Source organism: Micromonospora sp. NPDC005252 (assembly GCF_042872475.1).
Classification (GTDB): domain Bacteria; phylum Actinomycetota; class Actinomycetes; order Mycobacteriales; family Micromonosporaceae; genus Micromonospora.
Genome location: NZ_JBIAKN010000001.1, coordinates 255842 through 312431 on the forward strand (window position 1 = coordinate 255842; position 56590 = coordinate 312431).

A 56590-nucleotide genomic window follows, 5' to 3' on the forward strand; every position below is an offset into this window, starting at 1 on the left:
CGATCGCCGGGAAACAGTCGTCCAGCCGGGAGCTGTCGACCACCACCAGCGCGCCGAGCGCACCTCGGGCCAGGTCGTCCCACATGAAACCGAACCGTGCCTGCCCAGGGGTGCCGAACAGGTAGAGCTTCAGGCTGCGGTCGATGGTCACGCAACCAAAATCCATCGCCACCGTCGTGGTGGTCTTGCTCGACCGTACGCCGGGGTCGTCCACGCCGATCCCGGCGCTGGTCATCTCGGCCTCGGTGGTCAGCGGCGCGATCTCGGAGATCGCCCCGACCGTGGTGGTCTTGCCCACGCCGAACCCGCCGGCGACGAGAATCTTGACCGGCACGGGTGGCGCCGCCGGTGGCCGGTTGGTCAGCGCGGCGTCGGCCGGTGGCCGGTACGGCGGTGGCGGCCCGGTCGGCGGCGGCGCGGCCCGTCCGAGCGCCGGGGGAGTCCCCGGGGCCGTGCTGTAGCGGGCGGTGGCGCTGTTGCCGGCGAGCCCTCCGAGCGGGACGCCCGGCCATTCAGGAGATCGCACGAAGTCCATCAATCACTCGCAGGATGAGGTCGGGGTCGAAGGCGTCGTTGGCGTCGGTGACGTGCACGTCCAGGTGCCCGGCGGCCCGCAGGTCGCCGACCAGGACCCGGGTCACGCCGAACTGCAGCCGGGCCCGGGCGGAGAGTTCGGCCACCGAGATCGGCTCGGCGCAGAGCGCGATGATCGCCTGGAGTTCCGGCGCCAGCAGGCCGACCGGTGGGTCGGTCCACCGGCCGCCGTCCGGGCGCAGGGTCACCTGCGTCTCCAGCCCGATCGCCGGATCCGCGCCGGCCACCCGCCCGGAGGTGAGCACGAACGGCCGCGGACCTGTCGGGCCGCCACCGCTCGGCTGCGGCTCTGGCGCCGCCGGAGCGCCGCCCCCACCCGGGTGCGGCGTGCGCAGGTAGGGGCGGATCCGGGTCCCGGGCTCCGGGTCCGGGTCCTCGCCGGCGACGTCGGGGGTCACTGCTGGACGGCGTTCTTCAGCTCGACGATCAGTCGCGGGGTCAGCGCACCACCGGCCCGACCGGCAAAGAGCGTCATCTCGTACGCGACGGTGCCCAGGTTCGCCGACCGGTCGGCGACGACGCCGAGCACGGAGCCACTGCTGATCGCGCTGATCAGCAGATAGCCGTCGGCCATGTCGACGATCACCCGGTTCAGGCCGCCGAGCGCGTACCAGCTGGCCGCGCCGCCGGCGAGGCTGGTCATGCCGGAGACCACGGCGGCCAGCCGCTCCGCGTTGGAGCGGTCCTTGATCGCCGACATGGCCATCAGCAGCCCGTCCGAGGAGACGGCGATCGCCTCCAGCACCCCGGCCGTGCTGGAGGTGAAGGAGTCCAACAGCCAGTTGAACGTGCGCGCTTCGGGACTGAGGTCCCCGACGGCGCCGGGCTGGCTCTGGTGGTCGACGTTGTCGTGCAGGAAGGGGCTGGTCACCGTGATGATCCTTCTTCGTTCCGACGGTCTGGGCTGACTTCGCGGAGAGCACGGGCGACGCCCGCCTCGAACTCGGTGATGAGGTCGCGTACCTCGGCCGGGTCCCCGGGGTGCGGGCTGAACGGCTGGCAGGGTGGGGAGACCGTGAGGTTAGCGCCGGGCACCCGGCGGCTCAGTCGGGGACGGCCCCGGGTGAGTCCGGCGGTGTCCGCCACCGTGGGGCCGAGGCCGCCCGGGGTGGCGGGCAGGTCGACGGTCTCGCTCGGATCCGCCAGCGTGGGGCCGGCGCTGGTGGCCGGCTCGGTGGCTGTGCGCATCGACCACTGCCCGACCGGGCGGCCGGCGGCCGGCGGGACGCTCAGCTCGGCCCGGCGTACGCCGGACTGGAACGCCTCGACCAGCGCGCGAGCGGCGTCCGGGTCGCCGCCGGTGGCGTCGACCGGCCGGGTCGGCGCGGCGGTGGCGGGGAGGCTGGCTCCGGGCACCCGCTGCCGGACCCGGGGGCCGGCGGTCGGACCCGGCGCCGCCGTCGCCGGGCTTTCCGCGGTGGCGGCTGGACCCTGTGCCGTAGCGGCGGAAACGCCGGTGTCGACCGGTTCCCGAGCGCCGAACGCGTCCCAGGACTGGCCCGACTCCAGGCTGCGGGTGGCCCGGCTGAGCAGGTCCGTGTCGAATCCGGCCGGTGCCGCGACGGCGGCGCGGGAGCGGGCTTCGCGGGCGGAGTCGAGAGCCGGCCGTCGGCCCCGGTCCGGCACGGCTGCCCGGGCGACCGTCGCCCCGGCCCGGTCGGCGCGGCGCAGCACCAGCGACGTCTGCGGGATCTCCACCTGCGCGGTCACCCCGCCGCCCACGGTGGCGGCGAGGCTCACCTCCCAGCCGTGGCGGCGGGCCAGCCGGCCCACCACGAAGAGACCGAGCACCTCGGTCGGCGCCAGGTCGAGGCGTTCGCGCCGGGTGAGCCGGGCGTTCTCCTCGGCCAGTCGCTGCTCGCTCATGCCGATGCCGTTGTCCACCACCGTGATCCGGGCGCCCCGCCCGGACGTCTCGCCGGCCACCAGCACCCGGGTGTGCGGCGGGGAGAAGACTGTCGCGTTCTCCATCAGCTCGGCCAGCGCCAGGACGAGGTCACCGACGACCGCCGGAGCGGCGGCGATGCCCGCCGGCACCTGCACCTCGACGCGGGTGTAGTCCTCGATCTCGCCGAGCGCCAGCCGGACCACGTCGGCCAGCGGCACCGGCGCGGTGTGCGCGTCGGCGCCGGCCGAGCCGGAGAGCACCACCAGGCTGCCGGCGTTGCGCCGCAGCCGGCTGGAGATGTGGTCGAGCCGGTACAGGTGCTCCAGGCGGCCCGCGTCGGCCTCCTGCTGCTCCAGCCGGTCGATCAGCGCGAGCTGGCGGCTCACCAGATTCTGCGTACGCCGCCCGACGTGGCCGAACATCTGCGCCACGTTGCGCCGGCCGGCGACCTGCCGCTCGACCAGCTGGGCCGCGGTGTTCTGCACCCGGTCGAAGGCCCGGGCCAGGTCACCGATCTCGTCGTTGGACCGGATGACCACCGGCTCCAACCGGACCGCCTGGACGTGCTCCGTCTCGTCGTCGGTGACCCGGACCAGCTCGGCCTCGGCGACCCGGGCGACCCGGTCGGCGGAGCGGGTGAGCTGGCTCAGCGGTCGGGCGACCGTCCGCGCGACTGCCACGCTGAGCAGCACCACCAGCGCCAGGATCAACGCCGCCGCGGCACCCACCAGGTACGCGGCGGTCAGCGCCCGCCGCTGGTCGGCCTTCACCTCGGCGAGAACGTCGGCGACGAGCTTCTTCTCGACGAACTGGCCGAGCTGGATCATCGTGCGGACGGCCGGAAAGAGCGCGTCCATCGGCACGTCGCGGACCGCGGCGGCCGGGTCCCGGGCGCTGGTGATCAGGAAGTCGGGGCTGGTACGCGCGGCCACCGCCGCGTCGTTGAGCTGGGCCACCTTGAGCTGCTCGGGCGTGATCAGAGTGCGGAAGCGCAGGTTGTCGACCTGAAGGGCGGCGATGCACGCCACGTACCCGGCGGTGGTGTCCGGGCTGCCGATCGCCTTGACCAGGATGCTCAGGGTGGCGCAGGCGCCCAGGCCCTCGTCGGCGCGCAGCAGCCCGTCCAGGGCGAGCACCTGGCGGCCCGGCAACGTCTCGGTGTCCACGCTGAAGACCAGCCGCAGCGATTCGATCAACCCCCGGTTGACCGGGCCGAACGCGTCCATCACCTGGCCGGGGTTCGCGGCTCGGGCCAGCACGGCCGTCCGCAGGTCGATGAGGCTGGACACCCCGCTGAGCGCGTGGTCGACCCGCTCGGTCAGCGCGTCGCCGCCGTCGGCCCGCAGGTCGGCCACCCGGTCGTCCACGTCGGCGGCCTTGCGGACCAGCTCGGAGCGTTCGACCCGGCCGAGGAGGTAGCCGACCGACAGGATGCGTTCCTGTTGCAGGTCCTGGACGAGGCTGCCGACCCGGCTGGCGAGCCGCACCTGCTCGGTGATGTCGGCGGCGCGTTGCGCGGCGGCCACCCGGTCCAGCACCACGGGCACCGCGAGGCCGACCATGCTGAGCAGGGGGATCACCACGAGCAACGCGAGCTTTCCGCGGATCCGAAGCCTACCGAGAAGCATCGAACGGCCCCCACTGCGCGAGGATCGGCTCGTGGGCCGCGCCGACCGGTTGCAGCGGTCGAGGGTCGGCCGGTTGGCCGGTCGGGGCTGGCGGTTGCCAGGGGTCTCCGGGCGGCGGGGCGGCGGGGCTGGCGGCGTCCGACGTGGCGGCCCGCCGACGTGCGCGTCGACCGGCGGCGATCAGCATGCCGGCGAGCCAGGCCAGCAGCAGGAAGGCCAGCGCGCCCGCCCCGGCGGCCAGCCAGCGGTCCCGGGCCAGCCCGTCGATCCGCTCGGCGAGCAGGGCGTCCAGTTCGCCGAGGATGACCGGCTGGAGCTGCCGCGCGGCGTTGCGCGAGTTGAGTGCGGCAGCGGTCAGTTGGCCCTGGTCGATGGTGCCGGTGGCGCTCGGGGTCGAGTACAGGGCCAGCGCCTCCACCGACCGCTGATAGGCGTCCAGCGGGGTCAGCACGTTGGCGCCCAGGTCGGTGCTCTCCGAGCTGTCCACGGCGGAGCGCAGGTTGTCGACCACGTCCCCGGCCGGCGACAGGGCGGACACCCGCATACCGGTCAGCTCCATGAGGCTGCGGGCCCGTTCGGCGGCCGGTCGTCGGGTGGCGAGCGCGCCCAGGTCGGCGAGCCGGCCGGCGCCCACCACCGCCTCGGGCAGCTCCTCGCCGGCGCTGTCCTGCAGGAAGAACGAGTCGGCGCCCGGGTCACGGCCCAGTCCCGAGCTCTCCCGGATCTTGCGGTGCAGGGCGAGCAGCAGGTCGGTGACCTCGCCGTACGCGGTGTAGGCGGCCTCCGGGTCGGCGGGGCTGCGGTCGCGCAGCGCCTCCACCTTGGCCCGTAGCCCGGCCCACCGTTCCTGGCTGCGCAGTTGCCCGCCGATGCGGGCGTCCACCGTGGCGGCCTGCTCGACGGCGCGGCTCAGCGGCTCGCCCGGGACGGGGCGTCCGGCGACGGCCGCGGACTGGGCTTCCACCAGCGCCTCGGTGACCGGGGCCAGGGCGCGCAGGTACTGCACGCCGAGCCGTTCGCGGTCGGCCAGGCTCCGATCGTCGCCGGTCTGCCGCCAGGTGGATGCGAAGAGCAGCCCCACCGGCGCCAGCAGCGCGACGATGAGCAGCAGCGGCAACGACCGGCCCAGCATGGACGTCCGTCGACGGGCCCGCGGCGCGGGGACTGTCATGGTGTGTCTCCTCCGGCGTCGGGCGGGGGAACAGCGCGGCGTCGGGCTCGCCGACAAGTCCCGTCCACCGGACCGGAAAACTAACCGAACCCTGTGGGGGCCGACCGGTTGCCGGTGAGTCAGTTTTGCGTCAGTTCGAGCGATGTCACCGTTCGTCGGGGTTCCGAGCACGCTGTGTCCCGTCGATGCGTGTGACATGAAGGGATCGATGGGGATATCCGCGGAAGATCGGAATTCACGGGATCCGAACTCAACTCACCCGGCCGCGCCGGAGGATGCGCGGTCGCACCGGGATGGATCACCGATCGGAGCAACCGGACGGACGTACGGCGGATCTCAGCCAACGCTCAGCCTGCGGCCCGTACCGTGTGCCGCATGAGATCGCCGTCGCCGGCCGCGTGGTTCCGGCGTGCCCTGCCCACCCGCCGCCGCGCGATCGCCGCGGCGGCGGTCGTCGTGCTGCTGGCGGCCGCCGTCGGTTGGGCGGTGTGGCCGCGGAAATCGGGCGTACGCACCCAGAGCGCGATGCTCACCGTCCGCTCCGGACCGTCCGGAGACCAGCCCGTCGACCTGGACACGACCCTCTACCTCCCGACCGGGGCGTCGTCCGGTCGGAAGGTGCCGGCGGTGCTGCTGGCGCACGGGTTCGGCGGGACCAAGGAGTCGGTGCGCTCGGACGCCGAGGAGTTCGCCGGGCGCGGCTACGCGGTGCTCACCTGGACCGCGCGGGGCTTCGGCCGCAGCGGCGGCGAGATCCACCTGGACAACCCGGACTACGAGGTGCGCGACGCCGAGCGGCTGCTGGATTGGCTGGCCGCCCGGCCCGAGGTGCGCACCGACGCCCCCGGCGATCCGAAGGTCGGCGTGGTCGGCGGCTCGTACGGCGGCGGGTTGGCGCTGCTGCTGGCCGCCCAGGACCGTCGGGTGGACGCGATCGTCCCCATGATCACCTGGAATGACCTGTCCCGGGCGTTCCTGCCGGAGAGCACCGGTGCGGCACCGACCGAGGGCGTGTTCAAGAAGGGCTGGGCGGGTCTCTTCTTCGGTGGGGGCGGCAACGTGGGCAGTGGCCCGGCCGGGCTCTCCGGGGCGACCGCAGCCCAGCCCGAGGGGGCGCCGGCATCGGCCGGCCCGCCCAGCCCGGGGCCGGGCGAGGGCCCGGGCACGGCTCCCGGTGGAGCCCCGGCCGGCGCCGCCGACCCGTCCTGCGGGCGATTCGCCGCCGACGTGTGCGCCGCGTACCTGCGGATCGCCACCGCCGGCCGCGCCGACCAGGCCGCCGTGGACCTGCTGCGCCGCTCCAGCCCGGCGGGCGTGCTGGACCGGATCAAGGCCCCCACCCTGCTGGTGCAGGGTGAGGCGGACACCCTCTTTCCGCTCGGTGAGGCGGACGCGAACGCGAAGGGCATCGCCGCCGCCGGCACCCCGGTCCGGGTCGCCTGGTTCACCGGGGGGCACGACGGTGGCAGTGGACCCCGCTCGGACGAAGACCGGGTGAAGTTCCTGACCGTCCAGTGGCTCGACCACTACGTCAAGGGCGAGGGGGACGCGCCCGGCGACGACTTCACCTGGTCGCGGATCGCCGGCTTCGACGCGCTCGACCGGGGCCTGGTCGCCACCGGCTTCCGCCGCGCCGACTATCCGGGCCTCGCCGGCAACGCCCGCCGGGAGGTGACTGTCGCCGGTCCGGCGCAGCCGATCGCGAACCCGCCGAACGGCAACCCGGCCGCCATCTCCTCGATCCCCTTCGCCGGTGGCCTCACCTCGCTGCTGGACGGGGTGGCCGGCGACGTGCCCGGCCAGCACGCGCGCTTCGAGTCGGCGCCGCTGACCGAGGCGGTGGACGTGGCGGGCGCACCCACCGTCACCGTGCGGGCCGCCTCGCCGACCGGGGAGGCGGTGCTCTTCGTCAAGCTCTACGACGTCGACCCCGACGGCGCGGCCACCCTGCCGAACGGGCTGGTCGCCCCGGTCCGGCTCACCGGCCTGCCGCAGCGGGTGCAGGACGCCCGCCCGGTCACCGTGACGCTGCCCGGAATCGTTCGCCGCGTCGAGGCCGGGCACCGGCTGCGACTGGTGGTGGCCAGCTCCGACCAGGCGTACACCACGCCCGCCGAGCCGACCGTCTACACGGTGGCCGCGGACGGCGCGGTCAGCCTGCCCACGGTCAGCGGGGAGCCGATCCCCACCGCGGCGACGCTCTGGCGCTGGGTGCTCGCCGGCCTGCTCGCCGCCATCGTGATCGGGCTCGTCGTGGTCGTGGCCGTGGTCCGCCGCCGGCACCGCCGCCAGGACCGCTCGGTGCATCCGGAGTACGCGGACACCCCGCTGGCCGTGCGCGCGCTGCGCAAGGAGTACGCGGACGGCTTCGTCGCGGTGTCGAACGTGGACTTCGAGGTGCACCCCGGTCAGGTGGTGGGTCTGCTGGGGCCGAACGGCGCCGGCAAGACCACCACCCTGCGGGTGCTGATGGGGCTGACCCAGCCGACCGCTGGGGAGATCTACGTCTTCGGTCGTCGGCTGGTGCCCGGCTCGCCGGTGCTGTCCCGGATCGGCGCGCTGGTGGAGGGGCCCGGCTTCCTGCCGCACCTGTCCGGTCTCGACAACCTGAAGGCGTACTGGAAGGCCACCGGACGGCCGGCCGAGGACGCGCACTTCGACGCGGCCCTGGAGATCGCCGGGCTGGGCGACTCGGTGCACCGGAAGATCAAGAATTACAGCCACGGCATGCGCCAGCGGCTCGCCATCGCCCAAGCCATGCTCGGCCTCCCCGAGCTGCTGGTGCTGGACGAGCCGACCGACGGGCTCGACCCGCCGCAGATCGCCGAGATGCGCCGGGTCCTCCAGCGGTACGCCACCGACGGCCGCGCGGTGCTGGTCTCCAGCCACCTGCTGGCCGAGGTGGAGCAGACCTGCACGCACGCCGTGGTGGTGAACAAGGGCCGGATCGTGGCGTCCGGGCCGGTGCAGGAGATCGTCGGCGAGTCGCCGAGCGTGCTGTTCGACGTGACCGATCCGGTGGCGGCGCGGGCGGTGCTGGACCGGCTGCACGGCGTACGGGTGCTGCCGGAGAGCGACGGCCAACTGGTGGTCGACACCAACGGCACGGCCCGCAGCGAGGTGGTGGCGGAGCTGGTGCGCGCCGGCATCGGGGTGGACCGGGTGGTGCCCCGGCGACGCCTGGAGGACGCGTTCCTCGCCCTGGTGGGCGAGAACTCTCGGGGAAGCGGTGACCGGTGATGGCTGGATCTCCCGTCGAGGCGCCGGTGGGCGTCACCGACCCGGCCGGTGCGGCCCGGGGCTACCGACCCTCGGCCACCATGCCCTTCGTGGCGGAGTTCCGCCGGCAGGCGTCCCGGCGGCGGACCCAGCTGGCGCTCGGGTTCATGGTGCTGCTGCCGCTGATCATCCTGGTCGCCTTCCAGTTCAACTCGGGTGGCGACGACGACAACGGCAACAACGAGTTCGCCAGCCTGGTCGACCTGGCCACCTCCGGCGGGCTCAACTTCACCCTCTTCTCGATCTTCGTGTCGGCGTCGTTCCTGCTGGTCGTGGTCGTCGCGCTGTTCTGCGGCGACACGGTGGCCAGCGAGGCGAGCTGGGGCAGCCTGCGCTACCTGCTCGCGATCCCGGTGCCCCGGGCCCGGCTGCTCACGGTGAAGCTGGTGGTCGCGCTCGCGTACTCGGGGCTGGCCCTGCTGCTGCTGGCCGGCACCGCCCTGCTCGCCGGGACCCTGCGCTACGGCTGGTCGCCACTGCGCAGCACGGTCGCCGCCGAGCTGGAGCCGACCGAGGGGCTGCTCCGACTGCTGGCCGTGCTCGGCTATCTGGCGGTCGTACTCCTGGTGGTGGCCGGCCTGGCGTTCCTGCTGTCGGTGACGACGGACGCCGCGCTCGGCGCGGTCGGCGGAGCGGTCCTGCTCTGGATCCTGTCCAGCATCCTGGACCAGATCACCGCCCTGGGGGGCCTGCGCGACTTCCTGCCCACCCACTTCAGCACCGCCTGGCTGGGGCTGCTCTCCACGCCGGTGCAGACCGACGACGTGGTACGCGGCTGCATCTCCGCGATCAGCTACGCGACGCTGTTCTGGGGGTTGGCGTTCTGGCGGTTCACCCGCAAGGACATCACGTCGTAGCCTTCCGCCAGGCGCTGACGCCGATCCGGCCCGTGTTGCCCACGTCGATCGGGCCGTCCGGGTCGACCTCCTCGGCCGGCTGACCGGCGGCGGGCGCGACCGTCAGGTACGCCCCGGCGGTGGCCACCACGGTCGAATCGGTGACCAGGTTGCGCCAGAGGACTGTGGCGACGGCCCTCTCGCCCTTGCGCAGCGTGACCGGCTGCGGCGGCTGATCGAAGCCCGAGGTGATCTCCTTCGCCCCGTTCACCACCCGCAGGATGATCGGCTTGCGCTGCTCGTTCAGGACCCACACCGCCGGGTACCCGTTGAGCTGGTAGGTGCGGTCACCGCAGTTGACCAGTTCCAGGCCGAGCGCGCGCAGCCCCATCGCCGCGTCCCCACCGGTGGACCGGATCAGAACGCCGGAGGCCGGGCACTCGGCGACCGGCTCGGCGCTCGCCGACGGGGTCGTGCCGGGCGTGGTCGGTGGCCGGCCCGTGGGATCACCACCCTGGCCCCGATGGTCGCCGGGTGTGCAGGCGGCGAGCAGGAGAGCTACCGCGGCCACCGCGACCACCGCGCTGGCCCGTCGCCGTGCTGCCGTGCCGAGGGAGATCATCCGCCGATCCTCGCCCACGCGGGCGTCCCACCGCCGCCCGGCCCCGCAGCTCGCCCGGCGGGCTCTCGTGTCGACCTGCCGGCCTAGCGCTCCACGGCGGCCCGGTGATCCACCCCCACTCCGCCGACGTGGCGGTATCCAGCGACGTGGAAAGCCCCATGTCGGCGATACGGAGTGGATCATCGTTCGTGCGTCAGCCGACGGGGCACTTCGTCTGGGCGTGATGGCGTTGTTCGGCACGCCGGATGACCAGAGCGGCCCGCCGGCATCGCCGCGCTCAGGGCGCGGTGGGCTCTACGCCCCACACGTGGGGCAGCTCGACAGGCGCTGCGGGCAGCTCGACAGGCTGTACGGCCACCTCGGCTGGCGGTACGTTCTGGGCGGGAGCGCTCCCACACGGGCGATATGTTCCGAGCGGGGATCTTCCCACTAGCAAGGAATTTATTAACTTCAATACATTCATGTCCCACCATTGAAGAGATCTGTCCCCTTCGATGGAGGTCTCCATGAACGTCTCTCGGCTCGGCGGGCCGACCCTGTCCCTGTTCCGCATCGTGACCGGCCTGCTGTTCATGCTGCACGGCCTGTCCTCGATCTTCGGGTTGTTCGGCGGCAACCCGATGACCGGCTCGGCGATACCGTTCGGCTCCTGGCCGGGCTGGTGGGCCGCGCTGATCCAACTGATCTGCGGCGCGCTGGTGCTGGCCGGGCTCTTCACCCGGCCCGCCGCGCTTCTCGCCTCCGGCTCGATGGCGTACGCCTATTTCGTGGTCCATCAGCCCGAAGACCTGCTTCCGCTGCGCAACGGCGGTGAGCTGTCGGCGCTTTTCTGCTGGTCGTTCCTTCTGGTCGCGGCGCTCGGCTCGGGCCCCTGGGCGCTCGACGCGCTGTTCGCCCGGCGTCGCGCCGACGCTCCACCGGCCTCGGTGACCGACCCCGCCCCGGTTTCCGCCTGACCGCACCCGTACCGCGCGTCGCCGGAGCCTCGACGAGGCGGCTCCGGCGACGCGCGCCCGTTCGAGGTCGGTCGAGGTCGGTCGAGGGTCGTTCGAGGTCGGTCGGATCGGGCGAAGGCGGCGGCGTCAGGCCGGAGGGCGCGGGGTGAGGACCGCGTCCAGGAGGCCCGGGTACCGCTGGTCCAACTCGTCGCGGCGGAGCCGAACCAGGCGGCTCGTGCCGGCGGCACGGGTCCGGGTCAGGCCGGCCTCGCGCAGCACCTTGAGGTGGTGACTGCGGGTCGCCTTGGAGACGCCGAAGTCGAAGCTGCCGCAGGCGGCCTCGCCACCCTCGGCGAGCGCCCGCACGATCTGTAGCCGCACGTCGTCGGCGAGTGCGGCCAGCACGGCGGTGACCGGTACGGCGGTCAGGTCGGGTTCGTGCGGCTCCATGTGACCAGTGTAACCCTTGTTCGACAACTCTCGAACAACACCCTATGGTCGGTGTCGTTGGTTCGAAAATACTCGAACAAGGGAGCTGCCGATGCGATCCCGCGCCGCCGCCTATCCGCTGCTCGCCGTGCTCGCCTGGGGCGCGATGTTCCCGATCCTGGCCAGCGCGCTGAGCCGGGTCGATCCGCTCAACCTGACCACCGCCCGCTACCTGTTCGCCACAGTCATCCTGGTCGCCATCCTGCTGTTCCGCGAGGGCCCCGCAGCGCTGAGGCTCGGCGGTCGGGGAGTCGAGGTGGTGGTGCTCGGCGTCGTCGGCTTCGCCGGCTTCAACCTGCTCACCAACCTGGCGCTCGAACACGCCGCCCCGCAGCAGATCTCCCTCTTCGTGGCCACCACGCCGGTCATCACCCAGCTGGTCCGGTGGGCCCGGGACGGCGTACGACCGAAGCCGCTCCTGCTGGCACTCTCCCTGGTGGCGCTCCTCGGAGTCGGCCTGGTGATCACCCGCGGGAGCCTTGTCGGGTTCGGCCAGTTCGGTCTCGGCGGGCTCATGATGATCGGCGCGGTGCTCGGCTGGGGCATCTACACCCACGGCGCCAGCCGGTTCGGCGCCTGGTCGCCGCTGCGCTTCACCACGCTGACCGCGCTCGCCGGCACGGCCGCCATGCTGGCCGCGAGCATCGGCGCCGACGCCGTCGGGTGGCAGCACGCGCCGGCCGCCGCCGACCTCGTGGCGGTCACCCCACAGTTGGCGTACGCCGTGATCGTCGCCGCCGTCGTCGCGGTGCTGGCGTGGAACACCGGCGTGCAGCGGCTGGGCGCCGCCAACGCCGCCCTGTTCATGAACCTGGTCCCGGTGACCACCTTCGTCGTGCAGATCGTCCGCGGCTACCGGCCGGAGGCGATCGAGCTGGTCGGCGCCGCGATCACCATCGCCGCCCTGGTCGCCGCGAACCTCGCCACCAGGGCACGGACCCGGTCGTCGTCCCTGCCGCGACCCACCGCGGTCACCGACCCGGCCGCGGTGGTCGACCCGGTGGCGGTGGCCGCTCGCTGACCCACTCCCTGGGATACCCGGTGGAGGCGACAGGCAACGTTGCCTAGACTCGACGGCACAACTGCATACCTCATCCAGAGGGGCTGAGGGATACGGCCCGACGACGCCCCGGCAACCACCCCGCGCGCTCACCGCTGAGCGACCCGCGGGGCAGGTGCCAATTCCGTCCCCGCCGCACCGTGCGATGCGGGGAAAGATGAGAGGACTCTCGACATGACGTCGACGCTCGCCGCCTCCGGCATCGACACCTCCGCCAGCCCCGCCCGCGCCCTGGTCTGTCGCGCCTGTTCGGCCCGCTACCCGCTCGCCGCCCAGCACGCCTGCTACGAGTGTTTCGGCCCCCTGGAAGTGGACTACGACCTCGCGGCCCTGGCCACGGTCACCCGGGAGCAGATCGAGGCGGGCCCGAAGAACATCTGGCGGTACGCCGCGCTGCTGCCCGCCGGCCAGGACCCGGCCACCCGGGTCACCCTCGACCCGGGGCTGACCCCGCTGGTGGCGGCCCCGCACCTTGCCGCCGAGCTGGGCATCACCGCACCGCTGTGGGTCAAGGACGACAGCGCCAACCCGACCCACTCGTTCAAGGACCGGGTCGTCTCGGTGGCGCTGACCGCCGCGAAGGCACTCGGCTTCACCCGGTTCGCCTGCGCGTCGACCGGCAACCTGGCCAACTCGGTCGCCGCGCACGCCGCCCGCGCCGGTGTGCCCTCGGTGGTCTTCATCCCCAGCGACCTGGAGCAGGGCAAGGTCATCACCACCGCCGTGTACGGCGGCGAACTGGTCGCCATCGACGGCTCGTACGACGACGTCAACCGGCTCTGCGGTGAGCTTGTGGAGACCGACGAATTCGAGGACACGGCGTTCGTCAACGTGAACGTCCGGCCGTACTACGCGGAGGGCTCCAAGACCCTCGGCTACGAGGTGGCCGAGCAGCTCGGCTGGCGTATCCCGGCCCAGGTGGTCATCCCGATGGCCAGCGGTGAGCTGCTCACCAAGATTGACAAGGCGTTCTCCGAGCTGGTCGAGATCGGCCTGGTCGAGGCGCCGGCCGGCGGCTGGAAGGTCTTCGGGGCCCAGTCGGCCGGCTGCAACCCGATCGCCGCCGCGCTGCACGCCGACACGGACACGATCACCCCGGTCAAGCCCACCGGCATCGCCAAGTCGCTCAACATCGGCGACCCGGCCGCCGGCCTCTACGCCTTGGAGGCGGTCCGCCGCACCGGCGGTTGGATGGAGTACGCCGACGACGACGAGATCCGCGCCGGCATCCGCCAGCTCGCACGCACCACAGGCGTCTTCGCCGAGACGGCGGGCGGGGTGACCGCCGCGGTGCTGCGCAAGCTGGTCGAGTCCGGGCGGCTCGACCCGACGGCCGAGACGGTCGTGTTCAACACCGGCGAGGGCCTGAAGACCATCGACGCGGTGGCCAGTCAGGTCGGCCCGACCCACCACATCAAGCCCAGCCTTCGCGCCGCCCGCGACGCCGGCCTCCTCGGCTGACTCTGGGGCCGCGCCGGGCCCACCGGCCAGTAACTGGGTTTTAGCTGTGAGTATGGAAAACCCGCCGGTCTGGACTTGACGGCAGGAACCGGACGGCGCAAGATGCTCCGTGCGGGAGGGCATTTCGCCGGAGACTTTTGAAGTTCTTGCGACCCAACGCCGGAGGCGTTGTGCGAGTGTCCCTCCCGACCACGTCCGATGGGGCCAGCGAATAATTCGCTGGCCCCATCGCTTTTCCGCCTGTCAGGCTCCCCGGCATGAGCATCACCATCACGTCGTTCGACGGCGCCGACCGGGCCGCGGTCGACGAGGCGTACCGGGTCGGGATGGCGGCCAACGAGGTCGACCTTCCGGACTTCCCGCCCTTCTGCCGGCGTCGCTTCGACGCGCTGTTCCACACGCCGGCACCCGGCACCCGATCGCTCTGGGCACTGGCCCGGCTGGACGGTGTGCCGGCCGGGTACCTCCAGCTCGACCTGCCGCAGCTCGACAACACCGACAACGCCACCGCCGAGCTGACGGTGCATCCCGAGCTGCGGCGGCGCGGCGTCGGCCGGGCACTGCACGAGTACGGGGTGCGTCTGCTGCGCCAGCACGGCCGCAAGCGGGTGGTCGCGATGACCGTCCGCGCGCTGCCCGGCGGTGCGGCCCGTTCCGGGGCGGGCGACGCGTTCGCCGCCTCGACCGGCGCGCAGTCCGCCCTGGCCGAGGTGCGACGCCGGCTGGAGATCGCCGACATCGACCGGGTCGCCCTGCGGGCGGCGCTCGCCGAGGCCAAGCCGCGGGCGGAGGGCTACCGGTCGGTCTGCTGGCAGGGCACCACGCCGCAGGAGTACGTGGCGGACATCGCCTACCTGGACAGCCGGCTGTTGATGGACGCGCCGATGGGTGACGTGCAGTGGGAACCGGAGCAGGTGGACGCCGAGCGCATCCGGGGCAACGAGCGCGCGTTGGACGCCCGGGGCCGGCGGCGCTACCACCTCGGGATGCGGCACGAAGCGTCCGGTCGGTTGGTCGCCTGGACCCTGCTCGACGTGGGCGCCTCCGCCGACTGGCACGCCTTCCAGCAGATCACCATCGTCGACCCGGCCCACCGTGGGCACCGCCTGGGCCTGATCGCCAAGGCGGAGAACCTGCACCACCTGCTCACCCACGAGCCGGCGGTACGCGTCATCGACACCTGGAACGCGGCCAGCAACAGCTACATGGTGGCCATCAACGAGCAGCTCGGCTTCCGCCCGGTGGACGCCTGGAACAACTGGCAGCTCACCCTCTGACGGGTATCGGCGCTACTGCTCGCGGACCTGGCTCAGGCATGAACCTCTGTCTGGCATCCGCCCCTACTGCTCGCGGACCTGGCTGTTGCATGATGGCTGGCATGACGGAGACCCCGCATCCCCTGTACGACAGGCACGCCGACACCCTCAACCGAGCGCTGACCGCGATCACGGAGCGGGGCTACTGGTCCGCCTATCCCGAGTCCCCCAGCCCCCGCGTGTACGGCGAAACCGCCGCCGCCGACGGCAAGGCCGCCTTCGAGGCGTACCTCGGCGGCGATTTTCCGCTCGACCAGCCGGGCGCCGGCGAGCGGATCGCCACCGAGACGAGCCCGTTCGGGGTCGAGCTGGCGGTGCGTTACCCGCACGCCGGCACCGACGAGCTGATCGCCGCCGCCTCCGCTGCGCTCCCGGCCTGGCGCGACGCCGGCCCGCAGGCCCGCGTGGGCGTCTGCCTGGAGATCCTGGACCGGCTGCACAAGCACATCTTCGAGCTGGCCAACGCGGTGCAGTTCACCAGCGGGCAGGCGTTCGTGATGGCCTTCCAGGCCGGCGGCGCGCACGCGCTGGACCGGGCGCTGGAGGCGCTGGCGTACGCGTACGCCGAGATGACCCGTCACCCCGGCACGGCCGGCTGGGAGAAGGCCGCCGGCAAGGGCGACCCGCTGCGGATGACCAAGACGTTCCACGTGGTGCCGCGTGGGGTGGCGCTGGTGATCGGCTGCAACACCTTCCCGACCTGGAACTCGTACCCCGGGCTGTTCGCCTCGCTGGTCACCGGCAACCCGGTGATCGTGAAGCCGCACCCGCGCGCGGTGCTGCCGCTGGCCGTCACGGTGAAGTACGCCCGGGAGGTGCTCGCCGAGGCCGGCTTCGACCCGAACCTGATCATGCTGGCGGCCGAGGCGCCCGGTGAGAAGCTCGCCAGCGACCTGGCCCTGCACCGGTCCGTCAAGATCGTCGACTTCACCGGCTCCACCGAGTACGGCGACTGGCTGGAGACGCACGCCCGGCAGGCGTCGGTCTACACCGAGAAGGCCGGCCTGAACACGGTGGTCATCGACTCCACCGACGACTTCGCCGGCATGTGCCGCAACCTCGGCTTCACGCTGACCCTCTACAGCGGGCAGATGTGCACCACCTCGCAGAACATCCTCATCCCCGCCGGTGGCATCGAGACCGACCAGGGCCACAAGAGCTTCGACGAGGTGGCCGGCGGGATCGCCGCGGCGGTCGGCAAGCTGACCGCCGACCCGGCCCGGGGCGTCGAGCTGACCGGCGCCATCGTCAACGACGGGGTGCTGGACCGGCTGGCCGAGGTCACCAAGGTGGGTGAGCCGGTCCTGGAGTCACGGGCCGTGGCCCACCCGGCGTACGCCAACGCGGTGGTGCGTACCCCGACCATCGTGAAGCTGGGCGCGGACGACGCCGAGACGTACGGCCGGGAGTGGTTCGGGCCGATCTCGTTCGCCATCGCCACCGACTCCACAGCCCACAGCCTGGAACTGCTGCGCCGGACGGTCGGGGAGAAGGGCGCGCTCACGGCGGCGGTCTACTCCACCGACGAGGCGGTGCTGGACGCCACCGAGGCGGTGGCGGTCGAGGTCGGGGTGCACCTGTCCTGCAACCTCACCGGCGGGGTCTTCGTCAACCAGTCGGCGGCGTTCTCCGACTTCCACGGCAGTGGGGCGAACGCGGCGGCCAACTCGGCGCTGACGGACGGGGCGTACGTGGCCAACCGGTTCCGGATCGTGCAGTCTCGGCGTCACGTTTGATCTTTGGTTGCGGTTGGGGGTTTCCGGGGCAGCCCGCCCCGCTCCGGGCGGTCAGGCTTGATCCCTGCGCAGGGCGGGCTGCCCCGGAAACCCTGACGTGGACGCGGTTGTCGCTGACGCGTCCGGCTTTTAGACATCACCGGGGTTCTGCCTTGGGATGGGTTCTCTTGTTTCTAGGCTGTTCGGCGCATCTGTAGTTCGTTCAGGGCGGGGATCGTGGGGTGGGGGACTCGCACGCCGGTGTCGATGAAGCCCAGCCGCTGGTAGGCCCGGTAGGCGCGGTCGTTGCCGACCACCACCTCCAGCAGCAGCTCCGGTCGGCCGCAGGCCCGCGACCAGGCGGCCACCCCGTCGATCAGCTCGCCGAGCAGCCCGCTGCCCCGCCAGGCCGGCGTGACGTACACGGCGTAGATGACGGTCAGCCCCGGCTCGTTCGGCGCGACCGTGCCGCCGGCGTGCCCGACGAGACGGCCGCCCGGGTCCGCGACGAACTGCGCGTTGTGGGGGCCGGACGACGTGTACGCCACCCGCGCGGCGAACTCGCGGTGCGGTCGGGCCGCCGCGTCCGCCAGGGTCTCCAGGAAGGCCAAGGGCGCGTCGGCGAGCATCTCCAGGCGCAGTGCCCGCATCCGGGCGGCGTCCTCCGGCTGGACCCGGTGGATCTCGGCCTGCCGAACGGCGGCTGAGCCGATATCGGTGGTCATGTCTGCATGCCTACCACAGGGGCGGGAGCTGCCTCGGGGCGTGCCCCGCCCCGCTGCCGGGCCGCCGGGCGGTGAGCCGGGACCGGTCGTCCGTGGCCCGTTCCGGTTCGGCCCCCGGACCCGGTCGGGTCGCCCGGGAATACGCCCGATTTGGGGTCGTGCGCGGCCGTCACTCCTCGTGTAGCGTGCGATTTCGGTCACCCTTTCAGCGGCCGTCGTCGATCGCTGAGGCGGTGGTCCGAGGGCGTCCGGCCGTGCCGCGCGCCCGGGCAGGCAACGCTGCGCAAGAGTGAGGGAAGTGCACCGTGGCACAGGGTTCCGTGAAGTGGTTCAACGCCGAAAAGGGCTACGGCTTCATCGCCGTCGACGGCGGTCAGGACGTGTTCGTCCACTTCTCCGCGATCGAGATGGACGGCTACAAGGCGCTCGACGACGGCCAGCGGGTGGAGTTCGAGATCGCCCAGGGCCAGAAGGGCCCGCAGGCGGAACACGTACGCGTCATCGCCTGAGCGAATTCCCGACCTTTTCGCTCGCGGATCACCCCCGATCGGCTGGCGGGTCGGGGCTGCGGTGCGGACGCCCACCCGGGAAGATCGTGAGCCGTTCCAGCCGATGCTGAGGAGGGTTCATGACCGACCAGCCGCCCCCACCCACCACGCCCTCCGGGCCGGGTGAGCCGGGCCCGTCCGACCCCACCTCACCCATCTCCGGCGCGGCCCCGGGCACGCCACCGGCCTCCGGCGCAGACCCCGGGCCGCCACCCGGACACGACCCCGGCCCTGCGATGCCGCCCGGATACGGCCCCGGCCCTGCGATGCCGCCCGGATACGGCCCCGGCCCTGCGATGCCGCCCGGATACGGCCCCGGCCCTGCGATGCCACCCGGATACGGCCCCGGCCCTGCGATGCCGCCTGGATACGGGCCGCCACCCGGCCCGATCCCCCAGGGTTGGGGGCAGGCCGGTCCGGCGGGTACGCCGGATCCCACCGCGCAGGGCGGTTGGGGTCCACCGGCTGGGCCGCCGCCCGGTTGGGATCCCGCGCGGGGCGGTTGGGGTCCGGCCGGTGCGCCGCCGCAGGGCTGGGTCTTTCCGCCCACCGGCGGCTACCCGCCGGGGTCTGGTCCCTACGGTGGGCAGCCGTGGTATCCGGGGGCGCCGGTCAGCTGGTACCCGCCAGGTCACGGGTTCGATCCGAACGACGCCCTGGTCACTCCGCCCGGTGCCGGCATTGGGGCCTGGTTCGAGCGGTGCGGGGGCGCGCTGCGCCGAAGCTGGCGGCAGTTGGTGCCGATCATGCTGCTCACGCAGGTCTTGCCGGCGGCGGTGCTCTCGGTCATCTCGCTGGGTGTGGACCCGTCGCCCGGCTGGGAGGCGCAGGCCGAGATGGATCCGGCGGCCGGACTGCCGGACAACTTCGCCGCCACCCTGGCAACCCTCGTCGCCGTGCTGGTCGGCGGCAGCCTGCTGATCGGTCTGGTGCAGGCGGTGGGGTGGGCCGCCGGCAGTTGGGTGATCACCCAGCAGGCGACCGGCCGGCCCGCCAGCCTGGATGCGGCGCTGCGGTACGGCCTGCGCCGGGCGCTCGGCCTGTGGGGCTGGACGTTGCTGGTCAGCGTGCTCATCGGTATCGGCTTCTGCTTCTGCGTCCTGCCGGGCATCTATCTGGCGTTCGCGTTGAGCCTGGCCGGCCCGGTCTACCTGTTCGAGCGGCAGAACCCGATCGGCCGGTCGTTCGGGATGTTCCACGCCCGGCTCGGGCTGCTGCTCGGCCGGGTGGCCGTGGTGGGCGGGGCTGTGATCGTCGGCACCGTGGTTCCGGGCTTCCTGGAGTCGGTGGGCACCGGCGCGTTGGGCACGGACCCGTTCGCGTCCCCGGGCGCCGCGGTCGGGGTGGTGGCGGTGATCGGTGTCGCGGCGCTGCTGGCGCTGCCGGCCCACCTCGTCCAGTTGATCGGTCTGCTGGTCACGTACACCGAGCAGCGGGCCCATGAGGGGCCGGTGAACAGCGCCGGACTGGCGGCCGAACTCGGCTGAGCGGCGTCATCGTGCTTGCACTCGGCAGGTGAGAGTGCTAAACAAGTCATTGGCACTCGCGTACCGTGAGTGCCAACGGTCGGGACGGTGGGGCCAGGTCGCCCAGGCGTGGAGACGCCGGGGCGGCACATGGCCGGTCGTCGCGGGCTATCCGGCCCGGCCGGAGGACGTCGTCGTCGCCTGGTGGCGGCGTCCCAAGGTGCGTAAACCAGGCGGCCCATCCGGGACACACACTCGGGTGGCCGTGAGTGTCCAGGAGGACAACGCCGTATGGCAAAGATGATCGCGTTCGACGAAGAGGCGCGCCGCGGCCTCGAGCGGGGCATGAACCAGCTCGCTGACGCCGTAAAGGTGACCCTCGGCCCGAAGGGCCGCAACGTCGTGCTCGAGAAGAAGTGGGGTGCCCCCACCATCACCAACGATGGTGTGAGCATCGCCAAGGAGATCGAGCTCGAGGATCCGTACGAGAAGATCGGCGCCGAGCTGGTCAAGGAAGTCGCCAAGAAGACCGACGACGTCGCCGGTGACGGCACGACGACGGCGACCGTCCTGGCCCAGGCCCTGGTTCGCGAGGGCCTGCGCAACGTGGCCGCCGGCGCCAACCCGATGGCCCTGAAGCGGGGCATCGAGGCTGCGGTCGCGAGCGTCTCGGAGGAGCTGTCCAAGCTCGCCAAGGACGTCGAGACCAAGGAGCAGATCGCCTCCACCGCCTCCATCTCCGCTGGCGACAGCACCGTCGGCGAGATCATCGCCGAGGCGATGGACAAGGTCGGCAAGGAAGGCGTCATCACCGTCGAGGAGAGCAACACCTTCGGGCTGGAGCTGGAGCTCACCGAGGGTATGCGCTTCGACAAGGGCTACATCTCGGCCTACTTCATGACCGACCCGGAGCGCATGGAGGCCGTCTTCGACGACCCCTACCTCCTGATCGTCAACAGCAAGATCTCGTCGGTCAAGGACCTGCTTCCGATCCTGGAGAAGGTCATGCAGTCGGGCAAGTCGCTGCTGATCATCGCCGAGGACATCGAGGGCGAGGCCCTGGCCACCCTGGTCGTCAACAAGGTCCGGGGCACCTTCAAGTCCGTCGCCGTCAAGGCGCCGGGCTTCGGTGACCGCCGCAAGGCCATGCTCGCCGACATCGCCATCCTCACCGGTGGCCAGGTCATCAGCGAGGAAGTCGGCCTCAAGCTGGACGCCGTCGGCCTCGACATGCTGGGCCGCGCCCGCAAGGTCGTGGTGACCAAGGACGAGACCACCATCGTCGACGGTGCCGGCGACGCCGACCAGATCCAGGGTCGGGTCAACCAGATCCGGGCCGAGATCGACAAGAGCGACTCCGACTACGACCGCGAGAAGCTGCAGGAGCGGCTGGCCAAGCTGGCCGGTGGCGTTGCGGTGATCAAGGTCGGCGCGGCCACCGAGGTCGAGCTCAAGGAGCGCAAGCACCGCATCGAGGACGCCGTTCGCAACGCGAAGGCCGCCGTCGAGGAGGGCATCGTCCCGGGTGGTGGCGTCGCGCTGGTGCAGGCCGGCAAGACCGCCTTCGACAAGCTGGACCTGGTCGGCGACGAGGCGACCGGTGCCAACATCGTCAAGGTCGCGCTGGACGCCCCGCTGCGGCAGATCGCCGTCAACGCCGGCCTCGAGGGCGGCGTCGTGGTGGAGAAGGTCCGTAACCTCGAAGCGGGTCACGGCCTCAACGCCGCCAACGGCGAGTACGTCGACCTGCTGGCCGCGGGCATCATCGACCCGGCCAAGGTGACGCGCTCGGCGCTGCAGAACGCCGCTTCCATCGCGGCGCTCTTCCTCACCACCGAGGCCGTCGTCGCGGACAAGCCGGAGAAGAACCCGGCTGCCCCGGCGGGCCCGGGTGGCGGGGACATGGACTTCTGAGTCCAGTTCCGACACACCGAACGGGGCGGGCCGCTGACGCGGTCCGCCCCGTTCGTCGTCAGGTGGGCAGTGGGCGCTGGTTGCGGCGCTTCTGCGCCCGGTCGTACGGCGGGAGCAGCTGGATCGGCGCGTCCACCATCTCCTGCGGTTCCTCGGTCAGCCGCTCGCCGTCGGTGGTCATCTCGGCAAGTTGCTCGGCGTCGCCGTAGTCGAGCCGGTCGAACGGGAGTTGGCCGGGCAGTTCGCCGACCGGTTTCCAGGTGATCGGCGGGCCGTCCTCGGTCTGGTCGTCATCCGTGGTCATGGCTGCCTCCTCTACCGAAACGGTAGGGGGCGTCGATGGGTAATGCGGGCGAATGGACTCATGTCCCATTTGCCCTCTCACGTCACCGGTAGGGTCCGCCGGTACAGGAAGAAGACCCGCTCGATCCGGGCGCCCGCGCTGCCCGAGTAGAACGGCACCGGCCCCACCCAGCCAATCTGCGCCCGGTCCACCCCCGCCGCACGCTGGTCGCGCAGGCAGCGTCGCAGCAGCACCCCGCCGATGCCCGACCCCTCGGCGGCGGGCGCGGTGCCCATCGGCCCGAACCAGCTCGGCCGGGACGACCCGTAGGCGGCGAAACCCAGCACCTCGCCGGTCCGCTCCGCCAGGTGGCAGCCCGCCCCCGCGCGGCCCACCGACCCGGCCAGCTCGCCGTCCCAGGCGCCACCGAAGGTGGACCGGGCGAACGCGGCCAGCGCCGGCAGGTCCGCGGGCTCCGCCCGGCGTACCGTGATGCCCTGCCCAGCCAGCCGTTGCTCCGCGGCCTCCGTCGACCGCAGGGCCGGTGACTCGTCGTACGACAGGTCCGCCGTCATGTTCCAGGCGGTCCGGTCCTGGTGGTAGCCGAGCGCCAGGGCGGCGCACACCGCTGGCGTGTACCGCACGTCGATGCCCGGCCAGGCGTAGTACGGCGGGTTTCCGGCGAGCAGCACCTCGGTGACGCCGCGCTCGGCGAGTGCCTGTTCGGCCCGCGACAGCAGCGCGCGGCCCACCCCCCGGCGGCGCTGCCCGGGGAGCACAGCGACCAGGTCCACGTGCCCGATGCCCACCTCGGCCGGCGACACCGAGCAGAGCAGCACCCCGACCAGGTCGTTCCCCCGGTACGCGCCCAGCCCGACCACCGCACGGTCGGCAGCGGCCCGGGTCCACAGCACGTCCACGATGGCGGCCGCCTCGGCGGCGTCCTCGGGCAGGTCGAGCGCCTGCGCGCAGAACCGCGCCACGGTGGGCGCGAGGTCGGGGCTGAGTTCGGCGACGGTGATCTCGGCGTCCATGGTCGCCGACCCTAGATCACCTGCTGGCGGTGACCGGCCCCGCCCTCGTTCACCCCCGGGCGGCGCGAACCGCTGCGTACGCGTCGACCTGGCCGGCTCCGGTGACGTTCGCCGGGCCGCCGCAGGCGTCGGTGGGGTTGCCGGAACGGTACGTCGGCTCGGCCGGCGTCGCGGTGTCCCGCAGGATCTGCCGGGTCCTGGTCAGGTCCCCGACCAGCGCCGGGTTCGCCGACCACATGAGCGCGACCACTCCCGCCACCTGCGGGGTCGCCATCGACGTGCCGTCCAGCGCCGCGTACCCGCCGCCGGGCATGGCCGACACCACGCCCACCCCGGGCGCCAGCACGTCCGGTTTGCCCGTGCCGCCCGGCACCGGCCCGCGTGAGGAGAACTCGGCCACCCGCCGCTGCGCGTCCACCGCGCCCACGGTCAGCACGTTCGCGTACGGCGCGGGCGGATCGTCGATCGACGCGCACCACGGGCCGGTGTTGCCGGCCGCGGCGACCACGAAGATCCCGGCGGCGTCCAGCGCCGTGGTGGCCGGGAGCAGGGCCTCCCGGTCGCAGCCCTCGATCGCCGGGCAGCCCCACGAGTTGGTCAGCACCTGCGGGGCGCGCTCTGGCCGGCCGTCGGTGAACGGATCACCGCCGGCCGGGAAGGGCGCCAACATGAACTGGAGGCAGTCCAGGTAGTGCCCCGGGCTGCCCAGATTGCGGTCCAGGTTGACGCAGCCCACCCACTGCGCGTCCGGCGCCACCCCGATGCCGTCCCGCCCGACCGCGCTGCCCACCGTGTGGGTGCCGTGCCCGCCCTGGTCGTTCGGCGTCCGGGTGCCGTCCCACGGGTCGTACCAGGAGTCGTCCCCGCCACGGAACCCGGCCCGCAGCGCCGGATGGCCGCCGTCCACACCGGAGTCGGAGCTGCCGACCACGATTCCCCTGCCGGTCACCCCCAGCTGGGACCAGACGCGGTCCGCGCCGAGCTGACGGATGTTCCACTCCGGGCCGGTCGGCGCGGGCGCGGTGCCCCGGCTCTGCCCCGCCGGGGCCGGCAGCGGCCGCAGGCGCTGGCTGACCAGCACCCGAGCCACCTCGGGTCGCCGCGCGATCCAGGCCCGTACGGCCGGTCCGCCATCCACCTCGACCGCGTTGACCAGGTAGTACGGCACCGGGTCGAGTCGTAGCCGCCCCGCTGTGCGGCGCAGGTCGGCCTGGCTGCGGTCGGCGGTGGTCACCAGCCGCCGGTAGACCTCCGCCGCCCGGGCGTCCCGTCCGGCCTGCCCGGGGGCGCCGGCCGGGATGCCGCTCAGGTCGGCCTGCTCGCGCAGCACCACCAGCAGCCGCTCCCCGTACAGGCCGGGTTGGCCGGGCCCGACGTCGACGACACCCACGGTCACCAGCAGGACCGCCGCCGCCAGCGCGGCGACCCGGCGACTCGGGGTGCGTGCCGTCGGGCGGGCCAGCAGCACCGCGTACCCGATGGCGACCAGGACCGCGACGGCGAGGCCGGCGCCGGCGGCGGCCGCCACCCAGAACGGGACGTCCCGGGTGCCGATCAGCAGCAGGGTGATCTCTTCCGGGTCGGTGAAGGCCAGCGGGCCGAGCGCGGCCAGGCCCACCAGCCAGCCGGTCGCGGCCCGGCCGGCGCGTGCGGCGTCGGCCGGGTCGGCGGTGGGCCGCCGGGTCGCGGCCGGGTCGGCGGTCGGTCTCCAGGCCGCGGCATACAGCGCCGCCAGCGCGAAGCCCGTCGGCGGCAGCGTCAGCAGGGCGGGCAACTGCGCGCCGGACTGGCCCGTCCCGGCCGCGAGCAGCAGCAGCGCCACCCCGGCGACCAGGCCACCGACCAGCACCAGCCGTCCCGGCCGAGGCGGCCGGCCGACTGCGAACCGGGACCAGAAGGTGGCGTCCAACAGCGTCGCGGCCAGCACCCCGAGCGCGGCCGCCGCCAACAGCGCGAGCGTTGTCTCCAGGAGCCCGCCGAGCGCGCCCAGCCAGGCCCACGGCAGCAGCAGCGCCAACCCGGCGGCGACCGCGAGCAGCGGCACCGGCCCGGGCCGGCGCGATCCACGCTGCCCCCCGACCGGATCCGGGCCCCCGACGGCCGTCGACGCGGCGTCGACGCTCGACTCCGTGCTTCCGGCGGCCTGAGCGGGGGCGGCGTCGCCGTTCGGCGCCGCACCGCCGGTGCGGTCGCTGACCCCCGACGCGGTGGCGTCGCCGTTCGGCGTCGCACCGCCGGTGCGGTCCCTGGGCCACGACGCGGTGGCGTCGCTGTTCGGCGCCGCACCGCCGGTGCGGTCGCCGGCCCACGACGCGGTGGCGTCGGGAGCGGCGCCGACGTCCGAGCCGGACGATCGTCGCGCCGACCAGGCCACGGTGAGCGCGCTGAGCGATGCGACGGCGGCCAGCGCGGCGAGGTACGCCTCGTGGTGTACGGGCGGCACGATGCGCAGCAGCGTGAGCACGCCGAGGGTGAGCGCGGCGGCCAACCACACCCGCCCGGTGGCCCGGACCGTGGTCGAGCGGGGCAGCACGGCCAGCAGCAGGGCGGGCGTGCCCACCAGCACGACGGTGACCAGGCCGAGCACCGGCCAGAGCCAACCCAGCCGGTCCCGTCCGAAGCCGAGCAGCACCTGATCGGTGAGCCAGCCACCGGTCTGGGTGGCCACCGTGACCGCGACGATCCAGCAGCCGACGAACACGGCCGCGACCACCGGCCACGGGGAGCGGCGGTGGCCGAGCCCGGGATGCGCAGGTTGACCATGCATCCGGAAACCCTACGACCAGCCCGAGCAGTCTCGAATCGAAGAACCGCGCAGATCTTGGACAGTTTCCGTCAGCCGCTGACGGAAACTGTCCAAGGTCTGCGGGCGGTCGACGTGAATCGGAGGCGAGGCGGGGCGGGCGGCGAATGTTGACACGCTTCCGCGGCGGTTACGGTGGATGGGTGCGTGACCCCAACATCTCCCGATCCGTCGCCGGTCAGCTCTCGCCGGTCCGCCGTACGGCCGACCTGCGCCGACTCCGCGCCGAGCGCTTCGACGTGCTGGTCATCGGGGGTGGGGTGACCGGTGCGGGCGCCGCCCTGGACGCGGCGTCCCGAGGCCTGAAGGTGGCCCTGGTCGAGGCGCGCGATTTCGCCTCGGGCACGTCGAGCCGATCCAGCAAGCTCATCCACGGTGGGCTGCGCTATCTGGAGCAGTTGGAGTTCCACCTGGTCCACGAGGCGCTGACCGAGCGGGGCCTGCTGGCGACCCGGCTCGCACCGCACCTGGTCCGCCCGGTGCCGTTCCTGGTGCCGCTGCCGGCCGGCCGGGGCCTGCGGGACCTGCCCGCCCGGATCTTCCGCCGCTCGTACTACGGCGCGGGCGTGGCCACGTACGACGCCTTCGCCGGTCTCTTCGGCGGTGGTCGGGGCATGCCGCTGCACCGGCACCTGACCCGGGAGGGGGCCCGGCGGATCTTCCCGAGCCTGCGGGCCGACGCGCTGGCCGGGGCGATCCGCTACTACGACGGGCAGGTCGACGACGCCCGGCTGGTCGTCACCCTGGCCCGCACCGCGGCGAGCCTCGGCGCAACCGTGGTCAGCAGCACCCGTGCCGTCGGGCTGATCCGGCAGGCGCGGGAGGTCACCGGCGTACGGGTCCGTGACCTGGAGGCGCCGGCCGGGTCCCCGGACGCCGAGTTCGAGGTGCAGGCCCGCACGGTCATCGCCGCCACCGGTGTGTGGAGCGACGACATGTCCCGGATGCTCAACGACGTGGGCCTGCGGCCCGGCGTCCGGGTGCGCGCCTCGAAGGGGGTGCACCTGGTGGTGCCCCGCTCGGCGATCACCGGCGAGACGGGGCTCATCCTGCGGACGGCACGGTCGGTGCTCTTCGTCATCCCGTGGGGCGGGCACTGGATCATCGGCACCACGGACACCGACTGGCGCCTGGACAGATCCCACCCGGCGGCCTCGGCCAGCGACATCGACTATCTGTTGGAGCAGGTCAACACCGTGCTGGACCGGCCGTTGACCACCGCCGACATCGAGGGCGTCTACGCCGGGCTGCGGCCGTTGCTGGCCGGTGAGGCCGACTCCACGTCGAAGCTCTCCCGCGAGCACGCCGTGTTCGAGCCGATGCTCGGGCTGCTGCTGGTCGCCGGCGGCAAGTACACGACGTACCGGGTGATGGCGTCCGACGTGGTCGACCGGGCCGTACGCCGGTTGGGTGGCGCCCGCGCGTCGCGTACCGCCGACCTGCCGCTGCTCGGCGCGGACGGCTACCCGGCGATGTGGCGCGACCGGGCCGACCTGGCCCGCCGGCACGGCGTGCCGGTGGGCGTGGTGGAGCACCTGCTGGAGCGGTACGGCACCCTCACGCTCGACCTGCTGGCGCTGATCGACGTCGATCCGCTGCTGGCGTCCCCGCTGGCCGGTGCTCCCGAATACCTGGCGGCGGAGGTCGCCTACGCGGCGCGGGCCGAGGGCGCGCTGCACCTGGAGGACGTGCTGACCCGACGGACCCGGATCTCCTTCGAGACCAGCCACCGTGGCCTGGAGTCGGCCGAGCACACCGCCGAGCTGATGGGTGCGGTGCTCGGGTGGGACGCGGCGAGGAGCGCCCGCGAGGTCGAGCACTACCGCGCGCGGGTGGAGGCGGAGCGGCAGTCCCAACTGATGCCGGACGACGCCGGGGCGGACGCGGCCAGACTCGGCGTACCGGACGTACGGGGTTACGCGGCGGATCGGGGTGACGACGACCAGGCGGAGCTGCGCCCCACGCCACGATGACCGAAAAGTGACGTTACCGAGTGGTAACTATCGATACCGGCCCGGATGGTGGTTTCGAACGCTACCTACGGTGGGGTAGGTTTCCGCGCGTGCTGTACCGCGCGCGCCCCCGTCTCCTCACCCCGCTGCTTGCCCTGGTGCTCGCCGTCGCCCTGGCCGGGTGTTCGCTCTTCGGCCGCGATGACGCCGAGACGCCGGTCGCCCAACCGCCGGCCGGCTCGGCGGCCGGTGTGCCGGCACCCGAGATCCCGACGACGGTCGCCGCGGGCCAGGTCAGCCTGATCCAACGGCTCGGCGCCGACGCCCCGCTGCGCACGTTGAGCGTCGAGCGGGACGGCTCGTGGCAGTGCCTCGACTGTGCCGGCGACGGAGTCACCTCCCGGGGCAGGCTGGCCGCGGAGCAGACCGAACGCCTTCAGGTGCTGCTCGCCGACCCCCGGCTCGCCGAGGAGACCGACCAGGTCCGGCGGTACCGGACCACCTGTATCGACGCGCTGACGTCCAGCCTGCTCACCTCGTCCGGGCTGATCACCTCGCAGGACTGCCCGGGTGAGGAACGCCCGGCGGTGGCGGGGGAGATCCTGTTGCTGCTCACCCAGGCGACGCCCGCCGAAGTCAAGGGCTGAAGCAGCCCCTCAGAGCACCTTGCCCGGGTTGAGCAGGCCGGCCGGGTCCAGTGCCGCCTTGATGGCCTGGTGCACCCGGACGCCGACCGGGCCGATCTCGGCCGCCAGCCAGTCCCGCTTGAGCAGCCCCACCCCGTGCTCGCCGGTGCAGGTGCCGCCCAGGTCGAGACCGAGCCGCATGATCTCGTCGAACGCCCGCCGGCCCCGCTCAACGCTCGCCGGGTCGGCGCGGTCGACGACGATGTTCGGGTGCATGTTGCCGTCCCCGGCGTGCCCCACCACACCGATCGGCACGTCGCAGTCCGCCGCGATCCGGGCCACCCCGTCCAGCAGCGCGGCGAGCGCGCCCCGCGGCACCGCCACGTCGTCGATCACCAGGCCACCGCTGCCACCGGGGTGGGTGTCGGCGGCGAACTTCTCCATCGCCGGGTGGGCGAGGCGGCGAGCCTGCAACAACGCCGCCGCCTCCACCGCGTCGGTGGCCGCGTAGACCTCCTCGGCGCCGGCCGCTTCGCACACCTGCGCCAGGGCCGCCAGGTCGTCGCCCGCCCGGCTGCCGGTGTCGGCGGCGGCCAGCAACAGGGCCTGCGCGTCGGTCCGCAGCCCCATCGGCTGGTACGCCTCGATCGCCCGCAGGTGGGTCTGATCCAGCAGTTCCAGCATGCTGGGCGTGAGGCCCCGCGCGGCGATCTGGGCCACCGCCGTGCCGGCCGCCGCCGTGGAGCCGAAGACCGCCACCAGGGTCAGCGAGTCGGCCGGGGCCGGCCGCAGCGCCACGGTCACCTCGGTGATCACCCCGAGGGTGCCCTCCGAGCCGACGAAGAGCCGCGTCAGGTCGTAGCCGGCCACCCCCTTGGCGGTACGCCGCCCGGTGCGCAGCACCTCGCCGGAGGCGAGCACCACCTCCAGGCCGAGCACGTACTCGGTGGTCACGCCGTACTTCACGCAGCACATGCCGCCGGCGTTGGTGGCCACGTTGCCGCCGATCGTGGACGACTCCCAGGAGCCGGGGTCCGGCGGGTACCAGAGACCCTGCTTGGCGACCGCCGCGGCGAGCGCGGCGTTGACCACGCCGGGCTGGACCACCGCGATACGGCCCACCGGGTCGATCTCCCGGATCTCGTCCATCGCGACGGTGCTGATCACCACCGCACCGTCCACCGCGTTCGCCGCGCCGGCCAGCCCGGTCCGCGCGCCCTGCGGCACCACCGGTACGCCGTGCCGGGCCGCCGCCCGAATCACCGCCACCACCTGCTCGGTGCTGCGCGGGCGGGTCACCACGAGGGGGACGCCGGCGGCGCAGAGGTCGGCCTCGTCGCGCTGGTGCAGGCGTAGCAGGTCCGGGTCGGTGAGCACGGCGTTCTCGCCCAGAGCGGCGCGCAGGTCGTCGAGGAGTCCGGTGGGGGCCATGCCGCCGAGGCTAGGTCGCCGACCACCGATCATCAACGCGGGCTAGCTTGGGCACCATGCTCTACCTGGACCGGCCGGCCTGGCCGTGGCGCGGTCGACTCTGGTCGCACCTGATCAGCGACGTCTCCTACGCCGAGTTGCACGCCTTCGCCGAGGCGCTGGGCGCACCCCGGCGCGGCTTCGACCGGGACCACTACGACATTCCGGCCGACCGGTTCGCGGCGGCGGTGTGGCTCGGGGCCCGGGTGGTGCCGAGCCGGGAACTCGTCCGGTTGCTGCGCGACGCCGGACTGCGTCGCCCGAAGCACCTGGTCACGCCGGGATCGTCGGCGGCCCGGTGAGTGCGGCCAGTTCACGGCGCAGGTTGTCGTGGGCCGGCTGCTCCCACCGGTCGGCGAGCGGCGGCAGCCGGAACAGCGCGGGCAGCGCCAGCAGCCCGGTGAGCACGGTGGCCCGTCCAGCTCGGAAGGCCGACTCGGGCACGTGCGCGTACTCCCGCCTGATCGCCGCCGCGTAGCGGTCGTAGGCGGCCGGCGGCCCGGCCAGCACGGCGAGGTCCGCGTCGCAGAGCAGGGCGCCGTTCCGGTCGCGGGGTGCCACGGCGTGCCCGGCGGTGAGCAGGACCAGCCGGCGCACCTCGGCCACCGCGGGCGCCGGCACTCCGAGCCCGGTGAGCAGGTTCCCGGCCAGCGCGGCGCTGTCCCGTTCGTTGGTGTCGCCCGGGGCCCGCGGGTCGTAGACCGCGTCGTGGCACCAGGCGGCCAACCGGACCAGGTCGGGCCGGTCAGCCAGCGCGGCGTGCCGGTCCACGACATCGAGGACGACGCTCAGGTGCGCCACCGTGTGGTAGTGCCGGTGCGGCTCCCGCCACCGGGCGAGCAGCTCCTCCCCGGCCCGGGTGGAGCGCTCGTCGGGTCTCGCCCCGGCGTCGCGGGCCGCCGCCCGCCACCGGTCCAGCAGATCGGCCACCGCCCGAGTCTGCCGCATCCGCGCGCCGCAGGCGGGCGGGAGGATTCAGGGGGCCCGCCACGGGTAGTCGCGCCCATGGCGGTGGCCCGGGACAGAAGACCTCCGATGGTGCGGCGTACCCCGCTGCGTGAGGGCCTGGTGGACGTCGACGGGGCGCGCATCGCCGAGGCCACCGAGCAACTGCGGCACCGCGGCCGGGCCACCCTGCACGACCGGCTGCACCGGGTGCGGATGGCGGGTGGGCTGGCCGTCCAGGCCGGGTTGGCGGCCGGTCTGGCGTACCTCATCTCGCACAAGGTGCTCGGCAATCCGCAACCGGTCTTCGCGCCGATCTCCGCGGTCGGCACGCTTGCCGCGTCGGTCGGGCAGCGGTTCCGCCGGACCGTTGAGCTGATCGTCGGGGTGGGCGTCGGGGTGTTCGTCGGCGACCTCCTGATCTATTTCCTCGGCACCGGCGCGTGGCAGCTCGGCCTGGTGGTCACGGTGGCGATCCTGCTCACCATCTTCGCCGGGGCGAGCGTGGCCATCGTCATCCAGGCGGCGGCCACGGCGGTGCTGATCGTGACGTTGAGCCCGTCCACCCAGAACCTGGAGATCCCGCGCTTCGTCGACGCGTTTCTCGGCGGCGGCATCGCGTTGCTGGTGACGGCGGTCCTGTTGCCGCTGAACCCGCTCCGGGTGATCAACCGGGCGGCCCGCCCGGCGCTGGACCTGCTCGCCGCCCAGCTCGACGCCACCGCCGACGGGCTGCGCGACCGGGACCGGGCCGGCATCCAGCGGGCGCTGGAGCGGCTGCGCAACAACAAGGACGAGCTGGCCACCCTGGGCGAGGCGATCGAGGGCGCGAAGGAGACGGCCACCCTGTCGCCGGCCCGCTGGCACCGCCGCGGCGAGCTGATCCACTACGCGGAGGCGGCCGACCCGATCGACCGCGCGATGCGCAACAGCGGCACGCTGATCCGCCGGTCCGTCACCCTGATCGAGGACGACGAGCCGGTGCCGGACCCGATGCCGGACGCGATCCGCCACCTCGCCGAGTCGGTCCGGCTGCTCAAGCACGAGTTCGCGGCGGGCGAGGAGCCGCAGAAGGCACGGGAGCGCTCGCTGCGGGCCGTCAGCGAGGCCGGCCGGGCGTACGGGGCGGGAGTCGGCTTCTCCGGCAGTGTCGTGATCGCCCAGATCCGGACCACGGCGAGTGACCTGCTGGTGGCCTCCGGTGTCGAGCAGGAGGAGGCGAACCGGTGGATCCGGACGGCCTTCGGGGAGCAGGAACGGCCGGTCGGCGAACCGGCCGAGCCGGGCGAGGCGCCGAAGCCACCCACCGCCCCGCCCGTCGGCTGAGCGCGAGCAGCAGGCGCACGGTCCGGGCCTCAGCCCCGCTCAGCTCAGCTCAGCTCGGCGAGCGCGGCGAGCAGCCGGTCGACCTGGGCCGTGGTGCTGCCCAGACCGATGCTGGCGCGCAACGCGGTCGGCGGAAGATCCCGCCGGCCGGTACGCCCGGCGGCCTCGCCGAGCAGCCGCCGGGCCAGCGGGTGGGCGCAGAACAGCCCATCGCGTACGCCGATCCGGTGCTCGGTGGCCAGCCGGGCGGCCACCTCTGCGGAGTCCCAGCCGGCGACCACGAACGAGACGATGCCGACCCGGGGCGCGTCGGGGCCGAACGTGCGCAACTCCACCACGTGCGGCAGGGCGGCGAGGCCGGCGCGCAGCCGGGCCAGCAGCGCCTGCTCACGGGCGGCCAGCGCGACCCGGTCGGCGTCGGCCAGCGCCGCGCACACCGCCGCCAGCGCCACCGCGCCCAGCAGATTCGGGGTGCCGCCCTCGTGTCGGGCCGGGCCGTTCGCCCAGGTCACATCGTGGGTCGCTGGCCCGACGTGGCTGGTGGCACCGCCACCGGCCAGGTACGGCGCGGCGGCGTCCAGCCAGTCCGCCCGGCCGATGAGCACACCCGCGCCAAACGGGGCGTACAGCTTGTGGCCGGAGACGGCCAGGTAGTCCACGTCGAGCGTGTGCAGGTCGACCGGGGCGTGCGGCGCGAGCTGTGCGGCGTCGAGGACGATCCGGGCGTTGTGCCGGTGGGCCACCCGGGCCAGCTCGGCGACCGGCCACAGCTCCCCGGTCACGTTGCTCGCCCCGGTCACGGCGACCAGCACCGGCAGCGCGGGGTTGCTGTCGCGGCGCAGCTCGGTGAGGGCGGCGGCGAGAGCGCGTACCGCCCCGGCCGGGTCGGCGGGCACCGACAGGCGTACCGAGCCGCGGGGCCAGGGCAGCAGGTTGGCGTGGTGCTCGCCCGCGAAGGTGACGACTGTCGTGCCGGCGGGCAGCGCCCGGGCCAGCAGGTTGAGGGCGTCGGTGGTGTTCCGAGTGAAGATCACGTGGTCGTCGGCGCGGGCGCCGAAGAAGTCGCCGACCGTCTGCCGGGCCCGCTCGTAGGCCAGTGTGCAGCGCCGCGACAGCGCTCCCGCGCCGCGGTGCACGCTGGCGTACCAGGGAAGCAGTTCGGTCACCGCGTCGGCCGCGGCCCGCGCGCACGGCGCGGTGGCCGCGTAGTCGAGGTTGATCTCGCCGGGTACGCCGAGCACGTCGAGCGGCGCCAACGGGCTGGGCGCGACGGTGGGCAGGGCGGGCAGGGCGGGCAGGGCGGGCAGCGAGGGTACGAGGGTGACGGACACGCCGGAACCTCCGGGGTCAGGGACCCCGGGTGCGGTGTCGGGACGGGGTCCGCGCTTGCCCAGCACGCCGATCGGGCTGGGCCCGGTCATCACCCGGGGCACCCCACCGCGAACTCGACGAGGGTTGCCGGCCAGCAAGCCGGGGCTTCACGCTGGCGCTCGTGACCTGCCGGCAGCATAGCGGCTGTGGATGCGACCGGACCAGCCGGCGGGGGATGGCTACGCTGACCGCATGGCCGACACCCCGCCCGGTGCACCCCTGCCGTCGCCGCCCACGCCCGCCGATCCGGCTGTCGTCGCGGCGCCCCGGATGCCGCCGCGCCGACTGGTTTGGCTGCGGTTCCTGGTGCTGGCCGGGGTGGTGCTGTTCATCGCGGCGTGCGCGGTCTTCATGGTCATCACCCTCGGCCAGTCGCTGGGCCTCGACGCGCTGCTCATCGGGGTGGTCGCCGCGATCCTGCCGGTGCCGGTGCTGGTCGCCTGCTTCCTCTGGCTGGACCGGTACGAGCCGGAACCGCTGAAATATCTGATCTTCTGCTTCGCCTGGGGCGCGTTCGTCTCCACCGCCGCCTCCCTCAAGGTGAACGAGTTCGCCGCCGGGCGGTTCGCCGACTGGGGGCTGCCGGAGGCGCTGACCGGCGTGCTGGTGGCGCCGTTCATCGAGGAGCTGACCAAGGCCCTCGGTCCGATCCTGCTGCTGGTGTTCCGGCGTCGGGAGTGGTCCGGCATCACCGACGGCCTGGTCTACTGCGGGCTCTCCGCGGTCGGCTTCGCGATGGTGGAGAACATCCTCTACCTGGGCGGGTACGGCTATGCGGCCGGCGCCGACCGGTACGGCCCGGCGACCGGCACCCAGCAGGTGATCGCCATCTTCATCGTGCGGATCCTCCTGTTCGGGTTCGCCCATCCGCTCTTCACCTCGATGACAGGTGTCGGGCTCGGTGTCGCCTCGCGCACGGCCGACCGGCGGGTCCGCGTGCTCGCCCCCATCGCCGGCCTGCTGCTGGCGATGATGCTGCACGGCACGTGGAACCTGCTGCCGACGTTGACCCAGGCCACCGGCGAAGCGGTGATCATGCTGTACGGCTTCCTGGGCCTGATGGTGCCGGTGTTCTTCGGCACGGTCGGGCTGGCCGTGTGGCTGCGCGCCTGGGAGGGGCGGCTCACCGAGCGGACCCTGCCCGACTACGTGCGCGCCGGCTGGCTGAGCCCGCCCGAGGTGGCCGCCCTGAGCAGCCTGGGCCGCCGGCACGCGGCCCGCAGCTGGGCACGCCGGGTCGCCGGCGACGCCGGGGTGCGGGCGATGCGCGGGTACCAGCTCGCCGCGACGCGGCTGGCCCTGCTGCGCGACGGGACGCTTCGTGGTCTGGACCGTAAGCCCGCCGACCGGGAGCGGGCGGTTGCCGAGGAACGGCAACTGCTGGAGGCCATCACCGCGCACCGGTCGTTCTTCGTGGGGCGTGACCCGCAGGCGCCGGTGGGTGTCTGGGACGGCAGCCGCTACCACCTGCGCTTCCCGGACGGTACGCAGCGGCCGGTGGAAGCGCCCGACGAGCCGGTCGTGCCGATCCCGGTGGTGCTCGCCCCGCCGCCGCCCCCCATGGGCTACGCGCCGCCCGGTTGGCACGGCCTGCGCCCCCCGGCGCCGTGGCCGCCCGGTCACTCCTGACGGGCGCTGGCGGGGGTCAGGTCATCAGGGTGGTGAGGAAGTCACCGAGCCCCTGCGCCATCGCCATCAGCGCGGCTCCGATCCCCTTGAACATCTGCGCGGCCCCGTCCGGCCGGAACGCCATGAAGTAGATCAGGAACGCGACGCTGCCCCAGGCCAGCAGTTTCTTCACGAATACCGGCATCGTCCCTCCCCAGGGCCCACGGTCGCCGGCTGGCTTCCCACGCCACGGGCTGGCAAACGGCGCGGTGGCGCCCGCTGGCCAGGGGAGGTGCGTCAGAGATAGAGGCCGGTGGAGTCGTTCTCGACCCGCTCGGCGGCCACGGCGTGCACGTCGCGTTCCCGCAACAGCACGTACCCGCGGCCGTGCAGCTCGACCTCGGAACGCTCGTCCGGGTCGAAGAGCACCCGGTCGCCGGAGACGATGGCGCGGACGTTCGGCCCCACGCCGACGGCGGTGGCCCACGCGAGGCGCTTGCCGACAGCGGCGGTAGCCGGGATGACGATGCCAGCGGTCGAACGGCGCTCGCCCTCGCTGCCGTCCATCCGTACCAGCACGCGGTCGTGCAGCAGGCGGATCGGCAGGCCGGAGTCGAAATCCTGGTCGGCGGTCACGGGGCAGACGCTACCGTGTCGCGAGGGACCGGCCGCCGGTGGTTACGTCCCTGGCCGTCCGGGCATTGTGTGGCGGAACTGCCCTACGGTGTGGGGAACGGACGTATGCTGTCCGACCTGTCGCCGTGGGCGGACGACTCTTCTGCCAGGAGGTGCGCTTGAGCCGCTTCGAGCGGGTACGCGGGCGGCTGCGCCGCGCCTACCGGTCAGGACAGGAGTCGGTTCGCGCGGCTCAGGAGACGCCGAGCGACGCGCCGGAGACGGCCGGGGTGGCCTCGCCGGCCGTTCCCGGGCCCGCCGCTCCGGCGAAGGCCACGGTCGTCGGCGCGGAGCCTCCGGTGGACCTGCACAGCTCGACGTCCAGCCGGGACGACGCCGACGTGCCGCACGGGCTGCGAATCGCCGCCGCCTGGTGCTGGCGGCTGATCGTGATCGGCGTGGTGGCGTGGGCGCTGCTCCGGATCGTCGGCACGGTCCGGATCGTGATCATCCCGCTGGCCATCGCGTTGCTGCTCTCGGCGTTGCTCGCGCCGGCCGTGGGTTGGCTGCTGCGGGCCCGGTTGCCCCGTTCGCTGGCGACGGCCGTGGTGCTGGTCGGCGGTCTGGCGGGCGTCATCGGCACGCTGACCCTGGTGGTCAACGAGTTCATCCAGGGCGTACCGGAGCTGAGCGAGAAGTCCTCGCAGGGCGTCCGGCAGATCCAGAACTGGCTGAAGACCGGCCCGTTGCACCTGTCCGACACCCAGCTCGACCGCTACATCAACGAGGCGCAGGGCTGGATCAACGACAACACCTCGAAGTTCACCAGCGGCGCGCTGAGCACCGCGGCGACGCTGGCGGAGGTGCTGACCGGCACGCTGCTGGTGCTGTTCGCGACGTTCTTCTTCCTGCGTGACGGCAACAAGATCTGGCGTTTCCTCGTCCGGCTGCTGCCGGTGGCCGCCCGGTGGAAGGTCGACGACGCCGGCCGCGCCGCCTGGCAGACCCTCGTCGCGTACGTCCGCGCGACCGTGCTGGTCGCCTTCATCGACGCGGTCGGCATCGGCATCTTCCTGGTCATCTTCGATGTGCCGTTCGCCTTCCCGCTGGCGGCCCTGGTGTTCCTCGGCGCGTTCATCCCGATCGTCGGCGCGGCGCTCTCCGGTGGGGTGGCGGTGCTGGTGGCGCTTGTCGACAGCGGGCCGGTAACCGCGCTGATCATCCTGGGTGCGGTTATCGGTGTGCAGCAGGTGGAGGGCCACATCCTCCAGCCCCTCATCATGGGCCGGGCGGTGGCCATCCACCCGCTCGCGGTGATCATCGGGATCGCGGCCGGCGTGGTGCTCGCGGGCATCACCGGCGCGCTGGTCTCCGTGCCGCTGATTGCGGTGCTGAACACCGCCGTACGCCGACTGGCCGCCCGGACGGTCCCGGACACCCCACCCGACGCCGTCGTCGTCGCCGCGCAGGCCCCCTGACCGCACGAGCGGCGCGCCTCCCGCGCCGTGATCACGCACGATCGTTGATGTAGTGGCATCCCCGGCCGGGGATGCCACTACATCCTTGTTATTGCACGACCTTGGGCGCGGGGCGCGGGGTCAGGTGGTGGCGAGGCGTTGCAGGGCGCCGCGGGCTACCTCGGGGCGGGTCGTGTACCAGAACGGGGGCAGCGAGCGGCGCAGGAACGGCCCGTAGCCCCGCGCCGTCTCCAGGCGCGAGTCGAGCACCGCGACGACTCCCTTGTCGCCGGTGGCCCGGATCAGTCGGCCCACTCCCTGCGCCAGCCGGACGGCCGCGATCGGCACGCTGACCGCGGCGAAGCCGGAGCCGCCGCCCGCGTCCACGGCAGCGGCGCGGGCCGCCGCGAGGGGTTCGTCGGGCCGTGGGAAGGGCAGCCGGTCGATGACCACGAGCTGGCAGGCGTCGCCCGGCACGTCCACCCCCTGCCAGAGCGACATCACCCCGAACAGGCAGCTGGACCGCTCCTCGCGGAAACGGCGGACCAGCAGCGGCAGCGCCTCCTCGCCCTGCAACAACACCGGCAGGTCGGTCCGCGCGCGCAGCAGCTCCGCCGCCTGCGTCGCGGCCCGCCGCGAGGAGAAGAGCCCGAGAGTACGACCACCGAGCGCCTCGACGAGCCCGAGCAGCTCCTCCCCGGCCGCGTCGGGCAGCCCGGAGACGCTGGGCCGGGGCAGGTGCGCGGCGACGTACAGGATGCCCTGCCGGGCGTAGTCGAACGGCGAGCCCACGTCCAGGGAGCGCCAACCCGGCCCCTCGGTCGCCGGCACGACGGACCCCGGGTTGGTGTCGCCCGTGAGCCGACGGCCGGGCGCCTCGGCGACCGGGCGGCCCGGGGCGGTGCGGGCGGCCTGCGCGGCAGCGGCCGGGGACGGTGGTGCGGGTGGCGGCGCGTCCAGGCCGAGGGCGCGGGCCACCGTGTCGAACCGGCCGCCGAGCGCCAGGGTGGCCGAGGTGGCCACGACGGTGCGTTCGTCGTACAGGTGGGTGGCGAGGGTGCCGGCCACCGACAGGGGTGCGACCACGAGGGCCCGTCGGCTGCCGCTGTCGTTCTTCTCCACCCAGGCCACGTCGTGGTCGGCCTCTTCGAGGAGCCGCTGGGCGGTGGTGGAGAGGTCGTCCAGGGCGGCCTTGGCCTGCTGCTTGCGGACCGGGTCGGGATCATCTGACTTGATCTCGCCGATCGCGTCCAGGGCGGCGCGGGTGGCCGCGTCGAGCAGCGTGCACGCCTCGCGCAGTGGCGTCGGCAGGCCGGCGGTGAGTCGACCGGCCGGGGCCTCGGCCAGCCCGACGGCGAGGGCGTCACCGGCGGCGGTGAGCGCGTCGGCGGTCTCCGGCCGCAGCAGCGTACGGGCCCGCCGGGTGGTCCGGTCGATCAGCTCCGGCACCAGCTCGGCCTGGGCGGCCGAGGAGACCCGGTCGGCCAGCTCGTGTGCCTCGTCGACGATGAGCAGCTTGTGCGGCGGGACGATGTGCCGGTCGGCCAGCATGTCGACCGCCAGGAGGCTGTGGTTGGTCACCACGATGTCGGCCTCGCGAGCGCGGGCCCGGGACGCCTCGGCGAAGCACTCCGCGCCGAACGGGCAGCGGGCCGCGCCGACGCACTCCCGCGACGGCATCGAGACCAGCCGCCAGGCCTGGTCGTCGACGCCCGGGTCCAGCTCGTCGCGGTCGCCGGTGTCGGTCTTCTCGGCCCAGTCGCGCAGCCGCTCGATCTGCTTGCCCAGCCGGCCCGCCTCGCCGAGCCACTTCGTGCCGCCGCCGGGGCGGGCGGCCGGGGCGTCGAAGAGGGTGTCCTCCGGCTCGTCCTCGGTGGAGTTGTCCAGCCGCGCCAGGCAGAGGTAGTGGTGCCGGCCCTTGAGCACCGCGAACGTGGGCCGGCGGCCGAGCAGCGGCTCGACGGCGTCGGCCAGCCGGGGCAGGTCGTGGTCGACGAGCTGGGACTGCAACGCCAGGGTGGCCGTGGAGACCACCACCGGGCCGTCCACGGTGAGAGCCGGCGCGAGGTACGCCAGCGACTTGCCGGTGCCGGTGCCCGCCTGCACGAGCAGGTGCTCGCCGCTGGTCACGCACTCCTCGATGGCGGTCGTCATCTGCTGCTGGCCGGGCCGCGCCGTGCCGCCGGGGACCGCGCCGACCGCGGCCGCGAGCAGCTCCGTGCCGCTGGGCCGGGCACCCCGCCGCCGGCTTCCACCGCGGGCCGACGGGGTGGCGGAACCGGTGGCGGTGCGGGGCGGAGTCACCGTGCGACGGTACCCGCCGCCGCCGACAGCGTCCGTGCCCATCCGCCCGCGTGGCGCGGACCACCCATCGACCTCGCTGGTCCACCCCGTCCGGTTACGGCCGTGCTACGACGCGTGGGCAGTATCGGTTAGGGTGCGAATCATGCCGAGCGACGTGGTCCGAGTGATCTACCGCAAGTACGACGGCAGCGCGCACCGTGACTACCCGGCCCGCCGCCTCGCGGAGGACGATCTCGGCGTCTGGCTCGGCGTCCCCTTCGGCACCGAGTCGGTCTACCACGGCCGGCCGTCGGTGGAGAAGATCCCCTTCGTCCTGCTGGTGCCGCACCACGCGTGGTGGACGGGCATGTTCAACCCGCCGCCACGGACCAGCGAGGTCTACTGCGACATCGCCACCCCGGCCCGCTGGGAGTCCGACGACACCGTTCACCTGATCGACCTCGACCTGGACGTGGTCCGGCGGCGGGCCACCGGCCTGGTGGAACTGCTCGACGAGGACGAGTTCGCCGAGCACCGGGCCCGTTTCGGCTACCCGCAGGACGTGGTGGTCGAGGCCGAGGCGGCGGCCCAGTGGCTGTACGGCGCCCTCGGCGACGGCACCGAGCCGTTCGCGACGTCGTACCGCAAATGGTTGGCGCTGGTGGTCTGAGCCGGCGCGGGCTCACCAGCGCGGCGGCCACCGGTCGTCGTCGCCCAGCGGCGGCAGGTCGGCCAGCTTCTCCGGGTTGAGCTGGTTGAAGATGCCGGTGATCCGGCCGCCGTCGACCGCGAACGCGGTGACCACGCGGATCGGCCGCCCGTCGCTGTGCGCCGTCTCCACCTGGAGGCCGAGGACGCCGTCGACAAGCACCGGGCGGGCCCGCATCCGTCGCGCGTACCGCCCGGTCCGGCCGAACAGGCCGAGCGTGAAGCGGCCCACCGTGTCCGCGCCGACCACCGGCCGGCGGGCCGTCGGGAAGTGCCCGCCCGAGTCGCCGATCAGGACCACGTCCGGCGCGAGCACCCGCAGCAGCGGATCCAGCTCGCCGGACTCGGTGGCGGCCACGAACGCCGCGAGGACGCGCCGCTGCTCGGCCGGGTCAGCGGTGTGCCGGGGCGCGTCCGGTGCGGCGACGGCCCTGCGGGCCCGGGAGGCGAGCTGCCGGGCGGCCACCTCGCTGGTGCCGAGGACGTCCGCCACCCGGGCGAACGGCACCGCGAACACGTCGTGCAGCACGAACGCGAGCCGCTGCTCGGGCGCGAGCCGTTCCAGCAGCACCCGCAGCGCCGTGCCGACCTGGTCGGTGCGGACCGCGCGTTCGGCGGGGTCGGGGGCGTACCCACCGCTGGCTTCGCCGCCGTGCAGCGGGCTCACGACCGGTTCCGGGAGCCACTGCCCGGGGTACGCCTCGCGGCGGACCCGCGCCGAGCGCAGCACGTCCAGGCAGATCCGGGCGCAGGTGGTGGTCAACCACGCGGAGAGATCGCGGATCTCGGCGCGGGCGGCCGGGTCGGCGAGCGCCCCGGCGTAACGCAGCCAGGTCTCCTGCACCGCGTCCTCGGCCTCGCTGCGGCTGCCCAGCATCCGGTGGGCCACCGCGAGCAGCCGACCCCGCTCGGCCTCGAACTCCGTCGCCAGGTCTCGCACGACCCACCACCCTCCCCCGAGCGCCACGTCCCCTGGCGCACATCCTCCAACCAACCGGACGCGCCGGCGGCCCCGGACGTGACGGCGGGCCTCGGTGGGCCTGGTGGGCCCTGGCTGGGCCTCGGTGGGCCGGTGGGCCTCGGCGCGCGGATGGCCGGCGGTTGGGCGATGATCCGAGGATGAGCGAACCCCGGCAAGGGCAGAGCGAGCGGGTCGTGGCGCCGGACGGCGGGCCCGTGCGGGACCTGTTGCGGGTCACCGCGCCGGTGGATCTCGCCGCGATCGATCCCCGGTCCACGCCCGGCCTGCCGCCGGCCGAGGTGGTCGGCGAACACCGCAAGACCTGGGCCCGTGCGCAGGTGGCGCTGGTCGGCGAGGAGCTGGGCCGGCAGCAGGAGATGCTCTTCGCGATGGCCAAGGCCGGCTCGGAGCACCCGGCGCGCCGGGTGCTGCTGGTGCTCCAGGCGATGGACTGCGGTGGCAAGGACGGCACGATCAAGCGGGTGGCCGGCGCGATGAACCCCCTCGGCCTGCACATCCGGTCGTTCGGTCCGCCGACCCCGCAGGAGCTGCGGCACGACTTTCTGTGGCGGATCCGCCGGGAGCTGCCTCCGCCCGGGTACGTGGGGATGTTCAACCGCTCACACTACGAGGACGTGTTGATCGCCCGGGTCGGGTCGTTGGTGCCGGAGGCGATCTGGCGGGCCCGCTACGACCAGATCAACTCCTTCGAGCGGGAGTTGGTCGACGACGGGGTGACCGTCGTGAAGGTGATGCTGCACATCTCGTACGCCGAGCAGGGCGAGCGGCTGCTGGAACGGCTCACGGACCCGCACAAGCACTGGAAGTACAACCCGTCGGACGTCGACTCCCGGGCGCAGTGGGACGACTACCAGGCCGCGTACGCCGAGGCGCTGAGCCGGTGCGGCACGGACGCCGCGCCGTGGTTCGTGGTGCCGGCGGACCGCAAGTGGTACCGGGACTGGGCCGTGGCACACCTGCTGCGGGAGACGTTCGACACGCTCGATCTGGGGTATCCGCCTGCCGATTTCGACGTGGCGCGCGAGCGTGAGCGGCTGGCCGCTGGGGGAGCGGGGACGGTTGGGACGCCCGAGATGAACAGCAGGTGAACGAGCGGTGAATGTGGCCTGGCCAGGGGTGGGCCGACGAATTTGCAGTTCTGGCGTTTCCTAGCATTCACCGAGCGGACGCCGACGGACGCCGCCACCCTTCCACCGACGCGACGAGGTCTGTGCTGTGAAGTTTTCCTTCCGCCCCACCGAGGGCGCCTTCTACGAGCTCTTCACCAGGGCCGCGCAGAACCTGGTCCGGGGCACCGCGCTGTTGAACGAGCTGGCTCTGCCCGGTGTCGACGTGCAGTCGGTCAGCGAGCGGCTGACCGAGGTCGAGCACGACAGCGACCAGATCACGCATGATCTCTACAAGAAGATCAACTCGACCTTCATCACGCCGTTCGACCGGGAGGACATCTACCGGCTCGGCTCGCTGCTCGACGACGTGATGGACCACCTGGAGGCGGTCGGCGACCTGCTGTACCTGTACGGGCTGACCGAGCTGCCGGCGCTGCCCCGGGAGCTGCACGAGATGGTCAACGTGCTCGACCAGCAGGCCAAGCTGACCGCCGAGGCGATGCCCCGGCTGCAGTCGATGAAGGATCTCGAGGACTACTGGATCGAGTGCAACCGGCTGGAGAACGAGGGCGACCGGATCAACCGGCAACTGCTCGTCCGGCTCTTCTCGGGTGAGTACGACGCGTTGACGGTGCTGAAGATGAAGGAGGTCGCCGACGAGTTGGAAGCCGCCTGCGACGCCTTCGAGCACGTGGCCAACACGGTCGAGACCATCGCGGTCAAGGAGTCCTGAACCGGTGACTCCCGAACTCATCGCCGTCCTGGCGGTGATCGCGGTGGCCCTGGCGTTCGACTACACCAACGGCTTCCACGACGCCGCCAACGCGATCGCGACAAGCGTCTCCACCCGCGCGCTGACACCCCGGATCGCCCTCGGCCTCGCCGCGGTCGGCAACTTCATCGGCGCCCACTTCGGCGCCGGGGTCGCCAAGACCGTCGGCGACGGCCTGGTCACCCTCCCCACGGGGGTGAGCAGCCTCGGGGTGGTCTTCGCCGGGGTACTGGGTGCCATCGCCTGGAACCTGATCACCTGGTACTTCGGCCTGCCGTCGTCGTCCTCGCACGCGCTCTTCGGCGGCCTGGTCGGCGCGACCCTGCTGTCCAGCGGCGGCATCGTGCAGTGGGGCAACATCGGCGAGAAGGTCATCCTGCCGATGGTGCTCTCGCCGATCGTCGGCCTCACCCTCGGTTACCTGCTGATGCTGGCGATCCTCTGGCTGTTCCGCAAGGGTCAGCCGGGCAGGCTCAACCGGGGTTTCCGCCACGCGCAGACCGTGTCCGCCGCCGCCATGTCGGTCGGCCACGGCATGCAGGACGCCGCCAAGACGATGGGCATCGTGGTGCTGGCGCTCTACACCGGCGGTTTCCAGGAGAGCAAGACGCACATCCCCGGCTGGGTCTTCTGGACCTCGGCCACCATGCTGGCCCTCGGCACGTACGCCGGTGGTTGGCGGATCATCCGCACCCTCGGCCGCAAGATCATCGACCTCGGGCCTCCGGAGGGCTTCGCCGCCGAGACGGTGGCCAGCGCGGTGCTCTACTTCAACGCCCTGGTGTTGAAGGCGCCGATCTCCACGACCCACACGATCACCTCGGCGATCATGGGTGTGGGCGCGACCAAGCGGCTCTCCGCGGTCCGCTGGAACGTCGCCGGCAACATCGTGATCGCCTGGATCATCACGTTCCCGGCGGCCGCGCTGATCGCCTGCGTCGCCTACCTGCTGGTCCGGCCGCTCTTCGGCTGACCGCACCCGGCACGCGAGAAGGCACCCCGACCGGGGTGCCTTCTCGCGTTCACTCGTACCGGACGCCGATCTGCTCGCGGATCGTGTCCAGCAGGGTCATCACCTCAAGCGTCGTGGTGTGCGGCACCAGCGGGCTCTCGGTCAGCCCGGCGGCCAGGCAGCGCTGCACCTCGATCGCCTCGTACTGGTAGCCGTTGCCGGCCTCCTCGGCGGAGATCGTCTCGGGCGCGAAGCCGTCCCGGTGCAGGGTCAGCGAAGCCGGCCGGAAGAACGGCTCCGGCAGGTCGATGCGGCCCGTGCTGCCGGTGATCGAGGCGGCCAACGAGCTCGCCCCGACCATGCCGCAGCTCAGCGTGGCCACCGCCCCGCTGTCGTACCCGAACAGGATGCCGGTGTTCTCGTCGGTCCCCTCCGGGCCCAGGTGCGCCCAGGAGCGGATGTGCTGCGGCACGCCGAGCAGCAGGTGCGCCAGGCTGATCGGGTAGATCCCCAGGTCGAGCAGCGCGCCCCCGCCCAGCGCCGGGTTGCGCATCCGGTGCTCCGGCGGGAACGGTCCGGCCACCCCGAAGTCGGCCCGGACATTGCTGACCGTGCCGATGGCACCCTCGGCGATCAGCTGGACCGCGCGAAGGATGAGCGGGTTCGTCCTCATCCACATGGCCTCCATCAGGAAGACCCCGGCGGCGCGGGCCGTGTCCACCAGCTCGGTGCTGGTGGCCAGGTCGAGGGTGAACGGCTTCTCCAGCAGCACCGCCCGGCCAGCGGTCAGGCAGGTCAGCGCCGCCTCGTGGTGCGCCGCGTGCGGGGTCGCCACGTAGATCACGTCGACCTCCGGATCGGCGGCCAGCTCCACCCAGGAGCCGTACGCGCGCTTCGCGTCGTACGTGTCGGCGAACCGCTGCGCGCTGTCGGCGGAGCGGGAGCCGACCGCGACCAGTTCGGCGTCCGGCACCAGCCGGAGGTCTTCGGCGAAACGGCTGGCGATGTGGCCGGTGGCCAGGATGCCCCAACGAGTCATGCCGGAACGCTAGCCGAACCGGGTGAACCGCCCCCTGCCCGGCCGCCGCCCAGCTCATCCGTCGAGACCTCGGTGCTCCTCACCGCGACGACATACCTCGCAGGCCGCCCACCTCGTTCGAGCAAAGGAGGCGCGTGGGTGGTCGGCGGTCGAGCGGAGCCCACCGGCGCACGCCAGCCGGTGGCGGCGGGCCGGGGAACTAGGCTCGCGCCATGACGATCGACAGCGACGGCTTCGCCGCGCCCGCCGCCCTGGTCGAGCACGCCCGCCGGTTCCAGGCCGAGAGCGGTACCCCGGCGACGCCGCGCGTCGCGGCCACCGTGCTGCTGCTGCGTCCGACCGACACCGACTTCGAGGTGTACGTCATCCGCCGCGTCGCCGCGATGACCTTCGGCGGGATGTACGCCTTCCCCGGCGGCGGGGTGGACCGCTCCGACTCGGCGGCGCACCTCGACTGGGCCGGCCCGGCGCCGGCCGAGTGGGCAGGGCGGCTCGGGGTGGCCCCGGACGCCGCCCAGGCGGTGGTCTGCGCCGCCGCCCGGGAGGTCTTCGAGGAGGCCGGCGTGCTGCTCGCCGGGCCCGATCCGGCGACTGTGGTGGGCGACGTCAGCGGTGACGACTGGGAGTCGGCCCGGCAGGACCTGGAGGGGCGTCGGCTGGGCTTCGCGGCGCTGCTCGCCGACCGTCACCTCACGCTGCGGTCGGATCTGCTGCTGCCGTGGAGCCGCTGGATCACCCCGGAGTTCGAACCGCGCCGCTTCGACACGTACTTCTTCGTCGCCCTGTTGCCGGCGGGGCAGCGGACCCGCGACGTCTCCGGCGAGGCCGACCACACCCTCTGGATCCGCCCGGCGGACGCGTTGGCCCGCGCGGAGGCGGGCGAGCTGACCATGCTGCCGCCGACCCTGGTCACGCTGGCCCAGGTGGCGGCGGCCGGCGACCTGGCCGGGGTGGCGCGGGCGGCGGCCGACCGGGACGCCGCCACGCCCATCACCCCGCGCCTGGACCTCCCGGCCGACGGCGAGCCCCGCTTCGTGCTCGGCTGACCCCAGCCGGCGGCCCGCCGTATCCCTGCGGGTACGGCGGACCGGCGGCCCGTCAGTAGTGCCCGACGTAGCGGTAGTTGGCGTTGAGGCTGCCCGGGGCGGCGTGCGCCGGTGCCAGCGCGTCGAACGGCGCCACCGTGAGGAAGCGGACGAACTGCTGGTCCGGCTCCGCGTTGGGCGCGTAGGTGAGGACGTCGATGTCGCCCGGCGCGACGTCGCGCTCGACCCAGTCCATCAGCGGCTGGAGGAACTCCGGGATGCCGACCTCCGACGGGTGCTCGGTCGGCTCCGGCCCGAACAGGCAGTGGTAGCCGGCGGGAACCATGTACAGCCGCGTGAACGCCTCGCTGCCGCCGCGACGCTGCACCGCCGCGTAGTAGTCGACCGTCGAGAACGGGGGTACGGACGGGTCCGCCCAGCCGTGGTAGAGGATCAGCTTGCCGCCCTGGTCGCGGAACTCGGACAGGTCCGCGTCGGTGGCGTTGTAGATGGCGTCGCCCAGCACGTTCAGCCGCTCGAACGTCGCCCGGGTGAACCGCACGTCGTTCAGCTGGAAGTCGGCCGGTGGGCTCTGCGGGTACGCGAGGTACTTCAGGTAGTTGAACGCGATCCTCCCGGTGTTGCCGTCCACCGGGGAGCCGGAGCGCACCACGAACTCGTCGATCCAGCCCAGTTCCGATCCGTACGGCATGCCTCCGGGGTAGAGCCCGTTCGGGCCCCGGTAGAACGCCACAACGGCCGCCACCTGGGCGGGCGTTAGGCAGTCGGGTCGGTCCGTGCCACGCGGGCAGCGCAGCGACGACGGCTGGAACCCGCACCGCCTCGGGTCCTCGATGACCGAGCCGCACTTCTGCACTACCGCCTCGTGCAGCGCGGGAATCTTCTCTGGGCCGAGGATCTGCCGGCCCGACCCGTCGGTGTTGCGCAGCACCACCCAGGCGTTGAGCAGCGCCAGCGGCGCCAGGTTGTGCACCGGTGCGCCGGCCAGGATGCCGTCGAAGTCGGACGGGAACCGCTGCGCCAGCATCAGCCCCTGCCGGCCGCCGGTCGAGCAGCCGTCGAAGTACCGGTACGTCGGCCCGTGCCCGTAGTACGCGACCATCACCGCGTCCGCCACCCGCCGCAGCCGGTGCTCGGACAACAGCCCGAACTCCAGTCGCGCCCGAGGGTCGGCGCCCCAGGTCGCGGGCTCGCTGGTCTGCGGGTCGCCGGTGTGCCCGGTGTCGTCGGAGGCCAGCACCAGCCTGCCGTCCCGCGCGGCCGCGCACTGGAACCCGAAGAGCGGCAGGGTCAGGTCGGGCACCGTGCCGCACAGCCCGCTACAGCCCTGCTGCACGTACTGCCCCGTCCATCCGGAGACGGGGAGCTTGACGGTGAACCGTGTCTGCGGCCGGATCACCCCCTGCACCATGCAGAATTCCTGGCCCTCGGCGTTGGTGTCCCGTTCCGCCGACGTCACCGACACCTGCGGGATCCGCGCCCCGGCCAACCCCGCGCACCGGTCGGTGGGCGGGTCGGTGGCGGATCCCGGCGTGACGATCAGGGGTACGGCGGTCAGCAGTGCCAGAACAGTTCGGATCATGCTTCCCTCCTCTTTGGAGGGAGATTAGGCAGTTCGGCGGGCCTTTCGAATCGGTCCCGGGACGGGACTCACGGTCATCCCCGGGGCGGAGCGGTGCCCGGCCGGACCAGGCCGCACTCGTAGGCGAGCACAGCCGCCTGCACCCGGTCGCGCAGACCGAGCTTGAGCAGAATCGCCGACAGGTGGGTCTTCACGGTGGCCCGGCTGAGGACCAGGCGCTCCGCGATCTCGTCGTTGGAGAGCGCCCGCGCGACCAACGTGAGCACCTCGATCTCACGCGCGCTGAGCGCGTCGAGCGCCGGCGGGGGAGTGCCGCCGGGCAGTTCGCTGGCGAACCGGTCGAGCAGCCGCCGGGTGACGGTCGGCGCGAGCAGCGCCTCACCGCGCGCCACCACCCGTACCGCCGTGGCCAGCTCGTCGGGGCGGATGTCCTTGAGCAGGAAGCCGCTGGCACCGGCCCGCAGCGCCGCGAACACCGGCTCGTCCAGGTCGAACGTGGTCAGCATGATGATCCTCGCCGCCTGGCCGGCGGCGACCAACCGGCGGGTCGCCTCGATGCCGTCCAGCCGGGGCATCCGTACGTCCATCAGGATCACGTCCGGTCGCAGGCGCCCGGCCAGCGCCACGGCCTCCAGGCCGTCGCCCGCCTCGCCGACGACCTCGAGGTCCTCGCGGCTCTCAATGATCATCGCGAACCCGGCTCGCACGAGGGCCTGGTCGTCGGCGATCAACACCCGGATGGCCGCCGTCATGCCGAGGTGAGCGGCAGGTCCGCCCGTACCCGAAAGCCGCCACCCGGCACTGGCCCAGCGTCCAGCGTCCCGCCCAGCAGCCGGGCCCGTTCCTGCATCCCCACGATCCCCCGGTGGGCGGAACGGTCGACCCGGCCGCTCGGACGGGCCGGGCCGTCGTCGCGGATCTCCAGCCGTACCGACCGGGGCGAGCACCGCACCGTCACCCGGGCCAGGGTGGCCTGGCTGTGCCGCAGCGTGTTGGTCAGCGACTCCTGCACGATCCGGTACGACGAGAGGTCCACCGCCGCCGGCAACGGTGGCAGGGCCGGTTCCCGGTCCAGCTCGACGGTCAGCCCGGTGGCCCCCAGCGACGCGGCCAACGTGTCCAGTTGCGCCAGACCGGGCTGCGGGGTGGCCGAGTCGGGCTCGGTGTCGGCGCTCATCGTCTGCAACAGCACCCGCAGTTCGGACAGGGTGCTACGGGCGGCCAGATCGATCGAGGCGAGCGCCGCGCGGGCCAGGTCGGGTCGACGGTCGAAGACGTCCTGCGCGGCGCCGGCCTGCACGACGATCACCGACACCGTGTGGACCAGCACGTCGTGCAGCTCGCGGGCGATCCGTTCGCGTTCCTGGGTGACGATGCGCCGCTCGGAGTCCTGCCGGCGCAGCGCGCGGGTCCGACCAAGCTCACCGAGGGTCCAGCCGAGCGCCGGGCCGGCGATCGCGAGCAGCACGTTGCGCCAGTCGCCGTACGCCAGCTTCCAGGGCGTCCCGGCCACCAGCAGGCCGAGCACCCACAGCGACCGCGACGGCGGCCTCCGCCGCGCGTACCCGGCGAGCACCGCGGCGACCTGACCGAGCCAGCCGATGGCCGGACTGAGCGACTCGATGCCGATCCCGGCGAGGACGGCCACCGCCATCGCGGCCTCCGGGTGGCGGCGCAGCACCGCGATGGTGCCGGCCTGCACCGCCGCCAGTGCGATGGCGGCGGCGTATCCGAGCACGTGGTGTGGCCCGTTCGGCGTGACCAGGATCAGCGCCGCGAGCACGACGAACAGGCCGACGGCGACCCGCTGGTCGGGCCGGCATCCGCGCAGGAGCCTGCCGGGTGAACGCACCCGGTGATCGTAGGCAGCTCACGGATCGACGGTCATCGGCCGCGGGAACGACGAAGCGGTCCGTCCGGAGACGGACCGCCTGCGTCGCGGAGGGAAGGGGGAAGCTCAGCCGAAGCGGCCGGTGATGTAGTCCTCGGTCTTCTTGACGCTCGGGTTGCTGAAGATCTTCTGGGTGTTGTCGTACTCGATGAGACGGCCCGGGTCGCCGGTCTTCTCGATGGAGAAGAAGGCGGTCCGGTCCGACACACGGGCGGCCTGCTGCATGTTGTGCGTCACGATGATGATCGTGAACTTGTCCTTGAGCTGGAACATCAGGTCCTCGATGGCCAGCGTGGAGATCGGGTCCAGGGCCGAGCAGGGCTCGTCCATCAACACGACCTGCGGCTCGACCGCGATGGTCCGGGCGATGCAGAGCCGCTGCTGCTGACCGCCGGAGAGGCCCGCGCCGGGCTTGCCCAGCCGGTCCTTGACCTCGTCCCACAGGTTCGCCGAGCGCAGCGCCTTCTCGGCCGCCTCGTCCAGGATCGACTTGCGCCGGACGCCGTTGAGCTTCAGCCCGGCCACCACGTTCTCGAAGATGCTCATGGTGGGGAACGGGTTCGGCCGCTGGAAGACCATGCCGATGGTGCGCCGGACCGCGGTGACGTCCACGTCCCGGTCGTAGATGTCCTGGTCGTCGATGGTCAGGCTGCCCTCGACCCGGGCCCCCGGCAGCACCTCGTGCATCCGGTTGATCGACCGCAGGAAGGTCGACTTGCCGCAGCCGGACGGCCCGATGAGAGCGGTGACCGTCTTCGGCTCGACCGTCAGGTTGATGTTCTCGATCGCCTTGAACCCGCCGTAGTAGGCGGTGACGTTCGAGGCGGAGACGCGCTTGGCCATGGTGGTACCTCCGGGGTTCATCGGCTGAGCCTGTTGCGACGGGCCAGCAGTTTCGCCGCGATCGTCAGGATGAGCACGAGGGCGACCAGGGTGAGTGCCGCGGTCCACGCCCGTGCCGGCGCGTACTTCGACGCGTCACCGGCCTGCTGGTAGACGAAGAGGGACAGCGACGACTGGTTGTTCTCGAAGGGGTTGGTGTTGATCGCGGCGCCGCCGCCGGCGACCAGGAGCACCGGAGCGGTCTCGCCGGCCGCGCGGGCGATGGCGAGCATGACGCCGGTGACGATGCCGGGCAGCGCCGTCGGCACCACCACCCGCAGGATGGTCTTCCACTTGGGAATGCCGAGCGCGTACGCGCCCTCGCGCAGTGGCGGCGGGACGAGGCGGAGCATCTCCTCGGTGGACCGGACGATGGTGGGCAGCATGAGCACGCTCAGCGCGAGCGCGGCGGCGAAGCCGGAGAAGCTCGGCCGGCCGTCGTTGAACCACGGCGACACGACCAGCACCCAGAACGCCAGCACGAAGAGGCCGGAGACGATCGACGGGATGCCGGTCATCACGTCCACGAAGAATCGGATCGCGAAGGCGAACTTGCCCCGCCCGTACTCGACGATGTAGATCGCGCAGAGAACGCCGAGCGGGACGGTGATCAGGGTGGCGATCCCGACCTGCTCCAGCGTGCCGACGATCGCGTGGTACGCGCCGCCGTTCGGGTCCCGGGCCCCGATGTTGTTCATCGAGGTCTGGAAGAAGGTGCCGTCCAGCCGCTCGGTGCCCTTGCTCAGCAGCGTCCAGACGACCGAGACGAGCGGCAGCACCGCCAGCACGAACGCGGAGTGGATCAGCGCGCTCCAGGTGCGGTTACGGGCCGACCGGCGGCCCTCGACCGCGTTGGCCGCGACGAAGAGCCCGACCAGGTAGAGGATCGCGCCGAGGACGACGACGAGGACCGGGCCGCCGATGCCGGTGCCGTAGACCAGCGCGGCGGAGAGCGCCAGGGCCGCCACGGCGACGGCCGGTGCGGCGTACCGGGGCAGCCGCCGGGCCCGCAGCGAGGCCGGCTGGGCCGGCGGGCGGGTGCGGTGGGAGGTGACGGTTGTGGTCATGCGGCCGACTCCGTGAACTCCCGGCGGCGGTAGATGATCGCCCGCGCCGTGATGTTGACGATCAGCGTGATGGTGAACAGCACCAGGCCGGACGCGATGAGCGCGCCACGGCCGGTCTCGTTCGCCTCGCCGAACGCGTTGGCGATGTTGGCGGCGATGGTGTTGCCGCCGTTCTGGATCAGGTTGAACGAGATGCCGAAGGTGATGCCGAGGGTCAGCGCCAGGGCGATGGTCTCGCCGAGCGCCCGACCCAGACCGAGCATCACCGCGGCGATGATGCCGGGGCGACCGTAGGGGAGCACCGCGGTGCGGAGCATCTCCCAGCGGGTGGCGCCCAGCGCGAGGGCGGCCTCCTCGTTCGCGGTCGGCGTCTGGAGGAACACCTCGCGGGAGAGCGAGGTGATGATCGGCAACACCATGATCGCGAGGACCAGGGCACCCAGCATGATCGAGGCGCCGAACGGGCCGTCACCGCCGAAGAGCGGGATCCAGCCGAAGTGCTCGTTCAGCCAGACCGAGAAGTCCCGGACCGGGTTGCTGAAGACGTCCCGCCCCCACAGGCCGAAGACCACGCTCGGCACGGCGGCCAGCAGGTCGACCAGGAAGCCGAGTGCGGTGCCCAGCCGGCGCGGCGCGTAGTGCGAGAGGTAGAGCGCGATGCCCAACGCCACCGGCACCGCGATCAGCAGCGCCAGCGCCGAGCTGAGCACCGTACCGAAGGCGAGCGTGCCGATGCCGAACTTGGGCTGCGGCTCGTTGGGGGACCAGCCCTCGTAGGTCCAGAAGTTCTCGGTGTTGGCGCGCAGGGCCGGCACCGCCTTGGCGATCAGGAAGATCGCGATGGCGGCGATGATGACCAGAACGGCGGTGCCGGCGGCCAGTGTGAGACCGCGGAAGGCCCGCTCGGCGCCGAACTTGCGGCTGCGCGGCAACGCGCCGCCACCGCCGCCCAGCCCGGTGCCGCCCGGGGAACGGGTGCTGACTGGTGCCTCGGCCACACGCGCCGAGGCACCGGCGGGCCACTCGTGACTCTGGGTCACGCGCGTCCCGCCGGTGCCGGCGTCGGCCGAGCGGTGAGGGGTTTCACCCATCTGCTCGCTCGATTCGGTTGCGGAGGTGGTGGGGTCGGGTCAGGAGAGGTTCTTGACCGCGGTCTCGACCTTGGTGCGGACCGTCTCCGGCAGCGGGGCGTAGCCGAGGTCGGTCAGCGAGTTCTGGCCCTCGGCGCTGGCGGCGTAGCCCAGCAGACCCTTGACCAGCTTGAGCTTGTCGGCCGCGAGGCCCTTGCTGCAGACGATCTCGTACGTCGCCAGGACGATCGGGTAGGCCCCGGCCTCCTTGGTGTTGTAGTCGATCGACAGCTTGAGGTCGTCGCCCTGGCCATCGATCTTGGCGCCGGCGATGGTCTTGCCGGCGGCCTCGGCGGTCAGCGCGGCGAACTCGCCGTTGCCGTTGCCGATCTTGGCCATCTTCAGGCCGGCGTTCTCGGCGAACGACCACTCCATGTAGCCGATGGAGCCGTCGGCGCCCTTGACCCGGCTGGCCACGCCGTCCGAGCCCTTGGCGCCGGTGCCGCCCGGGGCCTTCCAGGCCTTGGCGTTGCCCAGCGTCCAGTCCGCCTCGGAGGTCTTCGAGAGGAACTTGGTGAAGTTGTCGGTGGTGCCCGACTCGTCCGAGCGGTGGACGGTCTGAATGGCGGTCGCCGGGAGCTTGGCGTCCGGGTTGTCGGCCTTGATCGCCGCGTCGTCCCACTTGGTGACCTTGCCGGCGAAGATCTTCGCCAGGGTGGCCGGCTTGAGCTGGAGGTTGTCCACGCCGCTGACGTTGTAGGCGACGGCCACCGGGCCGATCACCATCGGCAGGTGGATGGCCTTGCCGCCGGCGCACTTGGCGTCGGCCTGCGGCTGCTCCTCCGGCTTGAGCGCGGAGTCGGAGCCGGCGAAGTCGGCGGTGCCGGCGATGAACGCCTGGATGCCGGCGCCCGAGCCGGAAGCCTCGTAGTTGATCGTGGTGCCAGCGCACTTCTGCTGGTACGCCTTGATCCACTCGGCCATGGCGTTCTTCTGTGCCGACGAGCCCTGGGCGTTGACCGTGCCGGTACCGCAGTCGACCGCGGCGGCGGAGCCCGAGGCGCTGGCGCCGGAAGTGGGCTCGTTGTTGTCCGAGCCGCATGCACTGAGGCCGAGCGTCGCGGCAAGAGCGAGGCAGGCAATAGTGCCGTACCGCTGGAGCTTCACCTGAGGGGTTTCCCTTCGCGTCTGACTTGGTGCCCCGATGCCGGGGCCCGAGGACCGGCACTGACCGGCTGACACGAAAGTTAGAAGTGCCAGGTAGCCGGTTCGCCGGTCACAAGTGAACGCAAGGTGAACACGTACGGCCCCCGAGGTGACCGCTTGCTGAGGGTGAGTTGTCCGTTAAGTGAACTCGGGTACACCTGTCGGAAGTATGGGTATATTTCCGGTTCGGCGTTATCCCGCCGATGCTCGGCCGTTACCCGCCGGTGACTCGGTCGGGGCGGCGTCCGACGGTCAGCCCAGGTGGTAGTTGATGTGTGCGGACCAGCGGGCGAAGCCCAACCGCTCGTAGAGCGCGACCGCCCCGGTGTTCGAGTCGTCCACGAAGAGCATCACCCGGTCGAGCCCCCGCTTGTCCCGCAGGTACGCGAGCCCCGCGGTGGTCAGCGCCCGACCGAGCCCGCCCCCGTGCGCGGTCGGCTCCACGCCGAGCACGTACACCTCGCCGATGCGGGCCGACCCGGGCCGCTCGTGCACCTTCGTCCAGTGGAAGCCGAGCAGCCGGCCGGTCGAGGTCTCCTCGGCGAGCAGGAAGCCGGCCGGGTCGAACCACGGCTCGGCGAGGCGGACCCGCAGGTCGTCCGAGGTCCACCGCCCCTGCTCGGGATGCTCGGCGAAGGCCCGCGCGTTCAGGGCCAGCCAGGCGGCGTCGTCGGCCCCCGGCCGGAACGCACGCAGCGCCACCCCGTCGGGCAGGCGCGGCTCGCCCAGCGGGGCGGCCAACGGCCGGCGTAGTTGCCAGAGCACGCGCGCCCGGGTGAACCCGAGGTCCACGGCGAGCGCCGCCGCCGACGGGTGGTCGCCGTGCGCCCACGCCCGCAGCGGCCCGGTGGCCGAGGCGAGCACGCCCCGGGCCAGCGCCCGGCCGGTGCCCCGCCGCCGGTACGCGGGGTGCACCACCAGCTCCACCCCGATCCCGCCCACCGGGTCGGTGGTGTCCAGGTGGGCGTACCCGGTGAGGGTGCCGTCGTCGGCGCGGGCCAGCAGGTGCACGGCCGGCGCCTCCGGATCGCGCAGGCGGAGCAGGACGTGCTCGTCGAGCGGGTCCGCGCCGTCGGTGTCGCCCGCCGTACGCGCCAGGGCCAGCACGCCGGCGATCTCCGTCGGGGCCAGTCGGTCGGTCCGGGTCACCTGGTCGCTGGTCGGCTCCGCGCTGCTCATTGGGTCACCGTAGCCGCTGCGTCTCGGGCGTCCCGGACTGTCGCCCGAGGAGGGGGTCGTAGCTCACGTCGGGTCGGTGGGCAGTGCCTCCAGCTCGTATCGCGCGCTGAGTTGGGGCAGGATCCGGCGCAGCGCGTCGACCGTGCCCTGCCGGTCGCCGCCGGCATCGTGCATGAGGACCACCGCACCGGGTTCCGCCTGCGCGAGCACGGTCGCGGCGATCTTGCTGGCGCCGGGCGCCTGCCAGTCCGACGGGTCCACCGACCAGTGCAGCGGAGTCATGCCGAGCTGCTGCGACACCGACACCACGGGGTACGTCCAGGCGCCGCCGGGTTGGCGGTACCAGACGATCGGGGCGTCCGGGACCGCCGACCGGATCGCCTCGTTGGTGCGTACCAGGTCGGCGCGGATCTGGTCGGCGGATTTGTTGCCGAGGGAGACGTCGTGGTGCCAGGAGTGGTTGCACAGGGTGTGGCCGTCGGCGACGATCGCCTGGATGAGGTCGGGATGATCCTGGGCGTTCTCGCCCACCACGCAGAACGTGGCCTTGACGTCGTACTCGCGCAGGATCGCGAGGACCTGCGGGGTGTAGCGCGGGTCCGGCCCGTCGTCGAAGGTCAGCGCGAGTCGGGCGTTGCCGGTTTCGGTGTGGGCGCCGAACAGCTTGTCGCCGCTGGCGCTCTGCCCCGAGCCGTCCTGGCCGGCCTCGGACGGGCCGGCGCTCTGGCCCGCGGTCGGGATACCGGTCGGGGTGCCGGTCGGGGTGCCGGTCGAGGGCTCTTCGGGAGTCTGGTCGGCGTAGTGCGGCCCGTCGCCCTCGGTGGTGACGCCGGTGGCGTGCCGCTGGGTCTGGTCGGGGACGAGACTGCGGCCCAGCACGTACGCCGAGCCGAGCAGGGCAGCCACCACCGCCGTCACGATCACTGCCGCGCGCGCGGTCGAGCTGACCCGCGTCACGGCTTCCGCCCGGCTGGCCGGACGCGCCGGCCCCTCGCCCCCGTGCTACCTGCCCGCACCGTCGCCCCCTTTTCCGACAAACCCGGCAGTCAGAATAGGACTGGCGAGCCGCGCAAAAGGGGCATATGGGAAATCGCCCCGGGGTGGGGGTCAGACGGGCAGCGGCGCGTGCTCCGCCTCGGGCAGAGAGCGCGACGGCGGTACGACGAACTTGTAGCCCACCTGGCGGACCGTGCCGATCATCGACTCGTACTCCGAGCCGAGCTTGGCGCGCAGCCGCCGGACGTGCACGTCCACCGTCCGGGTGCCGCCGAAGTAGTCGTAGCCCCAGACCTCGCGCAACAGTTGATCGCGGGTGAACACCCGGCCCGGGTGCTGGGCCAGGAACTTCAGCAGCTCGAACTCCTTGTAGGTGAGGTCGAGCGGGCGACCCTTCAGCTTGGCGGCGTACGTGTCGGGGTCGATGGTCAGCTCGCCGGCCCGGATCGAGCCGCCGGCGCCGGCGGTCGCGTTGCTCAGGCGGCCGACCGCGAGCCGCAGTCGAGCCTCGACCTCGGCGGGACCGGCCGACGCGAGGATGACGTCGTCGACGCCCCAGTCCGCGTTCAGCGCGATCAGACCGGCCTCGGTCACCACCGCGACCAGCGGCACCCCGAGCCCGGTGGCGTGCAGCATCCGGCAGGTCGCTCGGGCCTCGCTCAGCTCCGACCGGGCGTCCACCAGCA

General features: G+C 72.8%; 50 protein-coding genes and 2 riboswitches (2 of these 52 cut by a window edge). Of the genes, 21 read left to right on the top strand and 29 right to left on the bottom strand.

Features of this window, described 5'->3' with window-relative positions; translation table 11 throughout:
- The 5 genes in view from ACFYPH_RS01205 to ACFYPH_RS01225 are tightly spaced (each overlapping or abutting the next) and all read right to left on the bottom strand, a layout consistent with a single transcriptional unit that may run on beyond the window.
- Positions 1-535, bottom strand: the 5' portion of a protein-coding gene (locus tag ACFYPH_RS01205; protein WP_387178054.1) for an ATP/GTP-binding protein. Its footprint begins 218 nt before the window's first position; 535 of the gene's 753 nt are visible here — the first part of the coding sequence; it begins with the start codon at positions 533-535; its stop codon lies beyond the left edge, outside the window.
- Positions 513-992, bottom strand: a complete 480-nt coding sequence (locus ACFYPH_RS01210; RefSeq protein ID WP_354858044.1) for a DUF742 domain-containing protein — start codon at positions 990-992, stop codon at positions 513-515. The genes ACFYPH_RS01205 and ACFYPH_RS01210 overlap by 23 nt, the downstream gene beginning before the upstream one ends.
- Positions 989-1465, bottom strand: coding sequence for a roadblock/LC7 domain-containing protein (locus ACFYPH_RS01215; protein WP_007465863.1), 477 nt, complete (start codon positions 1463-1465; stop codon positions 989-991). The genes ACFYPH_RS01210 and ACFYPH_RS01215 overlap by 4 nt, the downstream gene beginning before the upstream one ends.
- The gene (locus ACFYPH_RS01220; protein WP_387178058.1) at positions 1462-4110 is read right to left on the bottom strand and encodes a nitrate- and nitrite sensing domain-containing protein; all 2649 of its coding nucleotides are present in this window, start codon (positions 4108-4110) and stop codon (positions 1462-1464) included. The genes ACFYPH_RS01215 and ACFYPH_RS01220 overlap by 4 nt, the downstream gene beginning before the upstream one ends.
- Positions 4097-5281 (bottom strand): hypothetical protein, encoded by a 1185-nt coding sequence (locus ACFYPH_RS01225; RefSeq protein WP_387178061.1) that lies wholly within the window; start codon positions 5279-5281, stop codon positions 4097-4099. The genes ACFYPH_RS01220 and ACFYPH_RS01225 overlap by 14 nt, the downstream gene beginning before the upstream one ends.
- 375 nt (positions 5282-5656) lie before the next feature.
- Between ACFYPH_RS01225 and ACFYPH_RS01230 the strand changes: the two genes are divergently transcribed.
- Positions 5657-8521: an alpha/beta fold hydrolase gene (locus tag ACFYPH_RS01230; RefSeq protein ID WP_387178064.1), complete on the top strand. Its 2865-nt coding sequence runs from the start codon at positions 5657-5659 to the stop codon at positions 8519-8521.
- On the top strand, positions 8521-9417 hold the full coding sequence (locus tag ACFYPH_RS01235; protein WP_363940881.1) for an ABC transporter permease subunit: 897 nt from the start codon (positions 8521-8523) through the stop codon (positions 9415-9417). Before ACFYPH_RS01230 ends, ACFYPH_RS01235 begins: the two co-directional genes overlap by 1 nt.
- Here ACFYPH_RS01235 and ACFYPH_RS01240 read toward each other — a convergent pair.
- A complete protein-coding gene (locus tag ACFYPH_RS01240) occupies positions 9407-10018 on the bottom strand; it encodes a DUF4232 domain-containing protein (protein WP_387178067.1) in 612 nt (203 codons plus the stop codon). The two genes, ACFYPH_RS01235 and ACFYPH_RS01240, sit on opposite strands and share 11 nt — an antisense overlap.
- 506 nt (positions 10019-10524) lie before the next feature.
- Between ACFYPH_RS01240 and ACFYPH_RS01245 the strand changes: the two genes are divergently transcribed.
- Positions 10525-10974, top strand: coding sequence for a DoxX family protein (locus ACFYPH_RS01245; RefSeq protein ID WP_355064427.1), 450 nt, complete (start codon positions 10525-10527; stop codon positions 10972-10974).
- Positions 10975-11100: 126 nt separating this feature from the next.
- Here the strand turns inward: ACFYPH_RS01245 and ACFYPH_RS01250 are convergent, their stop codons facing one another.
- Complete coding sequence (locus ACFYPH_RS01250) at positions 11101-11406, bottom strand: metalloregulator ArsR/SmtB family transcription factor (protein WP_355135647.1); 306 nt, start codon at positions 11404-11406, stop codon at positions 11101-11103.
- A 91-nt stretch (positions 11407-11497) separates the two neighbouring features.
- Between ACFYPH_RS01250 and ACFYPH_RS01255 the strand changes: the two genes are divergently transcribed.
- The 4 genes from ACFYPH_RS01255 (at position 11498) to paaN (ending at position 17018) form a co-directional block, all read left to right on the top strand.
- Complete coding sequence (locus tag ACFYPH_RS01255) at positions 11498-12466, top strand: DMT family transporter (protein ID WP_387178071.1); 969 nt, start codon at positions 11498-11500, stop codon at positions 12464-12466.
- Between the two features lie 67 nt (positions 12467-12533).
- Positions 12534-12669: riboswitch (SAM riboswitch) on the top strand.
- A 10-nt stretch (positions 12670-12679) separates the two neighbouring features.
- Positions 12680-13966, top strand: coding sequence for a threonine synthase (gene thrC, locus ACFYPH_RS01260; protein ID WP_355135643.1), 1287 nt, complete (start codon positions 12680-12682; stop codon positions 13964-13966).
- A gap of 257 nt (positions 13967-14223) precedes the next feature.
- Positions 14224-15243: a GNAT family N-acetyltransferase gene (locus tag ACFYPH_RS01265; protein WP_387178074.1), complete on the top strand. Its 1020-nt coding sequence runs from the start codon at positions 14224-14226 to the stop codon at positions 15241-15243.
- A 101-nt stretch (positions 15244-15344) separates the two neighbouring features.
- A complete protein-coding gene (gene paaN, locus ACFYPH_RS01270) occupies positions 15345-17018 on the top strand; it encodes a phenylacetic acid degradation protein PaaN (RefSeq protein ID WP_387178077.1) in 1674 nt (557 codons plus the stop codon).
- 173 nt (positions 17019-17191) lie between these two features.
- Here paaN and ACFYPH_RS01275 read toward each other — a convergent pair whose 3' ends face one another.
- Positions 17192-17722 (bottom strand): GNAT family N-acetyltransferase, encoded by a 531-nt coding sequence (locus ACFYPH_RS01275; RefSeq protein ID WP_387178080.1) that lies wholly within the window; start codon positions 17720-17722, stop codon positions 17192-17194.
- Positions 17723-18027: 305 nt separating this feature from the next.
- Here ACFYPH_RS01275 and ACFYPH_RS01280 point away from each other — a divergent pair, with 305 nt between their 5' ends.
- From ACFYPH_RS01280 to groL, 3 genes are all read left to right on the top strand, one after another.
- Positions 18028-18231 (top strand): cold-shock protein, encoded by a 204-nt coding sequence (locus ACFYPH_RS01280; protein ID WP_088950422.1) that lies wholly within the window; start codon positions 18028-18030, stop codon positions 18229-18231.
- 785 nt (positions 18232-19016) lie between these two features.
- Positions 19017-19757, top strand: coding sequence for a hypothetical protein (locus ACFYPH_RS01285; RefSeq protein ID WP_387178084.1), 741 nt, complete (start codon positions 19017-19019; stop codon positions 19755-19757).
- A 270-nt stretch (positions 19758-20027) separates the two neighbouring features.
- Positions 20028-21650, top strand: a complete 1623-nt coding sequence (gene groL / locus ACFYPH_RS01290) for a chaperonin GroEL (RefSeq protein ID WP_354861457.1) — start codon at positions 20028-20030, stop codon at positions 21648-21650.
- Between the two features lie 58 nt (positions 21651-21708).
- Here the strand turns inward: groL and ACFYPH_RS01295 are convergent, their stop codons facing one another.
- From ACFYPH_RS01295 to ACFYPH_RS01305, 3 genes are all read right to left on the bottom strand, one after another.
- Positions 21709-21954: a hypothetical protein gene (locus tag ACFYPH_RS01295; RefSeq protein ID WP_354861458.1), complete on the bottom strand. Its 246-nt coding sequence runs from the start codon at positions 21952-21954 to the stop codon at positions 21709-21711.
- Between the two features lie 77 nt (positions 21955-22031).
- The gene (locus tag ACFYPH_RS01300; protein WP_354861460.1) at positions 22032-22967 is read right to left on the bottom strand and encodes a GNAT family N-acetyltransferase; all 936 of its coding nucleotides are present in this window, start codon (positions 22965-22967) and stop codon (positions 22032-22034) included.
- Positions 22968-23016: 49 nt separating this feature from the next.
- Positions 23017-25734 (bottom strand): S8 family serine peptidase, encoded by a 2718-nt coding sequence (locus ACFYPH_RS01305; protein WP_387178088.1) that lies wholly within the window; start codon positions 25732-25734, stop codon positions 23017-23019.
- A 194-nt stretch (positions 25735-25928) separates the two neighbouring features.
- On the opposite strand from ACFYPH_RS01305, the gene ACFYPH_RS01310 reads away from it, so the two are divergent.
- Together ACFYPH_RS01310 and ACFYPH_RS01315 are read left to right on the top strand one after the other, a co-directional pair.
- On the top strand, positions 25929-27743 hold the full coding sequence (locus tag ACFYPH_RS01310; RefSeq protein WP_355064575.1) for a glycerol-3-phosphate dehydrogenase/oxidase: 1815 nt from the start codon (positions 25929-25931) through the stop codon (positions 27741-27743).
- Positions 27744-27832: 89 nt separating this feature from the next.
- The gene (locus ACFYPH_RS01315) at positions 27833-28369 is read left to right on the top strand and encodes a hypothetical protein (protein ID WP_354861463.1); all 537 of its coding nucleotides are present in this window, start codon (positions 27833-27835) and stop codon (positions 28367-28369) included.
- Between the two features lie 9 nt (positions 28370-28378).
- On the opposite strand, the gene ACFYPH_RS01320 is transcribed toward ACFYPH_RS01315, so the two are convergent.
- Positions 28379-29779 carry an FAD-linked oxidase C-terminal domain-containing protein gene (locus tag ACFYPH_RS01320; RefSeq protein ID WP_354861465.1) on the bottom strand — a complete coding sequence of 467 codons (1401 nt, stop codon included), beginning with the start codon at positions 29777-29779 and terminating at the stop codon, positions 28379-28381.
- 56 nt (positions 29780-29835) lie between these two features.
- On the opposite strand from ACFYPH_RS01320, the gene ACFYPH_RS01325 reads away from it, so the two are divergent.
- Positions 29836-30120 (top strand): DUF4031 domain-containing protein, encoded by a 285-nt coding sequence (locus tag ACFYPH_RS01325; RefSeq protein WP_355064446.1) that lies wholly within the window; start codon positions 29836-29838, stop codon positions 30118-30120.
- On the opposite strand, the gene ACFYPH_RS01330 is transcribed toward ACFYPH_RS01325, so the two are convergent.
- Positions 30092-30748 carry a metal-dependent phosphohydrolase gene (locus ACFYPH_RS01330; protein ID WP_355135627.1) on the bottom strand — a complete coding sequence of 219 codons (657 nt, stop codon included), beginning with the start codon at positions 30746-30748 and terminating at the stop codon, positions 30092-30094. The genes ACFYPH_RS01325 and ACFYPH_RS01330 overlap by 29 nt on opposite strands.
- A gap of 105 nt (positions 30749-30853) precedes the next feature.
- Here ACFYPH_RS01330 and ACFYPH_RS01335 point away from each other — a divergent pair, with 105 nt between their 5' ends.
- A complete protein-coding gene (locus ACFYPH_RS01335; RefSeq protein ID WP_354861470.1) occupies positions 30854-32089 on the top strand; it encodes an FUSC family protein in 1236 nt (411 codons plus the stop codon).
- A gap of 44 nt (positions 32090-32133) precedes the next feature.
- Here ACFYPH_RS01335 and ACFYPH_RS01340 read toward each other — a convergent pair whose 3' ends face one another.
- Positions 32134-33369 (bottom strand): aminotransferase class V-fold PLP-dependent enzyme, encoded by a 1236-nt coding sequence (locus tag ACFYPH_RS01340; protein WP_387179303.1) that lies wholly within the window; start codon positions 33367-33369, stop codon positions 32134-32136.
- Between the two features lie 97 nt (positions 33370-33466).
- Positions 33467-33587, bottom strand: a riboswitch (SAM riboswitch).
- 23 nt (positions 33588-33610) lie between these two features.
- On the opposite strand from ACFYPH_RS01340, the gene ACFYPH_RS01345 reads away from it, so the two are divergent.
- Positions 33611-35089, top strand: a complete 1479-nt coding sequence (locus ACFYPH_RS01345) for a PrsW family intramembrane metalloprotease (protein WP_354861471.1) — start codon at positions 33611-33613, stop codon at positions 35087-35089.
- A 16-nt stretch (positions 35090-35105) separates the two neighbouring features.
- On the opposite strand, the gene ACFYPH_RS01350 is transcribed toward ACFYPH_RS01345, so the two are convergent.
- Both ACFYPH_RS01350 and ACFYPH_RS01355 read right to left on the bottom strand, forming a co-directional pair.
- A complete protein-coding gene (locus ACFYPH_RS01350; RefSeq protein ID WP_354861473.1) occupies positions 35106-35273 on the bottom strand; it encodes a hypothetical protein in 168 nt (55 codons plus the stop codon).
- A gap of 92 nt (positions 35274-35365) precedes the next feature.
- Positions 35366-35704, bottom strand: coding sequence for a co-chaperone GroES (locus tag ACFYPH_RS01355; RefSeq protein WP_354861475.1), 339 nt, complete (start codon positions 35702-35704; stop codon positions 35366-35368).
- 158 nt (positions 35705-35862) lie between these two features.
- Here ACFYPH_RS01355 and ACFYPH_RS01360 point away from each other — a divergent pair, with 158 nt between their 5' ends.
- Positions 35863-37161 (top strand): AI-2E family transporter, encoded by a 1299-nt coding sequence (locus tag ACFYPH_RS01360; protein ID WP_354861476.1) that lies wholly within the window; start codon positions 35863-35865, stop codon positions 37159-37161.
- A 120-nt stretch (positions 37162-37281) separates the two neighbouring features.
- Here ACFYPH_RS01360 and ACFYPH_RS01365 read toward each other — a convergent pair whose 3' ends face one another.
- Entirely contained in the window at positions 37282-39486 is a 2205-nt protein-coding gene (locus tag ACFYPH_RS01365; RefSeq protein WP_387178096.1) for an ATP-dependent DNA helicase, read from the bottom strand.
- A gap of 100 nt (positions 39487-39586) precedes the next feature.
- On the opposite strand from ACFYPH_RS01365, the gene ACFYPH_RS01370 reads away from it, so the two are divergent.
- A complete protein-coding gene (locus tag ACFYPH_RS01370) occupies positions 39587-40093 on the top strand; it encodes a DUF402 domain-containing protein (RefSeq protein ID WP_354861637.1) in 507 nt (168 codons plus the stop codon).
- 12 nt (positions 40094-40105) lie between these two features.
- Here the strand turns inward: ACFYPH_RS01370 and sigJ are convergent, their stop codons facing one another.
- Positions 40106-41071 carry an RNA polymerase sigma factor SigJ gene (sigJ, locus tag ACFYPH_RS01375; protein ID WP_387178100.1) on the bottom strand — a complete coding sequence of 322 codons (966 nt, stop codon included), beginning with the start codon at positions 41069-41071 and terminating at the stop codon, positions 40106-40108.
- A gap of 179 nt (positions 41072-41250) precedes the next feature.
- Here sigJ and ACFYPH_RS01380 point away from each other — a divergent pair, with 179 nt between their 5' ends.
- The 3 genes from ACFYPH_RS01380 to ACFYPH_RS01390 all read left to right on the top strand — a co-directional run bounded on the left by ACFYPH_RS01380 (position 41251) and on the right by ACFYPH_RS01390 (position 43967).
- Complete coding sequence (locus ACFYPH_RS01380) at positions 41251-42201, top strand: PPK2 family polyphosphate kinase (RefSeq protein ID WP_354861640.1); 951 nt, start codon at positions 41251-41253, stop codon at positions 42199-42201.
- A gap of 127 nt (positions 42202-42328) precedes the next feature.
- Complete coding sequence (locus ACFYPH_RS01385; protein ID WP_007465788.1) at positions 42329-42955, top strand: DUF47 domain-containing protein; 627 nt, start codon at positions 42329-42331, stop codon at positions 42953-42955.
- Between the two features lie 4 nt (positions 42956-42959).
- Positions 42960-43967, top strand: a complete 1008-nt coding sequence (locus ACFYPH_RS01390) for an inorganic phosphate transporter (protein ID WP_354861642.1) — start codon at positions 42960-42962, stop codon at positions 43965-43967.
- Positions 43968-44016: 49 nt separating this feature from the next.
- On the opposite strand, the gene ACFYPH_RS01395 is transcribed toward ACFYPH_RS01390, so the two are convergent.
- Positions 44017-44985 carry a Gfo/Idh/MocA family oxidoreductase gene (locus ACFYPH_RS01395; protein WP_354861643.1) on the bottom strand — a complete coding sequence of 323 codons (969 nt, stop codon included), beginning with the start codon at positions 44983-44985 and terminating at the stop codon, positions 44017-44019.
- A gap of 212 nt (positions 44986-45197) precedes the next feature.
- On the opposite strand from ACFYPH_RS01395, the gene ACFYPH_RS01400 reads away from it, so the two are divergent.
- Positions 45198-46031 carry an NUDIX hydrolase gene (locus tag ACFYPH_RS01400; RefSeq protein ID WP_387178106.1) on the top strand — a complete coding sequence of 278 codons (834 nt, stop codon included), beginning with the start codon at positions 45198-45200 and terminating at the stop codon, positions 46029-46031.
- A 52-nt stretch (positions 46032-46083) separates the two neighbouring features.
- On the opposite strand, the gene ACFYPH_RS01405 is transcribed toward ACFYPH_RS01400, so the two are convergent.
- The 10 genes from ACFYPH_RS01405 to ACFYPH_RS01450 form a co-directional block, all read right to left on the bottom strand.
- The gene (locus ACFYPH_RS01405) at positions 46084-47613 is read right to left on the bottom strand and encodes a tannase/feruloyl esterase family alpha/beta hydrolase (RefSeq protein WP_387178108.1); all 1530 of its coding nucleotides are present in this window, start codon (positions 47611-47613) and stop codon (positions 46084-46086) included.
- Positions 47614-47687: 74 nt separating this feature from the next.
- Positions 47688-48365: a response regulator transcription factor gene (locus tag ACFYPH_RS01410; protein WP_354861648.1), complete on the bottom strand. Its 678-nt coding sequence runs from the start codon at positions 48363-48365 to the stop codon at positions 47688-47690.
- On the bottom strand, positions 48362-49465 hold the full coding sequence (locus tag ACFYPH_RS01415; RefSeq protein ID WP_387178111.1) for a sensor histidine kinase: 1104 nt from the start codon (positions 49463-49465) through the stop codon (positions 48362-48364). Before ACFYPH_RS01415 ends, ACFYPH_RS01410 begins: the two co-directional genes overlap by 4 nt.
- A 105-nt stretch (positions 49466-49570) precedes the next feature.
- A complete protein-coding gene (pstB, locus tag ACFYPH_RS01420; RefSeq protein WP_354861658.1) occupies positions 49571-50347 on the bottom strand; it encodes a phosphate ABC transporter ATP-binding protein PstB in 777 nt (258 codons plus the stop codon).
- A 17-nt stretch (positions 50348-50364) separates the two neighbouring features.
- Positions 50365-51453 (bottom strand): phosphate ABC transporter permease PstA, encoded by a 1089-nt coding sequence (gene pstA / locus ACFYPH_RS01425; RefSeq protein ID WP_387178114.1) that lies wholly within the window; start codon positions 51451-51453, stop codon positions 50365-50367.
- A complete protein-coding gene (gene pstC / locus ACFYPH_RS01430; RefSeq protein WP_354861653.1) occupies positions 51450-52544 on the bottom strand; it encodes a phosphate ABC transporter permease subunit PstC in 1095 nt (364 codons plus the stop codon). The genes pstA and pstC overlap by 4 nt, the downstream gene beginning before the upstream one ends.
- 39 nt (positions 52545-52583) lie before the next feature.
- On the bottom strand, positions 52584-53690 hold the full coding sequence (gene pstS, locus ACFYPH_RS01435; protein ID WP_354861655.1) for a phosphate ABC transporter substrate-binding protein PstS: 1107 nt from the start codon (positions 53688-53690) through the stop codon (positions 52584-52586).
- A 291-nt stretch (positions 53691-53981) separates the two neighbouring features.
- Positions 53982-54908: a mycothiol synthase gene (gene mshD, locus ACFYPH_RS01440; protein ID WP_355064467.1), complete on the bottom strand. Its 927-nt coding sequence runs from the start codon at positions 54906-54908 to the stop codon at positions 53982-53984.
- Between the two features lie 63 nt (positions 54909-54971).
- A complete protein-coding gene (locus tag ACFYPH_RS01445; protein ID WP_387178119.1) occupies positions 54972-55865 on the bottom strand; it encodes a polysaccharide deacetylase family protein in 894 nt (297 codons plus the stop codon).
- Positions 55866-56015: 150 nt separating this feature from the next.
- On the bottom strand, positions 56016-56590 hold the 3' portion of the coding sequence (locus ACFYPH_RS01450) for a response regulator transcription factor (protein WP_179781168.1). The gene runs 145 nt beyond the window's last position; 575 of the gene's 720 nt are visible here — the last part of the coding sequence; its start codon lies beyond the right edge, outside the window; the stop codon is at positions 56016-56018.

Coding starts and splice junctions, on each gene's coding strand:
- pstB (WP_354861658.1), bottom strand. CDS start 50,347: ATGGCCAAGCGCGTCTCCGCCTCGAACGTCACCGCCTACTACGGCGGG.
- ACFYPH_RS01365 (WP_387178096.1), bottom strand. CDS start 39,486: ATGGGCACGGACGCTGTCGGCGGCGGCGGGTACCGTCGCACGGTGACT.
- pstA (WP_387178114.1), bottom strand. CDS start 51,453: ATGACCACAACCGTCACCTCCCACCGCACCCGCCCGCCGGCCCAGCCG.
- ACFYPH_RS01235 (WP_363940881.1), top strand. CDS start 8,521: ATGGCTGGATCTCCCGTCGAGGCGCCGGTGGGCGTCACCGACCCGGCC.
- ACFYPH_RS01250 (WP_355135647.1), bottom strand. CDS start 11,406: ATGGAGCCGCACGAACCCGACCTGACCGCCGTACCGGTCACCGCCGTG.
- ACFYPH_RS01405 (WP_387178108.1), bottom strand. CDS start 47,613: ATGATCCGAACTGTTCTGGCACTGCTGACCGCCGTACCCCTGATCGTC.
- mshD (WP_355064467.1), bottom strand. CDS start 54,908: ATGAGCAGCGCGGAGCCGACCAGCGACCAGGTGACCCGGACCGACCGA.
- ACFYPH_RS01395 (WP_354861643.1), bottom strand. CDS start 44,985: ATGACTCGTTGGGGCATCCTGGCCACCGGCCACATCGCCAGCCGTTTC.
- ACFYPH_RS01265 (WP_387178074.1), top strand. CDS start 14,224: ATGAGCATCACCATCACGTCGTTCGACGGCGCCGACCGGGCCGCGGTC.
- ACFYPH_RS01325 (WP_355064446.1), top strand. CDS start 29,836: ATGCTCTACCTGGACCGGCCGGCCTGGCCGTGGCGCGGTCGACTCTGG.
- ACFYPH_RS01300 (WP_354861460.1), bottom strand. CDS start 22,967: ATGGACGCCGAGATCACCGTCGCCGAACTCAGCCCCGACCTCGCGCCC.
- ACFYPH_RS01220 (WP_387178058.1), bottom strand. CDS start 4,110: ATGCTTCTCGGTAGGCTTCGGATCCGCGGAAAGCTCGCGTTGCTCGTG.
- groL (WP_354861457.1), top strand. CDS start 20,028: ATGGCAAAGATGATCGCGTTCGACGAAGAGGCGCGCCGCGGCCTCGAG.
- thrC (WP_355135643.1), top strand. CDS start 12,680: ATGACGTCGACGCTCGCCGCCTCCGGCATCGACACCTCCGCCAGCCCC.
- ACFYPH_RS01305 (WP_387178088.1), bottom strand. CDS start 25,734: ATGCATGGTCAACCTGCGCATCCCGGGCTCGGCCACCGCCGCTCCCCG.
- ACFYPH_RS01295 (WP_354861458.1), bottom strand. CDS start 21,954: ATGACCACGGATGACGACCAGACCGAGGACGGCCCGCCGATCACCTGG.
- ACFYPH_RS01255 (WP_387178071.1), top strand. CDS start 11,498: ATGCGATCCCGCGCCGCCGCCTATCCGCTGCTCGCCGTGCTCGCCTGG.
- pstC (WP_354861653.1), bottom strand. CDS start 52,544: ATGGGTGAAACCCCTCACCGCTCGGCCGACGCCGGCACCGGCGGGACG.
- ACFYPH_RS01230 (WP_387178064.1), top strand. CDS start 5,657: ATGAGATCGCCGTCGCCGGCCGCGTGGTTCCGGCGTGCCCTGCCCACC.
- ACFYPH_RS01400 (WP_387178106.1), top strand. CDS start 45,198: ATGACGATCGACAGCGACGGCTTCGCCGCGCCCGCCGCCCTGGTCGAG.
- ACFYPH_RS01245 (WP_355064427.1), top strand. CDS start 10,525: ATGAACGTCTCTCGGCTCGGCGGGCCGACCCTGTCCCTGTTCCGCATC.
- ACFYPH_RS01335 (WP_354861470.1), top strand. CDS start 30,854: ATGGTGCGGCGTACCCCGCTGCGTGAGGGCCTGGTGGACGTCGACGGG.
- ACFYPH_RS01225 (WP_387178061.1), bottom strand. CDS start 5,281: ATGACAGTCCCCGCGCCGCGGGCCCGTCGACGGACGTCCATGCTGGGC.
- ACFYPH_RS01350 (WP_354861473.1), bottom strand. CDS start 35,273: ATGCCGGTATTCGTGAAGAAACTGCTGGCCTGGGGCAGCGTCGCGTTC.
- paaN (WP_387178077.1), top strand. CDS start 15,345: ATGACGGAGACCCCGCATCCCCTGTACGACAGGCACGCCGACACCCTC.
- ACFYPH_RS01320 (WP_354861465.1), bottom strand. CDS start 29,779: ATGGCCCCCACCGGACTCCTCGACGACCTGCGCGCCGCTCTGGGCGAG.
- ACFYPH_RS01240 (WP_387178067.1), bottom strand. CDS start 10,018: ATGATCTCCCTCGGCACGGCAGCACGGCGACGGGCCAGCGCGGTGGTC.
- ACFYPH_RS01380 (WP_354861640.1), top strand. CDS start 41,251: ATGAGCGAACCCCGGCAAGGGCAGAGCGAGCGGGTCGTGGCGCCGGAC.
- ACFYPH_RS01275 (WP_387178080.1), bottom strand. CDS start 17,722: ATGACCACCGATATCGGCTCAGCCGCCGTTCGGCAGGCCGAGATCCAC.
- ACFYPH_RS01345 (WP_354861471.1), top strand. CDS start 33,611: ATGCGACCGGACCAGCCGGCGGGGGATGGCTACGCTGACCGCATGGCC.
- ACFYPH_RS01370 (WP_354861637.1), top strand. CDS start 39,587: ATGCCGAGCGACGTGGTCCGAGTGATCTACCGCAAGTACGACGGCAGC.
- ACFYPH_RS01285 (WP_387178084.1), top strand. CDS start 19,017: ATGCTGCTCACGCAGGTCTTGCCGGCGGCGGTGCTCTCGGTCATCTCG.
- ACFYPH_RS01410 (WP_354861648.1), bottom strand. CDS start 48,365: ATGACGGCGGCCATCCGGGTGTTGATCGCCGACGACCAGGCCCTCGTG.